At 63.4% G+C, this 57176-nt stretch carries 53 protein-coding genes and 1 tRNA gene (2 of these 54 cut by a window edge); 37 read left to right on the top strand and 17 right to left on the bottom strand.

The window, feature by feature from the left end:
- From DYZ14_RS10725 to DYZ14_RS10760, 8 genes are all read left to right on the top strand, one after another.
- Positions 1 to 152 carry the end of a sensor histidine kinase NtrY-like gene (locus DYZ14_RS10725; protein WP_269749446.1) on the top strand. 2107 nt of this gene lie to the left of the window's left edge, so the window shows 152 of its 2259 coding nt (coding positions 2108-2259); its start codon lies beyond the left edge, outside the window; it ends in the stop codon at positions 150 to 152.
- Positions 142 to 1506, top strand: a complete 1365-nt coding sequence (gene ntrX, locus DYZ14_RS10730) for a nitrogen assimilation response regulator NtrX (protein ID WP_154720662.1) — start codon at positions 142 to 144, stop codon at positions 1504 to 1506. Before DYZ14_RS10725 ends, ntrX begins: the two co-directional genes overlap by 11 nt.
- Positions 1507 to 1569: 63 nt before the next feature.
- Positions 1570 to 2946, top strand: coding sequence for a Trk system potassium transporter TrkA (trkA, locus tag DYZ14_RS10735; RefSeq protein WP_154720663.1), 1377 nt, complete (start codon positions 1570 to 1572; stop codon positions 2944 to 2946).
- Positions 2947 to 2969: 23 nt separating this feature from the next.
- Complete coding sequence (locus tag DYZ14_RS10740) at positions 2970 to 3833, top strand: D-amino-acid transaminase (protein WP_154720664.1); 864 nt, start codon at positions 2970 to 2972, stop codon at positions 3831 to 3833.
- 110 nt (positions 3834 to 3943) lie between these two features.
- Entirely contained in the window at positions 3944 to 4195 is a 252-nt protein-coding gene (gene hfq, locus DYZ14_RS10745) for an RNA chaperone Hfq (RefSeq protein WP_028735264.1), read from the top strand.
- Positions 4191 to 5603, top strand: coding sequence for a GTPase HflX (gene hflX, locus DYZ14_RS10750; protein ID WP_195949923.1), 1413 nt, complete (start codon positions 4191 to 4193; stop codon positions 5601 to 5603). Before hfq ends, hflX begins: the two co-directional genes overlap by 5 nt.
- Positions 5604 to 5690: 87 nt before the next feature.
- Entirely contained in the window at positions 5691 to 5969 is a 279-nt protein-coding gene (locus DYZ14_RS10755; protein WP_154720666.1) for a ribbon-helix-helix domain-containing protein, read from the top strand.
- A gap of 17 nt (positions 5970 to 5986) precedes the next feature.
- Complete coding sequence (locus DYZ14_RS10760) at positions 5987 to 6286, top strand: type II toxin-antitoxin system RelE/ParE family toxin (RefSeq protein WP_154720667.1); 300 nt, start codon at positions 5987 to 5989, stop codon at positions 6284 to 6286.
- 63 nt (positions 6287 to 6349) lie between these two features.
- Here DYZ14_RS10760 and mazG read toward each other — a convergent pair whose 3' ends face one another.
- Positions 6350 to 7198 (bottom strand): nucleoside triphosphate pyrophosphohydrolase, encoded by an 849-nt coding sequence (mazG, locus tag DYZ14_RS10765; protein ID WP_154720668.1) that lies wholly within the window; start codon positions 7196 to 7198, stop codon positions 6350 to 6352.
- Positions 7199 to 7219: 21 nt separating this feature from the next.
- Entirely contained in the window at positions 7220 to 7801 is a 582-nt protein-coding gene (locus tag DYZ14_RS10770) for a deaminase (RefSeq protein ID WP_154720669.1), read from the bottom strand.
- Positions 7802 to 8070: 269 nt separating this feature from the next.
- On the opposite strand from DYZ14_RS10770, the gene cysG reads away from it, so the two are divergent.
- The 5 genes from cysG (at position 8071) to DYZ14_RS10795 (ending at position 13025) form a co-directional block, all read left to right on the top strand.
- Positions 8071 to 9507 carry a siroheme synthase CysG gene (gene cysG, locus DYZ14_RS10775; RefSeq protein ID WP_445292380.1) on the top strand — a complete coding sequence of 479 codons (1437 nt, stop codon included), beginning with the start codon at positions 8071 to 8073 and terminating at the stop codon, positions 9505 to 9507.
- A 1-nt stretch (position 9508) separates the two neighbouring features.
- Entirely contained in the window at positions 9509 to 9823 is a 315-nt protein-coding gene (locus tag DYZ14_RS10780; protein ID WP_154720671.1) for a DUF2849 domain-containing protein, read from the top strand.
- An 8-nt stretch (positions 9824 to 9831) separates the two neighbouring features.
- Positions 9832 to 11502, top strand: coding sequence for a nitrite/sulfite reductase (locus DYZ14_RS10785; RefSeq protein WP_154720672.1), 1671 nt, complete (start codon positions 9832 to 9834; stop codon positions 11500 to 11502).
- A gap of 12 nt (positions 11503 to 11514) precedes the next feature.
- On the top strand, positions 11515 to 12027 hold the full coding sequence (locus DYZ14_RS10790; protein ID WP_154720673.1) for a DUF934 domain-containing protein: 513 nt from the start codon (positions 11515 to 11517) through the stop codon (positions 12025 to 12027).
- A gap of 185 nt (positions 12028 to 12212) precedes the next feature.
- Positions 12213 to 13025, top strand: a complete 813-nt coding sequence (locus tag DYZ14_RS10795; protein ID WP_154720674.1) for a ferredoxin--NADP reductase — start codon at positions 12213 to 12215, stop codon at positions 13023 to 13025.
- A gap of 76 nt (positions 13026 to 13101) precedes the next feature.
- Here DYZ14_RS10795 and DYZ14_RS10800 read toward each other — a convergent pair whose 3' ends face one another.
- The 5 genes from DYZ14_RS10800 to DYZ14_RS10820 all read right to left on the bottom strand — a co-directional run bounded on the left by DYZ14_RS10800 (position 13102) and on the right by DYZ14_RS10820 (position 17985).
- Entirely contained in the window at positions 13102 to 13725 is a 624-nt protein-coding gene (locus DYZ14_RS10800) for a GntR family transcriptional regulator (RefSeq protein WP_154720675.1), read from the bottom strand.
- Positions 13726 to 13857: 132 nt separating this feature from the next.
- A complete protein-coding gene (locus DYZ14_RS10805; RefSeq protein ID WP_154720676.1) occupies positions 13858 to 15063 on the bottom strand; it encodes an ABC transporter permease in 1206 nt (401 codons plus the stop codon).
- Positions 15053 to 15769: an ABC transporter ATP-binding protein gene (locus tag DYZ14_RS10810; protein ID WP_154720677.1), complete on the bottom strand. Its 717-nt coding sequence runs from the start codon at positions 15767 to 15769 to the stop codon at positions 15053 to 15055. Before DYZ14_RS10810 ends, DYZ14_RS10805 begins: the two co-directional genes overlap by 11 nt.
- A 10-nt stretch (positions 15770 to 15779) precedes the next feature.
- Positions 15780 to 17075 carry an efflux RND transporter periplasmic adaptor subunit gene (locus DYZ14_RS10815; RefSeq protein ID WP_154720678.1) on the bottom strand — a complete coding sequence of 432 codons (1296 nt, stop codon included), beginning with the start codon at positions 17073 to 17075 and terminating at the stop codon, positions 15780 to 15782.
- Positions 17076 to 17286: 211 nt separating this feature from the next.
- Positions 17287 to 17985 (bottom strand): ceramidase domain-containing protein, encoded by a 699-nt coding sequence (locus tag DYZ14_RS10820; protein ID WP_154720679.1) that lies wholly within the window; start codon positions 17983 to 17985, stop codon positions 17287 to 17289.
- 263 nt (positions 17986 to 18248) lie between these two features.
- On the opposite strand from DYZ14_RS10820, the gene DYZ14_RS10825 reads away from it, so the two are divergent.
- The 4 genes from DYZ14_RS10825 to DYZ14_RS10840 all read left to right on the top strand — a co-directional run bounded on the left by DYZ14_RS10825 (position 18249) and on the right by DYZ14_RS10840 (position 22271).
- Positions 18249 to 18806 carry a Tgt2/MlaC family protein gene (locus DYZ14_RS10825; protein WP_195949907.1) on the top strand — a complete coding sequence of 186 codons (558 nt, stop codon included), beginning with the start codon at positions 18249 to 18251 and terminating at the stop codon, positions 18804 to 18806.
- Between the two features lie 11 nt (positions 18807 to 18817).
- Positions 18818 to 19501, top strand: coding sequence for an ABC transporter ATP-binding protein (locus DYZ14_RS10830; protein ID WP_154720681.1), 684 nt, complete (start codon positions 18818 to 18820; stop codon positions 19499 to 19501).
- A gap of 11 nt (positions 19502 to 19512) precedes the next feature.
- Positions 19513 to 20631 carry an ABC transporter permease gene (locus DYZ14_RS10835; protein WP_154720682.1) on the top strand — a complete coding sequence of 373 codons (1119 nt, stop codon included), beginning with the start codon at positions 19513 to 19515 and terminating at the stop codon, positions 20629 to 20631.
- An 89-nt stretch (positions 20632 to 20720) separates the two neighbouring features.
- Complete coding sequence (locus DYZ14_RS10840) at positions 20721 to 22271, top strand: phospholipase D family protein (protein ID WP_154720683.1); 1551 nt, start codon at positions 20721 to 20723, stop codon at positions 22269 to 22271.
- 5 nt (positions 22272 to 22276) lie between these two features.
- Here the strand turns inward: DYZ14_RS10840 and DYZ14_RS10845 are convergent.
- A tRNA-Lys gene (locus tag DYZ14_RS10845) sits at positions 22277 to 22352 on the bottom strand.
- 190 nt (positions 22353 to 22542) lie between these two features.
- Here DYZ14_RS10845 and DYZ14_RS10850 point away from each other — a divergent pair.
- Positions 22543 to 23292: a cytochrome c biogenesis CcdA family protein gene (locus DYZ14_RS10850; RefSeq protein WP_154720684.1), complete on the top strand. Its 750-nt coding sequence runs from the start codon at positions 22543 to 22545 to the stop codon at positions 23290 to 23292.
- 54 nt (positions 23293 to 23346) lie between these two features.
- The gene (locus DYZ14_RS10855) at positions 23347 to 24309 is read left to right on the top strand and encodes an AEC family transporter (protein WP_154720685.1); all 963 of its coding nucleotides are present in this window, start codon (positions 23347 to 23349) and stop codon (positions 24307 to 24309) included.
- Here the strand turns inward: DYZ14_RS10855 and DYZ14_RS10860 are convergent.
- Positions 24286 to 25488 (bottom strand): UbiH/UbiF family hydroxylase, encoded by a 1203-nt coding sequence (locus tag DYZ14_RS10860; RefSeq protein ID WP_154720686.1) that lies wholly within the window; start codon positions 25486 to 25488, stop codon positions 24286 to 24288. The genes DYZ14_RS10855 and DYZ14_RS10860 overlap by 24 nt on opposite strands.
- A gap of 193 nt (positions 25489 to 25681) precedes the next feature.
- Here DYZ14_RS10860 and pcsA point away from each other — a divergent pair, with 193 nt between their 5' ends.
- The 14 genes from pcsA (at position 25682) to DYZ14_RS10930 (ending at position 41423) form a co-directional block, all read left to right on the top strand.
- Positions 25682 to 26413 (top strand): phosphatidylcholine synthase, encoded by a 732-nt coding sequence (gene pcsA / locus DYZ14_RS10865; RefSeq protein WP_115669418.1) that lies wholly within the window; start codon positions 25682 to 25684, stop codon positions 26411 to 26413.
- 147 nt (positions 26414 to 26560) lie between these two features.
- On the top strand, positions 26561 to 28108 hold the full coding sequence (locus DYZ14_RS10870; protein WP_195949909.1) for an ABC transporter ATP-binding protein: 1548 nt from the start codon (positions 26561 to 26563) through the stop codon (positions 28106 to 28108).
- Positions 28098 to 29192, top strand: a complete 1095-nt coding sequence (locus DYZ14_RS10875) for an ABC transporter permease (protein ID WP_154720688.1) — start codon at positions 28098 to 28100, stop codon at positions 29190 to 29192. Before DYZ14_RS10870 ends, DYZ14_RS10875 begins: the two co-directional genes overlap by 11 nt.
- Complete coding sequence (locus tag DYZ14_RS10880; RefSeq protein WP_154720689.1) at positions 29189 to 30106, top strand: ABC transporter permease; 918 nt, start codon at positions 29189 to 29191, stop codon at positions 30104 to 30106. The genes DYZ14_RS10875 and DYZ14_RS10880 overlap by 4 nt, the downstream gene beginning before the upstream one ends.
- Before the next feature lie 39 nt (positions 30107 to 30145).
- A complete protein-coding gene (locus DYZ14_RS10885; protein ID WP_154720690.1) occupies positions 30146 to 31219 on the top strand; it encodes a BMP family ABC transporter substrate-binding protein in 1074 nt (357 codons plus the stop codon).
- Between the two features lie 157 nt (positions 31220 to 31376).
- Positions 31377 to 32339, top strand: coding sequence for a galactofuranose ABC transporter, galactofuranose-binding protein YtfQ (gene ytfQ / locus DYZ14_RS10890; RefSeq protein ID WP_154720691.1), 963 nt, complete (start codon positions 31377 to 31379; stop codon positions 32337 to 32339).
- 125 nt (positions 32340 to 32464) lie between these two features.
- A complete protein-coding gene (gene ytfR / locus DYZ14_RS10895; protein WP_154720692.1) occupies positions 32465 to 33988 on the top strand; it encodes a galactofuranose ABC transporter, ATP-binding protein YtfR in 1524 nt (507 codons plus the stop codon).
- Positions 33985 to 34992, top strand: coding sequence for an ABC transporter permease (locus tag DYZ14_RS10900; protein ID WP_154720693.1), 1008 nt, complete (start codon positions 33985 to 33987; stop codon positions 34990 to 34992). Before ytfR ends, DYZ14_RS10900 begins: the two co-directional genes overlap by 4 nt.
- 4 nt (positions 34993 to 34996) lie before the next feature.
- The gene (yjfF, locus tag DYZ14_RS10905) at positions 34997 to 35965 is read left to right on the top strand and encodes a galactofuranose ABC transporter, permease protein YjfF (RefSeq protein WP_154720783.1); all 969 of its coding nucleotides are present in this window, start codon (positions 34997 to 34999) and stop codon (positions 35963 to 35965) included.
- Positions 35966 to 35986: 21 nt separating this feature from the next.
- The gene (locus tag DYZ14_RS10910; protein ID WP_154720694.1) at positions 35987 to 36730 is read left to right on the top strand and encodes a FadR/GntR family transcriptional regulator; all 744 of its coding nucleotides are present in this window, start codon (positions 35987 to 35989) and stop codon (positions 36728 to 36730) included.
- 189 nt (positions 36731 to 36919) lie between these two features.
- On the top strand, positions 36920 to 38281 hold the full coding sequence (gene glmU / locus DYZ14_RS10915; protein ID WP_154720695.1) for a bifunctional UDP-N-acetylglucosamine diphosphorylase/glucosamine-1-phosphate N-acetyltransferase GlmU: 1362 nt from the start codon (positions 36920 to 36922) through the stop codon (positions 38279 to 38281).
- Positions 38282 to 38390: 109 nt separating this feature from the next.
- Complete coding sequence (gene glmS, locus DYZ14_RS10920; RefSeq protein ID WP_154720696.1) at positions 38391 to 40217, top strand: glutamine--fructose-6-phosphate transaminase (isomerizing); 1827 nt, start codon at positions 38391 to 38393, stop codon at positions 40215 to 40217.
- On the top strand, positions 40214 to 40717 hold the full coding sequence (locus DYZ14_RS10925; protein ID WP_154720697.1) for a GNAT family N-acetyltransferase: 504 nt from the start codon (positions 40214 to 40216) through the stop codon (positions 40715 to 40717). The genes glmS and DYZ14_RS10925 overlap by 4 nt, the downstream gene beginning before the upstream one ends.
- Before the next feature lie 7 nt (positions 40718 to 40724).
- The gene (locus tag DYZ14_RS10930) at positions 40725 to 41423 is read left to right on the top strand and encodes a DUF502 domain-containing protein (protein WP_154720698.1); all 699 of its coding nucleotides are present in this window, start codon (positions 40725 to 40727) and stop codon (positions 41421 to 41423) included.
- On the opposite strand, the gene recG is transcribed toward DYZ14_RS10930, so the two are convergent.
- Positions 41401 to 43506, bottom strand: coding sequence for an ATP-dependent DNA helicase RecG (gene recG / locus DYZ14_RS10935; protein ID WP_154720699.1), 2106 nt, complete (start codon positions 43504 to 43506; stop codon positions 41401 to 41403). The genes DYZ14_RS10930 and recG overlap by 23 nt on opposite strands.
- Positions 43507 to 43604: 98 nt before the next feature.
- On the opposite strand from recG, the gene DYZ14_RS10940 reads away from it, so the two are divergent.
- Both DYZ14_RS10940 and mfd read left to right on the top strand, forming a co-directional pair.
- Positions 43605 to 43922 (top strand): FAD assembly factor SdhE, encoded by a 318-nt coding sequence (locus DYZ14_RS10940; RefSeq protein ID WP_154720700.1) that lies wholly within the window; start codon positions 43605 to 43607, stop codon positions 43920 to 43922.
- Complete coding sequence (mfd, locus tag DYZ14_RS10945; protein WP_154720701.1) at positions 43919 to 47425, top strand: transcription-repair coupling factor; 3507 nt, start codon at positions 43919 to 43921, stop codon at positions 47423 to 47425. Before DYZ14_RS10940 ends, mfd begins: the two co-directional genes overlap by 4 nt.
- A gap of 15 nt (positions 47426 to 47440) precedes the next feature.
- Here mfd and DYZ14_RS10950 read toward each other — a convergent pair whose 3' ends face one another.
- The 3 genes from DYZ14_RS10950 to DYZ14_RS10960 all read right to left on the bottom strand — a co-directional run bounded on the left by DYZ14_RS10950 (position 47441) and on the right by DYZ14_RS10960 (position 51067).
- The gene (locus tag DYZ14_RS10950) at positions 47441 to 48382 is read right to left on the bottom strand and encodes a DMT family transporter (protein ID WP_154720702.1); all 942 of its coding nucleotides are present in this window, start codon (positions 48380 to 48382) and stop codon (positions 47441 to 47443) included.
- A gap of 58 nt (positions 48383 to 48440) precedes the next feature.
- Complete coding sequence (locus tag DYZ14_RS10955; protein ID WP_154720703.1) at positions 48441 to 49112, bottom strand: DsbA family oxidoreductase; 672 nt, start codon at positions 49110 to 49112, stop codon at positions 48441 to 48443.
- Between the two features lie 125 nt (positions 49113 to 49237).
- Positions 49238 to 51067 carry an extracellular solute-binding protein gene (locus tag DYZ14_RS10960; protein WP_232365503.1) on the bottom strand — a complete coding sequence of 610 codons (1830 nt, stop codon included), beginning with the start codon at positions 51065 to 51067 and terminating at the stop codon, positions 49238 to 49240.
- A 265-nt stretch (positions 51068 to 51332) separates the two neighbouring features.
- Here DYZ14_RS10960 and DYZ14_RS10965 point away from each other — a divergent pair, with 265 nt between their 5' ends.
- Positions 51333 to 51974 (top strand): invasion associated locus B family protein, encoded by a 642-nt coding sequence (locus DYZ14_RS10965; protein WP_154720704.1) that lies wholly within the window; start codon positions 51333 to 51335, stop codon positions 51972 to 51974.
- 105 nt (positions 51975 to 52079) lie between these two features.
- Here the strand turns inward: DYZ14_RS10965 and hspQ are convergent, their stop codons facing one another.
- From hspQ to DYZ14_RS10985, 4 genes are all read right to left on the bottom strand, one after another.
- The gene (gene hspQ, locus DYZ14_RS10970) at positions 52080 to 52409 is read right to left on the bottom strand and encodes a heat shock protein HspQ (protein ID WP_154720705.1); all 330 of its coding nucleotides are present in this window, start codon (positions 52407 to 52409) and stop codon (positions 52080 to 52082) included.
- An 85-nt stretch (positions 52410 to 52494) separates the two neighbouring features.
- On the bottom strand, positions 52495 to 53424 hold the full coding sequence (locus DYZ14_RS10975) for a DMT family transporter (RefSeq protein ID WP_154720706.1): 930 nt from the start codon (positions 53422 to 53424) through the stop codon (positions 52495 to 52497).
- Between the two features lie 252 nt (positions 53425 to 53676).
- On the bottom strand, positions 53677 to 55086 hold the full coding sequence (gene glnA, locus DYZ14_RS10980; RefSeq protein ID WP_115669440.1) for a type I glutamate--ammonia ligase: 1410 nt from the start codon (positions 55084 to 55086) through the stop codon (positions 53677 to 53679).
- Between the two features lie 63 nt (positions 55087 to 55149).
- On the bottom strand, positions 55150 to 55488 hold the full coding sequence (locus DYZ14_RS10985) for a P-II family nitrogen regulator (protein WP_015916113.1): 339 nt from the start codon (positions 55486 to 55488) through the stop codon (positions 55150 to 55152).
- 344 nt (positions 55489 to 55832) lie between these two features.
- Here DYZ14_RS10985 and DYZ14_RS10990 point away from each other — a divergent pair, with 344 nt between their 5' ends.
- Positions 55833 to 57176, top strand: the 5' portion of a protein-coding gene (locus DYZ14_RS10990; protein WP_154720707.1) for an NAD(P)H-hydrate dehydratase. 126 nt of this gene lie beyond the right edge of the window; 1344 of the gene's 1470 nt are visible here — the first part of the coding sequence; it begins with the start codon at positions 55833 to 55835; its stop codon lies beyond the right edge, outside the window.

The raw sequence follows: 57176 nt of genomic DNA on the forward strand, positions 1-57176 counted from the left end.
TCGAAGAACATGGCGGCCAGCTCGAGCTGCACGATGCACCGGCGGAGTTCGACCGGGGCAGGGGCGCGATGATTCGCATCATCCTGCCGCGCATCGAGGGCCAGGACAGCATGGAATTCGAAAGCAACAGGGAATTGGTCCATGGCCTCTGACATTCTGGTAGTCGACGACGAGGAGGATATCCGCGAGATCGTCTCGGGGATTCTCAGCGACGAGGGACATGAAACGCGCACCGCGCATGACGCCGACAGTGCGCTCGCCGCGATTTCCGACCGCGCGCCGCGTCTGGTCTTCCTCGACATCTGGATGCAGGGCAGCCGGCTCGACGGTCTATCCCTGCTCGACGAGATCAAGAGCCGCCACCCGGACCTGCCTGTGGTGATGATCTCCGGCCACGGCAATGTCGAGACCGCTGTCTCGGCCATCAAGCGTGGCGCCTTCGACTTCATCGAAAAGCCGTTCAAGGCCGATCGGCTGATCCTGATTGCCGAACGTGCGCTGGAAAATTCCAAGCTGAAGCGCGAAGTGACGGAGCTGAAAAAGCGGACCGGCGATGCGGCCGAGCTCATCGGCACGTCGGTTGCGGTTTCGCAGCTGCGCCAGTCCATCGAGAAGATAGCCCCGACCAATAGCCGCATCATGATCTTCGGACCGTCCGGTTCCGGCAAGGAACTGGTCGCCCGCATGATCCACAAGCGTTCGGCCCGGGCGAGCGGGCCGTTCGTGGCGCTCAATGCCGCGACGATCACGCCCGAGCGCATGGAGATCGCGCTGTTCGGCACCGAAGGCACGCCCGGCCAGCCGCGCCGCATCGGCGCTCTGGAAGAGGCGCATCGCGGCATTCTCTATCTCGACGAGATCGGCGAAATGCCGCGCGAGACGCAGAACAAGATCCTGCGCGTGCTGGTCGAGCAGCAGTTCGAGCGGGTCGGCGGCTCAAAACGGGTCAAGGTCGATGTCCGGATCATCTCGTCCTCGGCCTATAATCTCGAAAGCCTGATTGCCGAAGGCCGTTTCCGCGAGGATCTGTTCCATCGTCTCGCCGTCGTACCGGTCAAGGTGCCGGCACTCGCCGAGCGGCGCGAGGACATCCCCTTCCTGGTCGACACGTTCATACGCCAGATCTCCGAGCAGGCGGGTATCCGCGCCCGCAAGATCGGCGACGACGCCATGGCGGTGCTCCAGGCCAATGACTGGCCGGGCAATATCCGGCAGTTGCGCAACAACATCGAACGGCTGATGATCCTGGCGCAAAGCGACAATGCCGAGACGCACATCACCGCCGAGATGCTGCCCCAGGACCTGTCCGACATGCTGCCGAAGATTTCGGCGCGCAACGATACCCACATCATGACCCTGCCATTGCGTGAAGCGCGCGAAATGTTCGAGCGGGACTACCTGATCGCGCAGATCAACCGCTTCGGCGGCAACATTTCCCGCACGGCGGAATTTGTCGGCATGGAACGCTCCGCACTCCATCGCAAACTCAAATCGCTTGGCGTATAACGGGCAGCGGGATGTTGTTGGCCGAGCGTCCCCGCATCCGGATCATTCTCTGAAAGAGCACTCATGAAAGTCATCATCTGCGGGGCGGGACAGGTCGGCTACGGTATCGCGGAGCGTCTGTCCCAGGAGGACAACGACGTGTCGGTGATCGACACTTCCGCCTCGCTCGTGACCCACATCACAGAGACGCTGGACGTGCGCGGCTATGTCGGCCATGGCGCCCATCCGGACATGCTCGCCAAGGCCGGTGCCGATCAGGCGGACATGATCATTGCGGTCACGCTCTATGACGAGGTCAATATCGTCGCCTGTGAAGTGGCGCACGCGCTCTTTTCCGTGCCGACCAAGATCGCCCGTATTCGCGCGCAGAACTACCTGCGGCCTGAATATGCCGACCTGTTCAGCCGGCAGAACATGTCGATCGATGTGACGATCTCGCCCGAGATCGAGGTCGGCAAGATGGTGCTGCGGCGCATTTCGTTTCCCGGCGCGACCGACATCGTGCGTTTTGCCGACGATCACATCACCATGGTGGCGATCGAGTGCATGGAGGATTGCCCGGTCGTCAACACGCCGCTGCAACAGCTGAGCCAGCTCTTTCCCGACCTGATGGCGACGGTCACCGCGATCTATCGCAACGGCCGCCTGCAGGTGGCCCGTTCGACCGACCAGCTTCTGGTCGGCGATCTTGCCTATGTCATCTGCCAGCGCGACCATACCCGCCGCACGCTCGGCCTTTTCGGGCACGAGGAGCAGGAGGCTGGCCGGCTGGTGATCGCCGGTGCCGGCAATATCGGCTATTACGTCGCCCGGGCGATCGAGGATGTGCAGCCGAAGACCAAGGTGAAGCTGATCGAGCGGGATGCGGAGCGGGCCGCGATGGTGTCGGACCAGCTCAGCAATACGATCGTGCTGCATGGATCGGCGCTCGACCAGCACATGCTGCAGCAGGCCGACATCCAGGATGCCGACCTGATGGTGACGCTGACGAACAGTGATCAGACCAACATCCTGAGCGCGGCCATGGCTAAGCGGATGGGCTGCAAGTCGGGCATGGCCCTGATCAACGATCCGAGCTTCCAGGATCTCACCCAGGGGATCGGCATCGACCACCATATCAATCCGCGCGCGGTGACCATCTCGCGCGTTCTCCAGCATGTGCGCAAGGGCCGCATCCGCTCGGTTTATGCCGTTCAGAAGGGCAAGGCCGAGGTGATCGAGGCCGAGGCGCTGGAGACCTCGCCGCTGGTCGGCGTTGCCTTCCGCGACATGCACCTGCCACCAGGCATCCGGATCGGCGCGATCTATCGCGACGGCACGGTGCTCAGACCGAATGGCGATCTGAAGATCAAGGCCAAGGACCGGGTGGTGCTGTTTGCCAAGGCCGATGCGGTGAGGGATGTCGAGCAGATGTTCCGCGTCTCGATCCAGTACTTCTAAGAACCGAACCGCGCGGGGCGAAGATGCCGAGAATTGCCTATGTGAATGGCCGTTACTTGCCGCACCGGGATGCGGGGGTGCATATCGAGGATCGCGGCTACCAGTTTGCCGACGGCGTGTACGAGGTCTGCGAGATCCGTCACGGGATGATCGTCGATCTTTCGCGCCATCTCGACCGGCTCGATCGTTCGCTTGGCGAACTGCGGATCGCCCAGCCGATGTCGCGCGCCGCACTCGTGGGGATCATCCGTGAAGTGGCGCGGCGCAATCGGGTGAAGAACGGCCTGTTCTACCTGCAGGTGACGCGCGGCGAGGCGCGTCGTGACCATGTGTTTCCCGGATCAGATACGGCCCCCTCACTCGTCATCACCGCCAAGAGCACTGATCCGAAGATCATCGCAGCGAAGAATGCGAACGGCCTCAAGGCGATCACGGTTGCCGACAATCGCTGGGACCGGGTCGACATCAAGACGGTCGGGCTTTTGCCCAACGTTCTCGCCCGGCAGGCGGCGAAGGAGGCCGGGGCGCAGGAGGCGATCTATGTCGATCAGCGGGGCATGGTGACCGAAGGGGCGGCGACCAATGTGTGGATCGTCGATCGCGAGGGCAATCTCGTGACCCGTCCGGCCGAGCACGGCATCCTGCGCGGCATCACCCGCACGACGCTGAAGGATGTGGCGCAAAGCCTCTCCATTCCGGTGGTCGAGCGCGAATTCTCCCGCGACGAGATGCTCGCCGCCCGTGAAGTGTTCATCACTGCGGCCACGAGTATCTGTTTTCCGATCGTCGAGATCGACGGAAAGACCATCGGCAACGGTCATCCCGGTACGTTTGCGGAGAAAATCCGGACCGCTTTTTTCGACATTGCGGAAAAGACGGCGATTTGATACCAACTTCCAGATAAAGGGCTTGCAAGGGACAATCCCTACCTTTCTGATAAGCTTGAACAATAATTAAACCGGCACATATTGCCGGCAAGAAAGAAAGAAGCGGCGCCATGGCGGAACGTTCTCAGAACCTGCAGGATCTATTTCTCAACACCGTTCGCAAGCAGAAGATTTCGCTGACGATCTTCCTGATCAACGGCGTGAAGCTCACGGGCGTGGTCACGTCCTTCGACAACTTCTGCGTCCTGCTGCGCCGCGACGGCCATTCGCAGCTCGTCTACAAGCACGCCATCTCGACCATCATGCCGGGCCAGCCGATGCAGATGTTCGAAAGCGAAGAGACCTCTTCGTCACAGGATTGAAGCCATAACCAACCGAGACACGAAAAACGATTCGATCATCCCGGAGGACGAAAAGCCCCGGGATGACATGTGTGCCGTCGTCATTGTTCCGGTCCTCAAGCAGGGCCGCAATGCGGCCCCCGCGGCCGGCTCCGACATTGTCGTCGCGCCGAGCCGGTCAAACGAAGCCCGGCTGGAAGAGGCGATGGGCCTTGCTCGCGCCATCGATCTTCGGATCGGCGAGGGCCTGATCGTGCCGGTCAACCAGCCGCGCCCGGCCACCCTGCTCGGCAGCGGCAAGATCGCCGAGATCGGGGAAAAGCTGGATGAGCACAATGCCGGCCTGGTCATCGTCGACCATCCGCTGACGCCGGTACAGCAGCGCAATCTCGAGAAGGAATGGAACGCCAAGGTCATCGACCGAACGGGCCTGATCCTCGAAATCTTCGGCCGCCGCGCCTCCACCAAGGAAGGCACGCTGCAGGTCGAACTGGCCCATCTCAACTACCAGAAGGGCCGCCTGGTGCGTTCCTGGACCCACCTGGAACGCCAGCGCGGTGGTGCAGGCTTCATGGGCGGTCCGGGTGAAACCCAGATCGAGGCCGACCGCCGCATGCTGCAGGACAAGATCATCAAGCTGGAGCGCGAGCTCGAGCAGGTGGTCCGCACCCGCCAGCTGCATCGCGCCAAGCGCCGCAAGGTGCCGCATCCGATCGTGGCGCTGGTCGGCTACACCAATGCCGGCAAGTCGACGCTGTTCAACCGGATCACCGGGGCAGGGGTGCTGGCCGAGGACATGCTGTTTGCCACGCTCGACCCGACGCTGCGTCGGATGAAGCTGCCGCATGGCCGAACCGTCATCCTCTCCGACACCGTCGGCTTCATCTCCGATCTGCCGACGCATCTGGTCGCCGCCTTCCGCGCCACGCTCGAAGAAGTGCTGGAAGCCGACCTCATCCTGCATGTGCGCGACATGTCCGATCCGGACAATGCCGCGCAGGCGGGTGACGTGCTACGCATCCTCTCTGACCTCGGCATCGACGACAAGGAGAAGTCCGAGCGCATCATCGAGATCTGGAACAAGATCGACCGGCTGGAGCCGGAGATGCACGACGCGCTCTTGCAGAAGGCGGAGACCCGCGAGAACGTAATGACCGTCTCGGCGATCACCGGAGAGGGCGTAGACCGTCTGCTCGATGTCATCTCGCAGCGCCTATCCGGCGTTCTCACCGAAACGACGATCGTCATCCCGGCCGACAAGCAGGCCTTGATTTCCTGGGCCTACGAGAACGCCGTTGTCGACGGGCGCGAGGACCACGAGGACGGCTCGGTCAGCCTCGACGTGCGTCTGACCGCCCGCCAGGCCGACGAACTGGACCGCAAGCTGGGCAGCGGGCAGAAGGCGGAGAAGGAAGACTGGGAGCGGTAGGCTGTTGGCGTTCCGCCTGGTATGCCTGCTAGCGCGCTAGAATTTTTCGCGGACTTTTGCTAGGAATGGTCGAACGAGGTTTTCCGGATGAGATCGACCCAAGCCCTGACCATCAACCTGCCGCCACAACTGGCTGAAATGGTAGAGACGAAGGTGCGCTCCGGCGAGTATGCGTCGGAGAGCGACGTGATCGTCGAGAGTCTGCAGACGCTTCTCGAACGCGATGCCGCAATCGACACGTGGATTGCCGACGAAGTGCTTCCGACCATTCAAGCGCTCGATGTCGGATCGGGGCAGACCATCTCACTCGGTGAAACAAAAAAGCGGCTGCACGCTCACATCGACCGCTTGATCTCGCGCGGCTGACGACGGAAACCTTGCTCATGAAGTATGAGGTGAGGTTCAGCAAGGCCGCCGAAAGAGATGTGGCCGAACTCCTGACTTATCTCGTCACCCGTGCGGGTGAGGGTACCGCCCGAGCCTATGTGGATCGGCTGATCGAATACTGCGCTGGTTTTGAGACCTTCCCCGAGCGAGGAACACGCCGGACAGACGTGCCGGGCCTGCGTACTGTGGGTTACCGCAACCATGCAACGATCGCCTTCCGGATATCCGGCAATACCGTAACTGTGATCCGGCTGTTCCATCGCGGACAGGAGGTCAGGTTGCAGGGAAAAGACTGAACGGCTTGTAGTGTAGTTCGAACGGATGCTTCGCGGTGACCTCGTCCACAAGGGCATACGGGGCTAGGATCGGTTCATCTCGCTCTTCGCTTCCTGCCAGAGTTCCTCCATCCGCTCCAGTGTCGCTCCCTGCAAGCTCTCACCATTCGCTTCAAGAGTCCGCTCTATGTAGCCGAACCGCTTGCGGAATTTCGTGTTCGTACCGCGCAGCGCCTGCTCGGGGTCGGTCTTCACATGGCGGCCTATATTGGCGAGTGCGAAGATCAGGTCGCCGAGTTCATCCGCGATCTTCTCCGGCCTCCCGACCCTCAGCGCCTCGCGCAGTTCGCCGATCTCTTCCTCGATCTTGTCGAGAATCGGTTCGGCTTCCGACCAGTCGAATCCGACCTTGGCCGCCTGTTCCTGGAGTTTCAGGGCTTCGGTCAGCGCCGGGAAACTGCGCTGGACCGAGCCGAGGAAGCCGGCCTTCGGATCGTCGGGCATGGGCTTGCCGGAAGCCTTGGCGCGGGCGGCATGCCGCTCGGCGCGTTCGGCCTTTTCCTGCCGCTTGATCTCGTCCCATTGCTGGTTGACGGCGTCCGGGGTCGCGGCATCCGATACGGCGAAGACGTGCGGGTGGCGGCGGATCATCTTCCTGGTGATGGCCTCGACCACGTCGCCGAACGAAAACAGCCCGGCCTCCTCGGCGATGCGGGCGTGGAACACCACCTGCAGCAACAGGTCGCCGAGTTCGTCGCACAGATCGTCCGGATCGTTGCGTTCGATCGCGTCGGCCACCTCATAGGCCTCCTCGATCGTATAGGGCTTGATCGTCTCGAAGGTCTGCACCACGTCCCAGGGGCAGCCGGTTTCGGGTTCGCGCAGGGCCGCCATGATGTCGAGCAGGCGGGTGATGTCCTTGGAGGGTTCCATGCGGGTCTCTGTGCTGGGCGCTCAGTTGAGCGGAATGTCGTTGTCGGTTTTGCCGGACTGGTATTCTTGCGAGAGCCGGTCGTAGACGGCGTGGATGCGCTTCGACTGGGCCCTCAGTGACTCGGCGTCGTCGTCGACTGCGACGAGGTCGGCGATGGCGTAGGCGTTCCAGAAGGCGTTCGCCTTGCGATAGCCGCCCGGCTCCAGGCCAAAGACCTCTTTGAGGATCTTCAGGTCGTGCGGGATGGCGAAGGCGTCGCGGCTGTCCTCATGGCTGAAGAAATAATAGAAATTGTCGAAGCCGGCCCACGTGATCGCCGACATGCACATGGTGCAGGGTTCGTGAGTCGACAGGAAAATCAGGTCCTTGGTCACCGGCCGTTCGCCCAGTTCGTAGAAGCGTTTCAGCGTGTGCACTTCGCCGTGCCAGAGCGGGTTCTCCAGTTCGTTGTTGGTTTCGGCCAGCACCAGCGACAGGTCGGATTTCCGCAGGATCGCGGCGCCGAACACCTTGTTGCCGGCGGCGACACCCTTTTCGGTCAGCGGCAGGATATCGTCTTCGATGACGTCGAGCAGGCGGCGGGTGATGTCGGCGGCGGTCAAGGCGGTTCTCCTGGCTGGGTGAGGGCCGATCCTATCGGCGGGCCATGGCTGGTGAAAGGCGCAATTTTCGTCCGCGGCGCCGTTATCCCGTGGGTTTTGCTGCGCTGCCGCGTCCGGTCGATGCGGCTCGGTGAGATTTGCTCACTTCCGCGCAAAGCCTAGCAAAGAAATATCCTTCTCCGAAGCCCGACGGATTTCTGTTTCTTCAATCCCTTGGCGAATACAGGGATAAATGGGCAGTCTTCCAGAACGCGGAATCGGACATGGGCGTGAGCGAACAGCGACTTTCGGTATTTCCGGCCTTTTTCAAGGTCGCGAACGCCGTTGCCGTGGTGTTCGGCAACGGGCCGGAGGCCTTTGCCAAGACCCGCCTGCTGCGCAACACCCAGGCGCGGATCGTCGCCTATGCCGAAGCGCCGGATGCCGATTACGCCGCCTATCTGGCCGAGCACGACATCGAAACCGTCGCCCGCAGTTTTACTCCCTCCCAGGTCGAGGACGCGGTTCTGGTGTTCGCCGCGACCGGCGATGCGGAACTGGACCGTGCCATCGTTCGTGCCGCCCGCGCCCGCCGCATCCCGGCCAATGCCGTCGACCAGCCGGATTTTTGCGATTTTTACACGCCGGCGCTGGTGAACCGGGCTCCGATCGCCGTCGCCATTGGCACGGAAGGGGCAGGTCCCGTGCTTGCCCAGATGATCCGCGCCGACATCGACCGGCTGCTGCCGCGGACACTGGGACGTCTGGCGACGCTGGCCAACAGCTATCGGAGCGCCGTCGACAGGCTTCTGCCGCGCGGGGTGGCGCGTCGGCTGTTCTGGCGTTCCTTCTTCAAGGGGCAGGTGGCGGATGCCGTCGCCTCCGGAGACATCAGTGATGCGCGCCGCCGCGCCACGCGCCTGCTCAAGGACGCCGTGAACGAGAAGGCCGAAGGCCGCATTTTCCTGGTCGGCGCCGGTCCGGGTGCGGAAGACCTGCTGACGCTGCGCGCCCACCGGTTGCTGATGGAGTGCGACGTCATCGTGCATGACGCCCTGGTCCCGCAGGCCGTGATCGACATGGGCCGCCGCGACGCCACCCGCATTCCCGTCGGCAAGCGCAAGGGCTGCCATTCGAAGACCCAGAACGAGATCAACGATCTGCTGGTCGAACTCGGTCGCGAGGGAAAGCGCGTCGTGCGCCTGAAATCGGGCGACCCGCTGGTCTTCGGCCGTGCCGGCGAAGAGATGGCGGCGCTGCGCGAGGCGGGCGTCGCCTACGAAGTCGTGCCGGGCATCACCTCGGCGCTGGCCGCCGCCGCCGATTTCGAGCTGCCGCTGACGCTGCGCGGTGTCGCGTCCTCGCTGGTCTTCACCACCGGCCACGACCTGCATGGCGAGACCCTGCCGGACTGGGCACGGCTGGCGCTGTCGGGCGCCACGGTCGCCGTCTATATGGGTCGCAGCAATGCCGCCTCCGTCGCCTCCCGCCTGATGGCGTCCGGGCTTTCCGAGGACACGACCGTCGCCGTCGTCGAGAATGCCGGGCGCCGCGACAGCCGCCTATTGCACGGCACGCTGGCCGAGCTGCCGGCGCTCGAAGCGCGCGACGAACTCAAAGGCCCGGTGATGGTGATCATCGGCGATGCCGTCGCCGGCGGCAACTTCACCCGTTCCGAACCGCTGCGCGGCACGATCGCCAGCCTTGCCCCTTTCGAGAGGACATGACATGGCAGACAAGGTACTGACCGCCAACCGCCTGGGTGACGGCATCGCCGTCTGGCTCGACGCCAACGGCCAATGGACAGAACGGCTGCAGGACGCCTTCGTCGCCCGCCATGCGGAAGCGGTCGAAGCGCTCGAAAGTGCCGGGCGCAGTGCGTTTGCCAGCAATATCGTCCTCGATGTCAATGTCATCGACGTCGAGGAAAAGAACGGACAGCTGCGGCCGCTCCGCCTGCGCGAGCGCATCCGCGCCGAGGGGCCGACCATCGCCTATGCCGACGGCCATGGCTTCGCCAATCCCGAATTCATTGCCGCCTGAGGAATTTCATGTACCGCTATGATGAATTCGACCACGCCTTCGTCTCTGCCCGTGTCGAGCAGTTTCGCGACCTGGTGACCCGGCGCTTGTCCGGCGAAATCGCCGAGGATGCGTTTCGCCCGCTGCGCCTGATGAACGGCGTCTATCTGCAACTGCACGCCTACATGCTCAGGGTCGCCATTCCCTATGGCACGCTGAATGCGAAGCAGATGCGGATGCTCGCCCACATCGCCCGTCGCTACGACCGGGGCTACGGCCACTTCACCACCCGCCAGAACATTCAGTACAACTGGCCGAAGCTGTCGGACACGCCGGACATCCTGGCCGAACTGGCAAGCGTCGAGATGCACGCGATCCAGACCTCGGGCAACTGCATCCGCAACGTGACGGCCGACCATTTCGCCGGTGCTGCCGCTGACGAGGTCGCCGATCCGCGTCCCTATGCGGAAATCCTGCGCCAGTGGTCTTCCGTCCATCCGGAATTCTCCTTCCTGCCGCGCAAGTTCAAGATCGCGGTGACCGGCGCGCCGCGCGACCGTGCGGCCATCCAGGTTCATGACATCGGCCTGCATCTGAAGAAGAACGAAGCCGGCGAGCTGGGTTTTGCCGTTTATGTCGGCGGCGGGCAGGGGCGCACGCCGCTGGTCGCCAAGCTGATCCGCGACTTCCTCCCGGAAGCAGATCTGCTGACCTATGTGACGGCGATCGTCCGCGTCTACAACCTCTACGGCCGGCGCGACAACAAGTACAAGGCCCGCATCAAGATCCTCGTGCACGAGACCGGCGTCGAGGAAGTGACACGCCAGGTCGAGGCCGAGTTCGACCGCATCCGCGACAGCGAGCTTAAGCTGCCCGAAGGCCACATCCGGGCGATCGAGACCTATTTCGCTCCGCTGGCTCTGCCCGACCGTGCGGATGGCTGGGAAGCCCTTGCCAGCGCCAAGAAGGCCGATGGCGCCTTTGCCGCCTGGGTGGCCCAGAACGTCCAGCCGCATCGCCATCCGGACTATGGCATGGTGACGATCTCGCTGAAGCCCATCGGCGGAACGCCGGGTGATGCCAGCGACATGCAGATGGATGTGGTCGCCGATGTCGCCGAACGGCTGGCCTTCGACGAGATCCGCGTCAGCCACGAGCAGAACCTGATCCTGCCGCATGTGGCGCTCGGCGATCTCTATGCCGTCTATCAGTCGCTGGAGGCGTCCGGCCTTGCCACCGCCAATGCCGGGCTGATCACCGACATCATCGCCTGCCCGGGGCTCGATTATTGCGCGCTGGCCAATGCCCGCTCGATCCCGGTCGCGCAGGAGATCTCGACGCGCTTCGGTTCGCCCGAGCGCCAGGCCGAGATCGGCGGGTTGAAGATCAAGATCTCCGGCTGCATCAATGCCTGCGGCCACCACCATGTCGGCCATATCGGCCTGCTGGGCGTCGAGAAGAAGGGCGCCGAGCTCTACCAGATCACGCTCGGCGGCTCGGGCGACGAGAACACCTCGATCGGCGAGATCATCGGTCGCGGTTTCGAGCCGGACCGGGTGACCGATGCGATCGAGACAATCGTCGACACCTATCTCGGCCTGCGCCTCGATCCGAAGGAAACCTTCATCGACGCCTATCGCCGGGTCGGACCGAAACCCTTCAAGGAAGCCCTTTACGGCCAGGCGGCCGAAGCGGCCTGAGGAATTGACGAGATGACCAAGATCTGGAACGCGGGCGGTTTCGTCGACAACGACCCCTGGGTGATCGAAATGGGCGAGATAAAGGCTGGCGAGGGCGCGCGCGCCATCGTCGGATTGGACGCTTTCCTTGAACTTGCCGAGCACAGCAACGAGAGCGGCTTCGGCGTACTGGTCGGGCCTGCCGACGATGTGACGCGGCTTGGACCCCATCTCGACCGCATCGCGCTGGTGGCGATCGCCTTTCCGGCGTTCAACGACGGGCGCGGTTTCAGCCATGCGACGCTGCTTCGCCAACGGCTGGGCTACCAGGGTGAGGTCCGGGCCGTCGGCGACGTGCTGATCGACCCGATCCCGCTGATGCTGCGCACCGGCTTCACCAGCTTTGCCGTGTCGAACCCGACCGCGCTGGCCCGTCTGGCCGAGAACCGCCTGCCGGGGATCGCCCAACGCTACCAGCCCACAGTCGTCACCTCGGCAGTGGCGGGTGGTTTCAGCTGGCGTCGGATCGGTGGCACCGGTGCGTAGAGCATCGTAGAATTGTAATCCAGCAGCCCCTTCTTGACGGAGGTCAAGGAAAGCGCCGGCTCTCTGTTGCATCGGGGAGGGGACAAAAGCCCGAACGCGGCGAATTGCCGACTTTGTCGGTCGCCCAAGTTGCGGTATAGGGCAGCGAGCGAAGTCAGACAGGCGACCATAGGAACCAAAGACGCATGAATGCTCCCGTCAAAACCGAGAATGCGGAACTGATCGTGCCGGAAGGCGTCTACGCCGAAACCGTGCTCAGCGTGACCCATTATACCGACCGCCTGTTTCGCTTCCGCATGACCCGGCCCGCAGGCTTCCGCTTCCGTTCGGGCGAATTTGCCATGATCGGCCTGATGGTCGAGGGCAAGCCGATCTACCGCGCCTATTCGATCGCCAGCCCGTCCTGGGACGAGGAATTGGAATTCTTCTCGATCAAGGTGCCGGATGGCCCGTTGACTCAGCACCTGCAGAAGATAAAGCCCGGCGACAAGGTGCTGATGCGCAAGAAACCGACCGGTACGCTGGTGCTCGATGCTCTCACTCCCGGCAAGCGCCTCTACATGTTTTCGACCGGCACCGGCATCGCGCCGTTTGCCAGCCTGATCCGTGATCCGGAAACCTATGAGAAGTTCGAGGAGGTCATCCTCACCCATACATGCCGTGAGGTGGCCGAGCTTCAATATGGTTTCGACCTGGTCGACGAAATCGGGAATCATGAATTCCTCGCCGAACTCGTCGGCGACAAGCTGAAACACTACGCAACCGTCACCCGCGAGGACTATCCGTTCCAGGGGCGCATCACCGACCTGATGGAGAGCGGCAAGCTCTACACCGATCTCGGTGTGCCGCCGCTCGACCCTGCTGTCGATCGCGGCATGATCTGCGGTTCGACCGCCATGCTGAAGGACACCAAGGCCTTGCTCGAAAAGGCGGGCCTAACCGAGGGCGCCAACAACAAGCCCGCGGAATTTGTCATCGAGCGCGCCTTCGTCGGCTGAACTTTCGAGATTGAGATCAAACGTGCGCCCGGGGATTGCTCCGGGCGTTTCGCGTTCAAGCGAATTGCGCGACCTTTCAGGCTTTGCTGAGATACCCGATCAGAGCCGCCATCGCCGCCTCGGCCTCCTTGCCATTGCCCTGCTGGATCGCGCGGATGACCGCGACGTGAAGCGAGACAGAGCGATCCATCTTTGCCACCGTAGCGCCGGCATACCACATGCGACGCGAATGCGACTGTAGCGGCGCGAGGGCCGAAATCAGGAAGCGGTTGAGACAGGCCTGTTCGATGATCTCGTCGAACTCCTTGTCGGCGGCGAGAAATGCGTCGAAGTCACCGGCGGTCGCCGCGGCGGTCATCGCCTGCGCACAGTCGAGCAGGTCGGCACGTTTTTCTGGATCGGCATTCTCCGCCGCAAGTCTGGCCAGCAGCGGTTCGAGCTTGAGGCGGACGGCCATGATCGACTGGTGGTCGTCCGGCTGGATTTCCGCGATCTGCAGCCCGACGCGGGGGCGCACGACCACGAGGCCCTGCCATTCGAGCTTCTGGATCGCCTCGCGGACCGGCGTCCGTCCGAAGCCGGACAGTTCGATCAGTTGCCTCTCGTTGACCAGCGCGCCGGGCTTCAGCTTCAGCGTCACGATCAGCCGTTCCAGGGCGAGGTAGGCGAGATGGCTCTGGGAGCCGAGGGTCGCGGTCATTGAAGCCTCCACTGATATATCACACTGTGCCATGTCGCATTTGGAAAGACAAGGCGGGGTGATATATCAGCGGAGTGGCGGAGGTACGCATAACGCCGTAGGCGGCCCGCCGGCAATCGACAGCGGGCAGCCCTATTCGTGCCTCAGCGCTTCAATCGGATTGAGTTGCGCGGCTCGGCGTGCCGGGAAGTAGCCGAAGACCATCCCGATCGCGGCGGAAAAGGCGAAGGCGAGCAGAATCACGGAGGGGCTGCTGACAAACGGTACGTTCATGTAGGAGACCGCACTGTAGGCGAGACCAAGGCCGAGAAGGATGCCGATGATGCCGCCGGCGAGCGACAGGGTCACCGCCTCGACGAGAAACTGCATCAATACCTGCTTTTCCAGCGCGCCGATTGCCAGCCGGATACCGATCTCGCGGGTTCGCTCGGTCACCGAGACCAGCATGATGTTCATGATGCCGATGCCGCCCACCAGGAGGCTGACGGCGGCGACCGCGCCGAGCAGGCCGGTCATCAGCGTCGTCGTGCCGGTCAGCGTCGAGGCCATCTGGGTCATGTCGTTGACGGAAAAGTCGTCGTCGCGCCCGGCAATGATCTTGCGGCGTTCGCGCAGCAATCGCTCGACATTGGCCTGGATTTTCGACGTCGAAACGCCGTCCTCGGCCGAAAGGACCATGCTCGACACTTCGCTCGAGCCGCCGATGCGCCGCTGGAACACCTTGAGCGGCATGACGACGATGTCGTCCTGGTCGGTACCCATGCCGCTCTGGCCTTTCTTGACCAGCGTGCCGATCACTTCGCAGGAGAAGCCGCCGACGCGGATATTCTGCTCAAGTGCCGGCGTCGAGCCGAACAGTTCCTTGCGCACGGTCTCGCCGATGACGCAGACCGCCTGGCCGCCGCGCTCTTCGGACACCAGGAAGGTGCGGCCGCTCGCAAGCGTCCAGTCCTGGGCGATGAAATAGTCGCCGGTCGTGCCCGTCACCGTGGTCTGGTGGTTCTCGCCGCCATAGACCACCGTCTGGCTCGACTGGTTGACGCCGGCCACGGCGCGAAGACCGGCGATCTGGTCGACGACGGCCTGCACGTCGCGTTCGGTGAACTTCTTGGCATCCGTGCTGGCTCTGCCCGGGCCGAACTGGCCGGGCCGCACGAAGAGCAGGTTCGTTCCCAGCTTGGAAATCTCCGCCGTCACCTGGGCGGTCGTGCCATTGCCGATCGTCACCATGGCGATGACGGCGGCAACCCCGATAACGACACCGAGCACGGTGAGGAACGAACGCAGCATGTTGCGGCTGATGGCCCGAAGTGCGAGTTTTACGGTTTCAATGAACATCGGCTGCGCCCTTTCCGTTGTGGCTGTCGGAATTCAGGCGACCGTCAAGGAAGCGCAGATTCCGTTTGGCGTAAGCCGCAATGTCGTCCTCGTGGGTGACCATGATCACCGTGATGCCGTGCTCCTCGTTGAGCCCGGTGATCAGTTCCATGATTTCCTTGCTGGTTTTGGTATCAAGATTGCCGGTGGGCTCGTCGGCCAGCAGGACCTTCGGACTGGTGACGATCGCCCGGGCGATCGCGACACGCTGCTGCTGGCCGCCCGACAATTCCTGGGTCGTGTGATGTTCGCGGCCGGTGAGGCCGACCTGCGACAAGGCTCTGTTGGCCAGGCGGCGACGCTCGCCGGCCTCCATGCCGCGATAGACGAGCGGCAGTTCGACGTTTTCCAGCGCCGAAGTGCGGGCCAGCAGGTTGAAGCCCTGGAACACGAAGCCCAGCATGTGGCGACGCAGCATCGTATGCTGCCTGCGGTCGAGGGTGGACGTGCGTATGCCCTGGAACAGATATTCTCCGGAGCTTGGAACGTCGAGGCAGCCGAGAATGTTCATCGCGGTGGATTTTCCCGAGCCGGACGGACCCATGATCGCGACGAATTCGTTCTTCTCGATCACGAGGTCGACGCGGTCGAGCGCCTTGATCGTCGCCTCTCCGCGACCATAGACCTTGGAGACCTGCTGGAATTCGATGAGGGGAGGGCTGGCCATGCGTCGCCCCTCAGCCGTTCTTTTCCGTGGCGTCGGTGATCAGCAGATCGCCTTCGGCGATGTCGCCCTTGGTAACGACGGTGCTCTGTCCGTCGCTGGCGCCGATCTCGACGTTGACGGCGGTCGGCACGTTGTTCTTCATCAGCCAGACGGTGCGCTCGCTACCTTCCGGCTCAGGCGCGCTGATCGATCCCATGCGAGGCGGCCGGAACAGGCTGAACATGCCGCCACCTCCACCCGAACTACTCGTGGTGAGAGTCTCCGGCGGCGCATATCGGAGGGCGGCATTGGGGATGAGGAGGGAATCCTCGATCGACTGCACGACGATGTCGGCAGTGGCGGTCATGCCGGGGCGCAGCAGCAACTGGTCGTTCTCGACCTTGAGGATGCCCATGTAGGTGACGACGTCGTTGACGGTTTCGGAGGCATAGCGCACCGAGGTGATTTCGGCCGGAAAGCGCTTCTCCGAAAAGGCGTCAACGGTGAAGGTCGCTTTCTGTCCGACGGCCACCTGGCCGACATCGGCTTCGTCGATATCGACCTGCAATTCCATTTCCCTGAGGTCGCCGGCGATGGTGAACAAGGTCGGCGCCTCGAGCGAGGCTGCGACCGTTGCCCCTGGATCGACATCGCGCGACAGGACTATGCCATCGATCGGTGAAATGATTGTCGCCTTGGACAGATTGAGACGGGCCTGCTCAAGTTCGGCCTCGGCGGAGAGGACATTTGCCTCGGCGCTGGCCTTGGTGGCGACGGCTGCCTCGTAGGTGTAGCCGGCGGCATCCATCTCCTGTTGGGTCGAGACGCGGCTGCTCACCAGGGATTTCAGCCGGTCAAAGGTGGCCTTGGCCGATTTCATGTCGGCATCCGCCTTGGCCACGCTCGCCTTGGCGGACAGGAGGTTTGCCTCCGCGCTCTTGACGTTCGCCTCGAGCTTGGCGGTGTCGAGCCTCGCGACGACCTCTCCCAGCTTGACGGGGCTGTTGTAGTCGACCAGCACGTCACGGATGGTGCCCGACTGTTCGCTCGAAACATCGACCTGCACGGTCGGCTCAACCGATCCCGTTGCGGTAACCACGACGGTGAGGTTGCCCCTCTTCGCGGCGGAGGTGGAATAGGTATAGGCGGTCGCCTGGGTGCTGTAGGACCAATAGGCATAGCCTGCACCGATCAGCACGCCGGCCGCCAGCAGACGCCATAGCCAGCGCGAACGCTTGCCGCGCTTTTGCGAACTCCCGAGCAGCGCGGTCAGTTCATCGGTTTCCTTGTCCTTGGCGGGGGGCGGTGCGGCGGTGTCGCTCGTCATGTCGCGTCCATTTTTCAACGTTCGGTTTAAAAGTGTATGGCCGGAATTTGCGGTAAACTTATTGACCCGTATCAAGTCTCGACGAAACGCTGCCCCGAATTGCCCACCCCGCCGGCAGGTTCCGTCGATGGATTGTTTGTCACAGGCGTCGCGGGAAGCGAAGTTAATTCTTGGTAATGGATTGCAATGAGATCCGTCGCGGCAATGTTTCTCAGGATCGCTTCTGCGATACGCCGTCGCCGCCCAGCGGATAACGGATCAAGGCCGTCAGAAGCACGCCGAAAGCCAGACAATTGCTGACATGCCAGAGGAAGTGCGTCCCCATCGGGAAGACCGAGCAGAGCGGCAGGTCGAGGCTGCGGAACACGAAGGACAAGACGAAGAGTGCGGCCGCCAGCAGGATGAGGCGGAAGGACGGATGCTTCTCCTTCCAGACCGCTCGCCCCGTGGCCAGAACGACGAAGAGCGCCGGCAGGTATTGGGTCGAACCGCTGACCGTATCACCCACCATCTGCGTGTCGCGCAAGGACAAGGCCATTCCGGCGGAGAAGACCAACAGGCCAGCGACAATGGCGAGAGGGAGAGCAAAGGGCGGACGCAGAGAGTTTCGCAGGACCGCGGCGCCGTACAGCGCGACAAAGCCCCAGATCGGCAGGACATCGGCCAGTTCGGCCCAGCGTGTGGCGAAGGTGTGCCAGAGAAAGGAGCCGACGCCGATCGCCACCGCAAGCACCATCAGTGCAGAGAGGCCGGGGGAGACGGATCGGGTCCGCATCACATGGATAAAGGCGAGAAGGCTGACGACGACGACGAGCAGGCTGGAAGTGGCGTTCAGCGGTTCGCCCCAGAATCCGGGATCGGTTCGCTCGCAATAGGCACCTGTGATCGGCGCATTCCAATCGATCGTCATCACCGATACCAGTCATATCCAAACGAGACGAAGCCTGCCAAATTCATCGGCAAAGGTCTTTTCCTTTGCGCATTAGGTACACCGTACATATGATGTCAAGCGGGCGGATGAATAGTTGCGGTGACGATTCGCCGGTTGCAAACGGGAGTGTCATCCGGCGTTCATCTTGCGGAATACTTTCTGGGGCGTGCATGTACTCTTGGTTGAATCTCCATCATTCTCGGCACGTCGTAAGATCGAGGCGCCCGGTACTTGCTGTCGCCGTGTGGTTCGCAACACTTCTCGGCATGGCCAGCCCGGCCACCTCCGCCGCCAATGTGAACGGGGCTATCGCTGCGGTCGAAAAGATCCACGCCCTGGTCGTCGCTGCCGCGAATGGTCCAGCCTCCAAACTTGCGCCCTTGCTCGAGCGCCATCTCGATCTTGGCGAAATCGCCCGGAAGGTTGCCGGTAAAGCCTGGGACGGCGCCGGCGAGAGCGAACGGCGGAAGTTCCTCATCGTGCTGCGCGACGTCATGGCGGTGGAACTGGATCGTCGCATTCGTGGCGACGACCGTCTACGCATCAACGAAGCCAAGCCCCTCGGCGCCAGGGATGTGGTCGTTCTGACGTCGCAGATCCGGCGTGACGGCAGCGCTCGCCGGATCGACTGGAAGATGCGGCCGTGCGGCGCCTCGTTCTGCCTTTTCGACCTGGTCGGCAACGGCGCGTCGCTGACGGTTGCTCGACGCGACGACTATGCCGTGCGCCTGAAGGCACTCGACGGCTCGTTGGCGGCACTCACCAGGAGCCTGCGGGCCGAACTCGATGGCCGGAAGTGAGAACCTGAAGCATGCCGCATCTGGTCGAACTTCACCATTGCCACCGCGTCTATGACAATGGCCGGATCATTGCTCTCAATGACGTGTCCTTTTCCGTCGCGCGCGGCGATTTCATCGCCATAACCGGGCCCAGCGGCTCGGGCAAATCCACCCTGCTCGACCTTTTGTGCGGGCTTGAGGAGCCCAGCGCCGGTGAAGTGGTTTTCGACGGTGCGACCGTGCGCGACAGGGCGGATTGGGCCCGCCTCCGTGCGGAACGGATCGGCTTCGTCTTCCAGTCCTTCTGTCTGATCCCCTCACTGACGGCGGCCGAGAACATCGAGCTCGCCATGCTATGGCAAGGGATTTCGGCGCGTGCACGACGGGAACGGGTGGCGGAGCTGCTCGAACGCCTGGGGCTTGGCGCGCGCGGCCGCCAGCACCCGATGCAGCTCTCTGGCGGGGAGCGCCAAAGGGTGGCGATCGCTCGGGCACTCGCGAATAGCCCGGAACTGATCGTCGCCGACGAACCGACCGGCAGTCTCGACAGCCGGTCGAGCGCCGACATCATCGGTTTGCTCGAGGGTCTCCAGCGTGATGGTGCGATCACCGTCGTCATCGTTACCCATGACCGGGCGATCGCCGAACGCTGCGACCGGCGGGTCGAACTGGTCGACGGCCGGATCGTCTCCGACCAGCGCCGGCAGACGGTATAAGAGGCGATCCCATGAACCTGCTCAGTTTGCCGGCCCGCAACCTCATGTCCCAGAAACTGCGTTCGACACTGACCGTTCTCGGCATCGCGGTGGCGGTCGGCAGTTTCATTGCGCTGACCGGGCTGACGCGCGGCCTGCAGGACAGTTATTCCCAAGGCGTGGGGGATGTCGGCGGAGATTACGTCGTCAGCCAGAGGGGTACCTACAGCCTGGTCAGCAGTTCGATTTCCGAAGAGCTCGTGGCCAGGCTCGACGCCGTCGCCGGTGTCGACGAGGCGGCCGGCATCGTGCTGTCGATCGCCGCGGTCGACGACGAGGCGAACATCTTCGTCACCGGCTGGCCGGATGGCAGTTTCTTGTGGCGCTCACTGGTGCTGGAGCAGGGAAAGGCGCCTGCAGGCGACCGCGAGGTCGTGCTTGGGCGCACGGTTGCCGAGGCGCTCGGCAAGACGGTCGGCGACGAGATCCTGATCCAGTACGAACCCTTCCGCATCACCGGCATTTCGGTACCCGATTCGGTCTTCAACCAGAATGTCGCGGTCGCACGCCTGTCCGGTCTGCAGGAACTGCTCGGCCGCCCGGCCAGCGTTTCGCTGGTGCAAATCCGCCTGGCGCGTCCCGTCGATCCGCAGAAGGCCGCGAACGTCAAGGCGGCGCTCGCGAAGGTCTCACCGACGATCGAGGTCAGCGACAGCGCCGAATTCGCCGAGAACATGGACTTCGTCAAGACGGTCGACGCCATCACATCGGCGGTGTCGCTGGTGATGATCCTTGCCTCGTCGATCCTGGTCGCCAATACCTTGTTGATGTCGGTTTCGGAAAGGGTGCAGGAATTCGGCATTCTTGCCGCGATCGGCTGGACACCGGGCCGCATTCGACTGCTCGTGGTGGTCGAGGGATTGTTGATGTGCCTGATCGGCAGTGTGATCGGCGTCGCGCTTGGGACCGCCGCGATGCACCTCGTGTCCTGGCTGCGCATCTCGGCCGGCCTGCTCGAGCCTTATCTCACCCTTGGCATCGTCATGGAGGCGATGTTCTGGGTTCTCCTGGTCGGCCCGCTTGCCGCCCTTTATCCCGCATGGCGGGTGACCCGCGCGACGCCTTCGGCGGCCCTCAGGGGCATCCGCTGACCACGGTCGCTTTATTTCTGGCGGGCGCCGGACCCTTCACTTAAGTTGTGCGTTGTTGCTGCGCTGTGGTGGGGAGCCGGAGGTCGAGCTTGCGCGTCGCGAAAATTATCCTGATCGGCCTGGTCCTGTTTGCCCTTGCGTCCTGGCTCACCGTCTATGTCTACGGACGCTTTGCCGCGCAGGTGAGGGGCGCGCCGTCCGAGGCTTTGGCCGTGGTGGAAAACGGAACGGCGCTCGACCGCGTTGTCGCGGCGCAGACCGCCAGACATCCGGACATGAGCGGCCTCAGGCTCGTCTCCGACAATATCGACGCGTTTGCCGTGAGGGCGCATGCCGCGCGCGCCGCCGGCCGCAGCCTCGATCTGCAATATTATTACTGGCGGGACGATCTGACCGGCTCGCTCCTCGGCCGGGAGATACTGGCCGCCGCCGACCGCGGGGTGCGGGTGCGGCTGCTGCTCGACGATATCAACTCGCGGGGTGACGGAGACGACATTTATGCCGCCTATGACAGCCACCCGAACATCGAAGTCAGGCTGTTCAACCCGGCTATGAGCCGCGACAGCGCTCTGAGGCGCGGCATCGAAATGATCCTCAGGGCCGTGACCGTCACGCGCCGCATGCACAACAAGGCCTTCATCGCCGACGGACGCGTGGCGATCGTCGGCGGACGCAATATCGGCGACGCCTATTTCGGCGCCTCGGACACCGCCAATTTCCGCGATCTCGACGTTTCCATGGTCGGGCCGGCCGTGGGAGAGGCCTCGGCGATCTTCGACCGTTTCTGGAACAGCCCGCTGGCACTGCCGATCCGCAGCCTGTCCGACCCGGAGCAGCGGAGCCTTGCCAAGCTTCGAGCGCGGCTGGACGGGCTGGCCGCCAGCGAGCCGGCGCAACGCTATCTCTCCCACCTGGAAGAGGCTGCGAACGCGGCGGCGGAGCGCGCGGCAGAACCGCGATACCACTGGACCACGGAGGTGCAGGTCGTATCGGACCCGCCGGAAAAGGTCCTCGACGTGGGTCAGCAGAGCTGGCTCGACCAGGCGATCAAGCCGGTCATCGCCTCGGCCACCCGGACCCTCGAAATCACGTCACCCTACTTCATTCCGGGCGATGAAGGCGTCTTGACGCTGCGCACCCTGGTCGAACGCGGGGCGAAGGTCACCGTACTCACCAACTCGCTCGCCGCCACCGATGTCGCCGCCGTCCACGGCGCCTATGCGCCCTATAGGGAAACCCTGCTGGCCGATGGCGTGGATCTGTTCGAACTGCGGGCGGAGAGTGCGCCGGGGCGGCTTTCCCTGTTCGGATCGAGCAATGCCAGCCTCCATACCAAGGCTTTCACGGTCGACCAGCGGACAGGATTCATCGGCTCGTTCAATTTCGATCCGCGATCGATCGCCCTCAACACGGAAATGGGCGTGCTGTTCGATGATGCCCAGCTGACCGCCGAGGTGCGCCGCGAGTTCGCCACCCACATCGCGCCGAACCACAGCTATCACCTGACACTCGAGAACGGCACGCTGACCTGGACGGGCGAGCCGGGCGCCGCCCCGGAATATAATGAACCGGGCGCCAGCATCTGGCGAAAGTTCGTCGCCACCTTCACCGGGTTCTTGCCATTGGAATCGCAATTGTGAGGGGATGGTGAGAGCGCAGGGATTCGAACCCTGGACCTACTGATTAAAAGTCAGTTGCTCTACCGGCTGAGCTACGCTCTCCCAAGTCCGGGCATTCAAGCTCCGGCGGAAGTGTGCGTTACATAGGCAGGTGCCCTTTGCCGGTCAACCGAAATTTTCACCGGCAACCGGATGTGCCGTCGCAATTGTCGCAGCGAACAGAAAGGTGATTGGCAAGCAAGGGAGGAGGGCGCTAGGAAGGCGGCACAAGGCTGCAGATGGAGTTGCCCACGTGTCGATTGCCGAGATTTCGCTGCTCAGCGCGCTATTTGCCGGAGCGCTCTCCTTCCTCTCGCCCTGCGTTCTTCCGCTTGTGCCGCCCTATCTCTGCTACATGGCCGGAATATCCGTCGACCAGTTTCGCAATGGCGGCGTGGCGACGCAGGATCGCCAGGCCCGCCGTGCGGTGATGTTCTCGGCGCTCGCCTTCACGCTCGGCTTTGCCACCGTGTTCGTGGCGCTCGGCGCCGGCGCCTCGACCATCGGTACGATGCTGCGCCAGCATCTCGACCTGCTGGCGAAGATCGGCGGCGTGATCATCATCATCATGGGGCTGAATTTCCTCGGCGTCTTCCGGATCGGGCTTCTGTCTCGCGAAATGCGCATCTCCGGCGGCGGCAAGCCGGCGACGCTGTCGGGCGCCTATGTCATGGGCCTGGCCTTCGCCTTCGGCTGGACCCCCTGCATCGGCCCGGTGCTCGGTGCGATCCTCGGGGTTGCCGCGGCACGTGACACGGTCGGCGAGGGTGCCATGCTGCTGGCGGTGTATTCGCTGGGTCTGGCCGTGCCGTTCTGGATCGCCGCTGCCTTTTCCGGCGCCTTCATGCGGTTCCTCACCCGCTTTCGCAAGCATCTCGGCCTGGTCGAGAAGATCATGGGCGGCTTGCTCGTGCTGACCGGCCTTGCCTTTATCTTCGGATTCGTCGCCGACATGGCGATTTGGTTCCAGCAGACCTTTCCAATCCTGTCGCAAATCGGCTAAGGCCGAAAGGATTGGGTCGTATGCGAACGGCCCGCCGAACCGGGGAGTGGCGGCTTGGGTGACATTATCGCACTGGTGCTGCCGTTCTTCGGCCTGATCCTGATCGGCTATGTTTCCGGCCGAGTGACGCGGCAGCCGGCCGAGGCGCTCGGATGGCTCAACTTCTTCGTCATCTACATCGCCCTGCCGTCGCTGTTCTTCAAGCTGGTATCGCGTACGCCGATCGAGGAACTGACCCGGATCGACTTCATCGCAGCGTCGCTGGCCGCCACCTATGCGATCTTTCTTCTCGTCTTCCTGATCGGCCGTCTCGTGCGGGGCGATACGATCGCCGACTGCACGATCCAGGCGCTCGCCGGCGCCTATGGCAATATCGGCTATATGGGGCCTGGCCTTGCGCTCCTGGCCTTCGGGGAAGCCGCCGCGGTGCCGGTGGCGCTGATCTTCTGCTTCGAGAATGCCGCCCACTTCACTGCCGCACCGGCGCTGATGGCCTTTGCCGGCGGCGATGAGCGGCCGCGCAGCCGGGTGGCGCTCGATGTGGCAAAGAAGATCGCCTACCACCCGTTCATCATCGCCACCGCGATCGGATTCCTGGCGGCGGGGTTCCAGTTCGAGCCACCGCTCGCGCTGCAACGGCTGATCGACTATCTCGCCCAGGCGGCGGCTCCATGCGCGCTGTTTGCCATGGGCGTGACGCTGGCGCTTCGTCCGCTGAAGCGCATACCGGCCGAAATCGGCTATATCGTGCCGATCAAGCTGCTCCTGCATCCGCTGTTGGTCTATGTCGTGCTCGGACTGGTCGGCAATTTCGATCCGCTGTGGATCTTCACCGCCGTGCTGCTGGCCTCGCTTCCGACGGCGACCAATGTCTTCGTCATCGGGCAGCAATACGGCGTCTGGCAAGAGCGTGCCTCGGCCACCATCCTGATCACCACGGTGCTGTCGGTGCTGTCGGTTTCCTCGCTTCTTTACGCCATCACCAACGGCATTCTACCGCCGGATCTTTTCCCTTAGGAAATCCGGGAAGGAACTCAGGGCCCGGCCGGGAGCGACCCCTTCCTGCATCACCAGATGGCGGAGCGGCGCGAGGCTGGAAAGCACCTGCAGGCCCGCTGCCCGCAGCATCTGCACCGGCAGGAGGCTCGACAGGAGCGAGCGATTGAGCAGATCGACGCTTGCCGTGCGGCTGATGACGTCGACGCGGCGCTTGGCGTCGAAGCGATCTCCGGCGTCGGCGGGGATCGGCCGGCCGGTACGATCACACAGGATGTCTTCAAGTGCCGCGATGTCGCGCAGGCTGAGATTGAGGCCTTGTGCACCGATCGGCGGGAAGGCATGGCCGGCCTCGCCGATGAAGGCGGCGCGGCCCTTGCCATAGCGGTTGGCGGTCATGCCGGAAAGCGGCCAGGCCTGGACGCCCTCCTCGACGGTGACCTTGCCGAGCATCGATTGCATCCGGGTCTCGACCGCCAACGACAGCTCTTCGACGCTCAGCGATAGCAGTTGGTCGGCTTGCTTCGGATCGACCACCCAGACCAGGCTGGAACGCTGGCCGGGCAGGGGCACCTGGGTGAAGGGGCCGCTTTCGCCGTGGAACTCGGTCGAGGTGTTGCGATGGGGAACGCCATGGGCGAAGTTGAGAACCAAGGCGGTCTGCGGATAGGACCAGGTCCGCACGTCGATGCCGGCGCTTTGCCTCACCTTCGACTTGCGGCCGTCCGCGCCGACGATGAAGTCGGCCTCCAGGTTCTCGCCCCCGTCCAGCGTGATCATGACCTTGTCCGGGCCAACGACGATATGCTGCGCAGCGGCGGTAAAACGCGTGATGTTGGGCTCGGCGGCAACCGCCTCGGCCAGAACTTTGAGCAGCGCGCTATTGGGCATGTTGTAGCCGAACGCCTCCAGGCCGATCTCGGCGCTGCGGAAGGCGACCACCGGGGCCCTCAACAGCCGGTTCGTGCCGTCGATGATCTGCATGGTCGAGAGGGCCGCGGCTGCCGGGCGCACGGCGTCCCACAGGCCGAGCCGCTCCATCATGCGGATCGACTGGTCCATCAGCGCGGTCGTGCGTTTGTCCTCGGCGAGGGGGCTGGGCGCGACAAGGGCCACACGGCGGCCACCGCGCGCTAGGGCGATGGCGGCGATCGAGCCGGCGAGGCCGCCGCCGACCACGGCGATTTCGAAGTCTGTCATTTCGAGCACCTCTGCTGTTTCGCTCTATCTAGAGTGCGGGACGGCAAAAATCCATAAGTCCAATTGGCGCAGCCGCTTGCAGCCTTGACCGAGCGCCGGGGTCATTTTTGTTCATCTTCGAGCATCGCGGTTGCAAAAAATGTGGTTTCGGTCGATACGAAATCGGAGGGTGAAGAACGGGGCAAAACCGCAGATGAAGATCTTCAATTATCGGCGCGTGCCTTACGCGGAAATCCGTGCCTTCTCCGTCCATATCCTGACAGCTTCCGGTTCGTTCCTTGCATTCCTCGGGGTGGTCGCGGCCGCCGAGCGGCGATTCGTCGACATGTTCTGGTGGCTCGGGCTGGCGCTTCTGGTCGATGGGATCGACGGCCCGATCGCGCGCAAGGTGAGGGTCAAGGAAGTCCTGCCCAACTGGTCGGGCGACACGCTCGACAATATCATCGACTACGTCACCTACGTCCTTTTGCCGGCCTTCGCGCTGTATCAGAGCGGCATGATCGGCGAACCCTGGTCCTTCGTCGCCGCCGGTATGATCGTGGTGTCGAGCGCCATCTATTACGCCGACATGGGCATGAAGACGGATGAGTATTTCTTCTCCGGCTTTCCGGTCGTGTGGAATATGGTGGTGTTCACCCTTTTCGTCATCGACGCCGATGCCACCACGGCGCTGATCGTCGTGGTCGCCTCGGTCATTCTGACCTTCCTGCCGATCCATTTCCTTCATCCAGTGCGGGTCCAGCGGCTTCGGCCAGTCAATCTCGCCGTATTCTTCCTCTGGTGCGCACTGGGCGGTTATGCGCTGCTCAAGCATTTCGACATTCCCGATTGGGTCAGCCTCGCCTTTGTCGCGACCGGCATCTACCTCTACGGCATCGGCGCAGTGCTCCAGTTCTTCCCCTCGCTGGGCAAGTCGAAGTCGTAAATGCCGCAACTGTGTGCAAGCGCAAAAAAGTCGCAATGGTCGGTTGCCGGATGGCGCAAAGCGGGTATCAATATCGCCTTCTCGCTTTGATCGGCAGGCTTCGCGGCTGCGTTGGGAGCACGAGAGGGAACAGTGCCGAAGGGTGACATGACGAAGGCTGAACCACTTCTTGCCGTCGAGGGGCTGACAAAACTGTTCGGCAGTTTCGCCGCATGCGATGGGATCGACCTTGAGATCGGCCATGGCGAGATCCATGCCCTGCTTGGCGAAAACGGTGCCGGAAAATCGACGCTGGTCAAGATGCTGTTCGGCATCCTCGCGCCAAGCTCCGGACGGGTCCTTTGGGAGGGCCAACAGCAGGACATCACCTCGCCGGCGGCCGCCCGAAACCTCGGGATTGGAATGGTGTTCCAGCATTTCTCGTTGTTCGAGGCGTTGACCGTGGCCGAGAATATCGCCCTTGCGCTCGACGAGAAAGTGTCGATCGACGAAATCTCGCACAAGGCCGCCGAGCTCTCCAAGGCCTATGGCCTGCCGCTCGACCCCGCCGCCCATGTCGCCGACTTGTCCGTCGGCGAGCGCCAGCGCATCGAGATCGTTCGCGCCCTGTTGCAGAACCCCAAGCTGATCATCCTCGACGAGCCGACCTCCGTTTTGACCCCGCAGGAAGCCGACCGGCTGTTCGAGACCTTGTTCAAGCTGAAGGCCGAGGGCCGCTCGGTTCTCTACATCAGCCACCGGCTCGAGGAGGTGCAGCGAATCTGTGATCGCGCCACAGTGCTTCGCCACGGCAAGGTGACGGGCACCTGCGATCCGCGCGGTGAGACGCCAGCCTCGCTCGCCCGTATGATGGTGGGCGGCGAGGTGGCGACGGTCCTGCGCGACGACGAGGCGCCGTTGGGCGACGTCCAGCTCGAGGTACGTCATCTGAACCTTCGGCCGCGCACGCCCTTTGCCATGCCGCTCAAGGATCTGTCGCTGAGTGTCAGGGCGGGCGAGGTCCTGGCGATCGCCGGCGTGGCCGGCAATGGGCAGGGTGAACTGTTCGACGCGCTGTCCGGCGAATACATATCGGACGAAAACGATGCGGTGCGCATTCGCGGGCGCTCTGTCGGGCGTCTCGGCATTACCGGGCGACGCCTGCTCGGGGCCGGTTTCGTTCCCGAGGAGCGCAACGGACACGGCGCGGTCTCGGCCCTGGCGCTATCCGACAATCTCCTTTTGGCCCGCAATCAGTCGGATGCCAGGGCTTTCCTTTCCGGCGGATGGCTGAGACTCATCCGCCACGACGCCGTGCGCATGGCGACGCAGCGCATCTGCGAGGCGATGGACGTGCGCAAGAGCGGCGTCGATCCGGCGGCGGGGTCGTTGTCGGGCGGCAATCTGCAGAAATTCATCGTCGGGCGCGAACTCGATCGCCAGCCCGCGGTGCTGGTCGTCAACCAGCCGACGTGGGGGGTGGATGCGGGTGCCGCGAGCCGCATCCGTCAGGCGCTGATCAATCTGGCGCGCGCCGGTTCGGCGGTGGTGGTGATCAGCCAGGACCTCGACGAGATCTTCGAGGTAGCGACCGCGATCGCGGCAATTTCGGACGGGCAGCTTTCGGAAATCTACCCGGCCGCGACGATGACCCGCGAGAAGATCGGCCTCCTGATGGGCGGTATGCATGGACTGGAGGCGGCGAATGCGCATTGAACTCGAACGCCGTCCCGGAATGTCGGGATTTTTCGCGATCGTTTCGCCGCTTGTCGCGCTGGCGCTCACCGTCTTTTTCGGCGGCATCATGTTTGCCCTGCTCGGCAAGGATCCGGTCGACGCGCTCTACAGCTTCTTCATCGAGCCGCTGCTCGAGGTCTGGTCGCTGCATGAACTGGCGATCAAGGCGGCGCCGCTGATCCTGATCGGCGTCGGGCTTTCGGTCGCCTACCGCTCGAACAACTGGAACATCGGCGCCGAGGGACAGTTCACCATCGGCGCGATCACCGGCTCGTTCCTGCCGGTGGTATTCTACGAATGGCATTCGCCCTTGCTTCTGCCGCTGATGCTGATCATGGGCATGGTCGGGGGCGCGCTCTACGCGGCAATCCCGGCGCTGCTCAAGACCCGCTTCAACACCAATGAAATCCTTACCAGCCTGATGCTGGTCTACATCGCCCAACTGTTCCTCGATTGGCTGGTGCGCGGCGCCTGGCGCGATCCCGCAGGATACAATTTCCCACAAAGCCGATCCTTCGTCACCGAAGCCGTGCTGCCGGAAATGCTTGGTTCGGGCCGCGCGCATTTCGGCTTCGCCTTTGCCATCCTGGCGGCGATCGGCGTGTGGTTCATGATGCGCTACATGCTCAAGGGCTTCCAGGTCGTGGTGCTCGGCCAGTCGGAACGGGCAGGGCGGTTCGCCGGCTTCTCCTCGCGCGGCATGGTGTGGTTCTCGATGCTGTTTTCCGGGGCCCTTGCCGGCTTGGCCGGCATTTCCGAAGTGTCCGGTTCGATCGGCCACCTGCAGCCCTCCATTTCACCCGGCTACGGCTTTACCGCCATCATCGTCGCCTTCCTCGGGCGCCTGAACCCGCTCGGCATCATTGCCTCCGGTCTGGTGCTGGCATTGACCTATCTGGGCGGCGAGGGCGCGCAGTTGTCGATCGGCGTTTCCGACAAGGTGACGCGGGTGTTCCAGGGGCTTTTGCTGTTCTTCGTGCTGTCCTGCGACACGCTGATCCACTACCGCGTCAAGGTCGTGCTCGGCAAAGGGCGCGCGCTCATCGCGGGAGCCGGCCGATGATCATCGAAGCCATCCTGCTCACCGTCATCACGGCCTCCACGCCGCTCGTCATCGCCGCCATGGGCGAACTCGTCACCGAACGCTCGGGCGTGCTCAATCTGGGCGTCGAGGGGATGATGATCATCGGCGCGGTCTGCGCCTTTGCCGTCGCGCAGATGAGCGGATCGCCGCTGATCGGGGTGGGAGCCGGGATCGTCGGCGGGGCGGCGTTCTCGCTGCTCTTTGCCTTCCTGACCCTGTCGCTGGTCGCGAACCAGGTCGCCACCGGACTTGCCCTGACCATTCTCGGTCTCGGCGTTTCGGGCATGCTGGGCGAGAGCTTTGTCGGCGTCCCTGGCGTCAAGCTGCAGCCGATCGCCATTCCGCTTCTCGCCGACATCCCTTTTGTCGGGCCGCTGCTGTTCAGGCAGGATCTCATCTTCTATCTCTCGATCCTGCTTGTCGTCGGGGTGAACTGGTTCCTGTTTCGCACGCGCTCCGGCCTGAAGCTCAGGGCGATCGGCGACAATCACGGATCGGCCCATACGCTTGGCATCCATGTGATCCGAACCCGCTATCTCGCCGTTCTGTTCGGCGGCGCCTGTGCGGGGCTCGCCGGCGCCCAGCTTTCGCTGGTCTATACGCCGCAATGGGTGGAAAACATGTCGGCGGGGCGCGGCTGGATCGCGCTGGCCCTGGTGGTCTTCGCCTCGTGGCGCCCCTGGCGGTTGCTGGCCGGCGGCTACCTGTTCGGCGCCGTCACGATCGGCCAGCTCCATGCCCAGGCCTTCGGCATCGGTTTACCCTCGCAGCTTCTTTCCGCGCTGCCCTATGTGGCGACCATTGTGGTCCTGGTCATAATCTCGCAAAATCGGCGCACCACGCTGATCAATACTCCGGCCTCGCTCGGCAAGCCGTTCGTGCCTGACCGGTAAAGTCAAAAAGCCTTTATCAACAACCAGAAGGGGTTACCCATGAAAAAGATGCTTATCGCACTCGCCACGAGCGCTGCCATCCTCGGCGGCTTCGCGGCCTCTGCCCAGGCCGAAGACAAGACCAAGGTCTGCTTCGTCTATGTCGGCACGACGACCGACGGCGGCTGGACCCAGGCCCATGACATCGGCCGTCAGCAGTTGCAGGCGCATTTCGGCGACAAGATCGAGACGCCCTTCCTCGAAAGCGTGCCGGAAGGCCCGGATGCCGAGCGCGCCATCGAGCGTCTCGCCCGCTCGGACTGCAAGCTGATCTTCACCACCTCGTTCGGCTTCATGGATGCCACCGTCAAGGTTGCCGCCAAGTTCCCCGACGTGAAGTTCGAGCACGCCACCGGCTTCAAGGCGGCCGAGAATGTGGCCACCTACAATTCGCGCTTCTATGAAGGCCGCTATATCCAGGGCGTGATCGCCGCCAAGATGTCGGAAAAGGGGGTCGCCGGCTACATCGCCTCGTTCCCGATCCCGGAAGTCGTCATGGGCATCAACGCCTTCATGCACGGCGCGCAGTCGGTCAATCCCGAGTTCAAGGTCAAGGTCGTCTGGGCCAATACCTGGTTCGACCCGGGCAAGGAAGCCGATGCCGCCAAGGCGCTGATCGACCAGGGCGTCGACATCCTGACCCAGCACACCGACACCACCGCGCCGATGCAGGTTGCGGCCGAACGCGGCATCAAGGCCTTCGGCCAGGCGTCCGACATGATCAAGGCCGGCCCGGAGACGCAGCTGACCGCCATCGTCGATACCTGGGGCGCCTATTACATCAAGCGGGTCCAGGCCCTGCTCGACGGTACCTGGAAGTCGGAACAGATCTGGGACGGTCTGAAGGACGGCATCCTGACCATGGCGCCCTACACCAACATGCCGGATGACGTGAAGGCGATGGCACAGGAAGCGGAAGCCAAGATCAAATCGGGCGAACTGCATCCCTTCACCGGTCCGATCAAGAAGCAGGACGGTACGGACTGGCTGAAGGACGGCGAGAAGGCCGAGGATGGTGCGCTGCTCGGCATGAACTTCTACATTGCCGGCGTCGACGACAAGCTGCCGCAATAATCGGCTCTTGCCGGACATTACCACGAACTGCAAAGGGCGCCTCGGGCGCCCTTTTTGTCTTCGGTATTTCGCCAAATTCGACCACGGCGCGTTTACAAAAGTCATATAGTATGATTTATGACATCTGTCACGGGAGGTGACGCCAAGGGAGGAAATCATGACGTTTTTTAAAGCGCTTGCCAGCGCCACGGTGCTTGCTGGCTGCATGTTCGCGACGGCCCAGGCCGAGGGCCTCGTTGTCGGCTTTTCGCAGATCGGTTCGGAGTCCGGCTGGCGTGCGGCAGAAACCACGCTGACCAAGCAGCAGGCGGAAAAGCGCGGCATCGACCTGAAATTCGCCGATGCCCAGCAGAAGCAGGAAAACCAGATCAAGGCGCTGCGCTCGTTCATCGCCCAGGGCGTTGATGCGATCCTGGTCGCCCCCGTCGTCGCCACTGGATGGGACGAAGTGCTCGAAGAGGCCAAGGAAGCCGAGATCCCGGTGATCCTGCTCGACCGTACCGTCGATGCCGACAAGGAACTCTACATGACGGCGGTGACCTCCGACCTCGTGCACGAGGGCAAGGTTGCCGGCGAATGGCTGGCCAAGACCGTCGGCGACAAGCCCTGCAACATCGTCGAACTCCAGGGCACGACCGGTTCGTCCCCGGCCATCGACCGCAAGAAGGGCTTCGAGGAAGGCATTGCCGCCAGCGCCAACCTCAAGATCATCCGCAGCCAGACCGGCGACTTCACCCGCACCAAGGGCAAGGAAGTCATGGAGAGCTTCCTCAAGGCCGAGGACGGCGGCAAGAACATCTGCGCGCTCTACGCCCACAATGACGACATGGCGGTCGGCGCGATCCAGGCAATCAAGGAGGCGGGCCTGAAGCCGGGCACCGACATTCTGGTCGTGTCGATCGATGCCGTGCCGGACATCTTCCTCGCCATGGCCGCCGGTGAAGCCAATGCGACCGTGGAGCTGACGCCGAACATGGCGGGTCCGGCCTTCGACGCGCTGGAAGCCTACAAGAAGGACGGCACCATGCCGCCGAAGTGGATCCAGACCGAATCCAAGCTTTATACCCAGGCTGACGATCCGCAGAAGGTCTACGAAGAGAAGAAGGGCCTCGGCTACTGATTGCCGCTTTGATGTCCCGGCCACGCTCCCTTCGCATATGAACGGAACGCGGCCGGATCCGACACTCCCACCGGCAGGCGCCAGGCGCCTCCGGTGGGACCATTGCGATCAGCGCGGGGCCGCAAATGACCGAGCATTCCAATTCCATTCTGACGGCAACCGGGATCTGCAAATATTTCCCTGGGGCAACCGCGCTCGACAATGTCGATTTTGACTTGCGGCGGGGGGAGATCCTCGCGCTCTTGGGCGAGAACGGCGCGGGCAAGTCGACGCTGGTGAAATGCCTGACGGGCGCCTACCGCCGCGACGCCGGTGCAATCACGCTCGACGGAAGGGAGATCGACCCGAGAGACACGCGCGCTGCGCAGTCGCTCGGCATCGGCACGGTCTACCAGGAGGTCAACCTGCTCGGGAACCTCACTGTGGCGGAGAACCTCTATCTCGGCCGTCAGCCGCGCAGGTTCGGGCTGGTCGATAGCCGGCGCATGAATGCGGACGCCCGCGAACTGCTGCTCGGCTATGGGATCGACATCGACGTCAGGCAGGAACTTTCCGTCTACTCCGTCGCGATCCAGCAGGTGGTGGCGATCGCGCGTGCGGTCGATCTCTCCGGCAAGGTGCTGATCCTCGACGAGCCGACCGCCAGTCTCGACGCGCAGGAAGTGGCCATGCTCTTCCGCATCATGCGCGAGCTGAAGGCGAAGGGCCTTGGCATCGTCTTCATCACGCACTTTCTCGGACAGGTCTACGAGGTTGCCGATCGTGTCACCGTCCTGCGCAATGGCTGCCTCATCGGGACGCGCGACATCGCATCACTGGACCGCAAGGCGCTGATCTCGATGATGCTCGGCCGCGAGCTCGAGGCGGTGGAGAATACCCATGGCGGTGCAGCGCGCTCCGAGGGCGAAATCCGCTTCCGGTTCGACGGTTATGGCCGTCGAGGGCGCATCCATCCCTTTGACCTCGAGATCAGGGCCGGCGAAGTGGTCGGGATGGCCGGGCTGCTCGGTTCGGGGCGAACGGAGACGGCCGAGACGCTGTTCGGCATTCATCCGTCCGACAGTGGTTCAGCCCAGATTGACGGAAGGCCGGCCAAGATCGGCAGCCCGCGCGAGGCGATCCGTCACGGTTTCGGCTTCTGCCCGGAAGACCGCAAGATCGACGGGATCGTCGGCGATCTGTCGATTCGCGAGAATATCGCCTTGGCCCTCCAGGCACGCCGCAGCTGGTTGCGCCCGATATCGGCACGGGAACAGGCTGAACTTGCGGACCGCTACATAGCTGCGCTCGACATTCGCACGACGGATCGGGAGAAACCGATCCGCCTGCTCTCCGGCGGCAATCAGCAGAAGGTCATCCTGGCCCGCTGGCTCGCCACCGATCCGCAATTCCTGATCCTCGACGAGCCGACCCGTGGCATCGATGTCGGGGCGCACGCGGAAATCATCAAGCTGATCGAGGCGCTTTGTGCCGAAGGTCTGTCGCTTCTGGTCATCTCCTCGGAGCTCGAGGAACTGCTCGCCTATAGCGCCCGGGTCGTGGTGCTGCGCGACCGGCGTCACGTCGCGGAACTAAGCGGCGAGGCGATGACGACCGCCCACATCGTCGAGGCGATCGCCAGCCAAGCCAGTGAAGGAAATCCCGCATGATCGCCCATCTGAAACCGCTCGCGGTCAGGCTTGCCCCCCAGCTGGTTGCGCTTGGCGTCATCCTTGCCCTCAATGTCATCGCCTTTCCCGGTTTCTTCCACATCGAGATCCAGAACGGTCGGTTCTATGGCAGCCTGATCGATGTCTTGAACCGCGGCGCGCCGGTCGCACTTCTCGCCGTCGGCATGACGCTGGTGATCGCGACCAAGGGGATCGATTTGTCCGTCGGCGCCGTGATTGCCATCACCGGAGCGGCCGGCGCCGCGGCCGTTGCAGCGGGCTATTCGCTTGGGGCAACGCTCGGCCTCGTCCTGCTCGTCGGGCTTGCCTGCGGACTGTGGAATGGCGTTCTCGTCGCGATCCTCGGCATCCAGCCGATCATCGCGACGCTGGTGCTGATGGTCGCCGGGCGCGGCATCGCCCAGTTGATCACCGAGGGCACGATCCTGACCTTCACCCATCCGGGCTTCATCTTCATCGGCAGCGGGTCGCTGTTCCTCATGCCGATGCCGGCCCTGATCTTCATCGCCTTTGCGATCGCGATCGCCGTGCTTGTCCGCGGTACGGCGCTCGGCCTTCTGGTCGAAACGGTCGGCATCAACCGGCGTGCCGCAACCCTCTCCGGCGTCGGCACACCGGTACTGCTGCTCGTCGTCTACCTGATCTGCAGCCTGTCGGCCGCCATCGCCGGCTTGATCGTCGCTGCCGACATCAAGGGTGCCGATGCCAACAATGCCGGCCTCTGGCTTGAGCTCGATGCTATCCTGGCGGTGGTGGTTGGCGGCAATTCGCTGCTCGGCGGTCGTTTCAGCATTGCCGGCTCGCTGCTCGGGGCGCTGATCATCCAGTCGATCAACACCGGCATCCTGCTGTCCGGATTCCCGCCCGAGTTCAACCTCATCATCAAGGCTGCCATCATCGTGATCATCCTCGTCATCCAGTCACCTGCCGTGCAATCGCTCGCCGCCTATGTGAGACGGGCGCCCGCAGGCGCCGGAGAGTGACATGATGGCCTTCAACATCCGCTATCTTCCGGTTCTTGCGACTGTCGTGATCTTCATCGTCGCCTATGCCGTGTGTACCATCCAGTTTCCCGCCATGCTGTCGATGCGGGTGATCAGCAACCTGCTGACCGACAATGCCTTCCTGGGCATTGCGGCAGTCGGCATGACCTTCGTCATCCTGTCCGGCGGCATCGATCTCTCGGTCGGCGCGGTGATCGCCTTTGCCGGCGTGTTCCTCGGCGTCCTGCTGCAGACGACCGGCGTTCACCCGCTGGTCGCATTCGGCCTGCTCCTGATCGTCACCACGCTCTTCGGCGCCCTGATGGGGGCCGTCATCCACTATCTGGAAATGCCGTCCTTCATCGTCACCCTGGCGGGCATGTTCCTTGCGCGCGGCATGGCTTTCGTCCTGTCGATCGACAGCATCCCGATCGATCACGAATTCTATGCGACTATGCGCAAGACATTCTACAAGCTGCCCGGCGGCGGGCGGCTGACCCTCATTGGCGGGATCATGATCGCGGTTTTCCTGATCGGCATCCTGATCGCCCACCGCACCCGCTTCGGAGCCAATGTCTATGCACTGGGGGGCGGGGCGCAGACCGCGCGGCTGATGGGGGTTCCGATCGGGCGCACCACGATCCTCACCTATGCGCTGTCCGGCCTTCTCGCCGGTCTCGCCGGCATCGTCTTCTCGCTCTACACCTCGGCCGGCTACCCGCTTGCAGCCGTCGGCGTCGAACTCGATGCGATCGCGGCCGTGGTGATCGGCGGCACCCTGTTGACCGGTGGATCGGGCTTCATTGCCGGAACATTCATCGGGATTCTCATCCAGGGATTGATCCAGACCTACATAACCTTCGACGGGACCCTTTCCAGTTGGTGGACGAAAATCCTCATCGGCCTACTGTTGTTTGCCTTCATCCTGTTGCAGAAGGGCATTCTCGCCCTGTCACGCAGGGGCAGTGGATGAGGCTTTGAAAGGGAACACATCTTGTACAATGGACTGCTCGGACCCGTGGCGATTACCGGCTCAAGAACCAGCCATGGCCAGGTCGTCGACGAGATCGGCATGGCGATCATCTGCGGCGAGTTTCCGGTGGGAAGCATCTTGCCGGGTGATGTCGAGCTTGCCCAGCGTTTCCAGGTGTCCCGCACCGTGTTGCGCGAAGCGATGAAGACGCTCGCCGCCAAGGGGCTGGTGGTCGCCAAGGCGCGCATCGGTACCCGCGTCACCGACCGGCAGTTCTGGAACATGTTCGACGGCGACGTTCTGACCTGGCATTTCGAATGCGGCGTCAGCGAAGACTTCCTCTTGAGCCTTTATGAAATCCGCCTGGCGTTTGAACCTGCCGCCGCGGCACTGGCTGCGGAAAAGGCGTCGGCCCAGGACACAGCCACTCTTCGCCAGTTGGCCGAGGACCTCGGCAATCCGGACCATACGGTGGAGACACTGGCGATGGCCGACCTGCGCTTCCACATGGCGCTCGCCAACGCATCGGGCAATCCCTTCATGCGGACCCTCGGCAGCCTGATCAAGGCGGCCCTGGTCGGCGCCTTCAAGCTGTCGTCGACGCCGGTCGACCTGCGCCGCTCGACGGACGTCAAGACGACCCATCTGGCCATCGTCGAAGCGATCGAGAAACGCGATCCGGCAGCAGCGCGCGCGGCGATGGAGAAGGTCATCCTCGTCGGCCGCGACCGGGCGCGGGCGAGTTTCGCCTCGCAGCGCGGCTGACCAGCAGTCCCACTCCCGCTCAGCGAATCAATGGGGCTCGACCTCGGGCGGGACCGGAGAAGTCCGGCGCTGTCTGTTAAGCCTCCCTAAACCGCGCGCCGCCTTTTGCTGTTGGGCGTCTCGACGCTTGCTGATATGAGACTGTCGTCCATTCCTTTGCCAAGTCACGATTCCTTTCTCGGAGATTCCATGAGCCGCAGCTGTCTCGCCGTCATTCTCGCCGCAGGCGAAAGCACCCGCATGAAGTCATCCATGTCGAAGGTGCTGCACCCCGTGGCGGGACTGCCGATGATCGCCCATGTGATGAAGACCATCGCCACGTCCGGCATCAGCGACGTTGCCCTCGTCGTCGGGCGGGACATGGACAAGGTGGCAAAAGCCGGCAGCGTCGGGGGCGTCAATGTCACGCCTTTCCTCCAGGCGGAACGCCTCGGAACCGGCCATGCGGTTCTCGCCGCGCGCGAGGCGATCGCCCGCGGCTATGATGACGTTCTCGTCGCCTATGGCGACGTGCCGTTGATCACTGCGGAGCCGCTCATGGCTGCACGCGCGGCTTTGGCACAGGGACACGACGTTGCCGTGATCGGTTTCCACACCGCCAATCCGACCGGATACGGCCGCCTTCTCGTCAAGGACGGAGAACTGGTGGCGATCCGCGAAGAACGTGACGCAAACGAAGCCGAACGGGCGGTGACATGGTGCAATAGCGGGCTGATGGCGATCAACGGCCGAAAGGCCTTGGATCTCCTCACCCGCATCGGCAATGCCAATGCCAAGGGCGAGTATTATCTGACCGACATCGTGGAGATCGCCCGCGCGCTCGGCGGACGCACGGTGGCCGTCGATGCTCCGGAGGAACAACTGACCGGCTGCAACAACCGCGCGGAACTCGCCGTGCTCGAACGGCTCTGGCAGGAGCGGCGCCGGCACGAACTGATGGTGTCCGGCGTGTCGATGATCGCCCCGGAGACCGTCTTCCTCAGCCATGACACCGAAATCGGCCCGGACGCGTTGATCGAACCCAACGTCGTCTTCGGTCCGGGCGTCACGGTCGAGGGCGGCGCGATCATCCATGCCTTCTCCCATCTCGAAGGGGCGCATGTGGCGACCGGCGCCACCGTCGGACCGTTCGCCCGGCTGCGTCCCGGCGCCAATCTTGCGACCGGTTCCAAGGTCGGCAATTTCTGCGAGGTGAAGAAGGCCGAGATCGGCGAAGGGGCCAAGGTCAATCACCTGACCTATATCGGCGACGCCTTCATCGGCGCGCATGCCAATATCGGCGCAGGCACGATCACCTGCAATTATGACGGGGTCAACAAGCATGTGACGCGGATCGGGGAAGGGGCCTTCATCGGTTCCAACAGCGCGCTGGTGGCCCCCGTTTCGGTCGGCGACGGGGCCTTCGTCGCCTCCGGCAGCGTCATTACCGAGGATGTGCCGTCCGACGCGCTGGCGCTCGGCCGCGCCCGCCAGGAAATCAAGCCGGAACGGGCCAAGGCGATCCGCGCCCGCAACCAGGCGATCAAGGCCTCCCGCAGCGCGAAGTCCTGATTGCTGCGCTTGCGTAACGCGACGATACCGAATGTGACCGGTGCGTGCATTGCGAAAATAACGAAATCCATTAGGACTGGCGGCAGGATGAAGCCAGACGGAGAACTTTATGTGCGGCATTGTCGGTATTGTGGGTAACCAACAGGTGGCGGGTCGACTGGTCGATGCGTTGAGGCGGCTCGAATATCGCGGCTATGATTCCGCCGGCGTGGCGACCATCGACAACGGCGTGATGGATCGCCGCCGCGCCGAGGGCAAGCTGTTCAACCTGGAAAAGAAGCTCGACGCCGAGCCGCTGGCCGGCACGATCGGCATCGCCCATACCCGCTGGGCCACCCATGGCGTTCCGAATGAGACCAATGCCCATCCGCATTTCGTCGATGGCGTCGCCGTCGTCCACAACGGCATCATCGAGAACTTCTCCGAGCTGCGCGACGAACTGACGGCCGAGGGCACGGTGTTCACCACCCAGACCGATACCGAGATCGTCGCCCAGCTGATCGCCAAGTACCGCCGCAAGGGCCTCGACAACCGCGCCGCGATGCTCGCCATGCTGAACCACGTCAAGGGCGCCTATGCGCTGGTGGTGATGTTCGCCGACGATCCGGATACGATCATGGCCGCCCGTTTCGGGCCTCCGCTTGCCGTCGGCTTCGGCAAGGGCGAGATGTTCCTCGGCTCGGATGCGATCGCGCTGGCTCCGTTTACCAACGAGATCGCCTATCTGGTTGACGGGGACTGCGCCATCATTCACCGCAATGGCGCGGAGATCATCGATTTCTCCGGCAATCCGGTGGAACGCGCGCACCAGATTTCCCAGGCGACCGCCTTCGTGGTCGACAAGGGCAATCACCGCCATTTCATGGAAAAGGAAATCTACGAGCAGCCGGAGGTCATCTCGCACGCGCTGTCGCATTATGTCGATTTCCATAGCCATACGGTGAAGCCGATCGACGAAGCGATCGATTTCAAGTCCTTGCGCGGCCTTGCCATCTCCGCCTGCGGCACCGCCTATCTCGCCGGCCTGGTCGGCAAGTACTGGTTCGAGCGCTATGCGCGCCTGCCGGTCGAAATCGACGTCGCGTCCGAGTTCCGCTACCGCGAAATGCCGCTTTCCAAGGACCAGGCGGCGCTGTTCATCTCGCAATCGGGCGAGACCGCCGACACGCTCGCTTCGCTGCGCTATTGCCACGACGAAGGCCTGAAGATCGGCGCCATCGTCAACGTCAAGGAATCGACCATCGCCCGCGAGGCCGACGCCGTCTTCCCGATCCTCGCCGGTCCGGAGATCGGCGTTGCCTCGACCAAGGCGTTCACCTGCCAGCTCGCCGTCCTCGCTTCGCTGGCGATCGGCGCCGGCAAGGCGCGCGGCACGATTTCGGCCGACGAGGAAAAGCAGCTGGTGAAGAGCCTGGCAGAAATGCCGCGCATCATGAGCCAGGTGCTGAATGCTATCCAGCCGCAGATGGAAGCGCTGGCGCGCGACCTGTCGAAGTACAAGGACGTGCTCTATCTCGGCCGCGGCACCAGCTATCCGCTGGCCATGGAAGGCGCGCTGAAGCTCAAGGAAATCTCCTACATTCACGCCGAGGGCTATGCCGCCGGCGAGCTGAAGCACGGCCCGATCGCGTTGATCGACGAGAACATGCCGGTCATCGTCATTGCCCCGCACGACCGCTTCTTCGAAAAGACCGTGTCGAACATGCAGGAAGTGGCGGCCCGTGGCGGCCGGATCATCTTCATCACCGACGAGAAGGGGGCCGCCGCCTCGAAGCTGGAGACCATGGCGACCAGCATCCTGCCGAATGTCGCGGAAATCATCTCGCCGATGGTGTTCTCGCTGCCGATCCAGTTGCTCGCCTATCACACCGCCGTGTTCATGGGCACCGACGTCGACCAGCCGCGCAATCTGGCAAAATCGGTGACCGTCGAATGAGGATCCGGCCGGAAGCACCCGGGGACGAAGCCGCCATCGGCGCGCTCACCGCGGCTGCCTTTGCCGGCCATCCCTACAGCGACGGGTCAGAGCCGCTGATCATCGAGCGCCTGCGGCGCCTCGGCAAGCTCACGCTTTCGCTGGTTGCCGAGGACGAAGGCCAGATCATCGGCCATGTTGCCTTCTCGCCGGTGACGCTGTCGGGCGGTGAGGGCGGCTGGTACGGTGTCGGGCCGATTTCGGTGGCGCCCGGCCGGCAGAGAAGCGGGATCGGCTCGGCGCTGATGCGCGAGGGCCTGGCAAGACTGGAGGCGCAAGGCGCTTCGGGCTTCGCCCTGGTCGGGGAACCGGCCTACTACAACCGGTTCGGCTTTACCGCCCGGCCCGAGCTTACGACGACGGGTGTACCGCCCGAATATTTCCTCGTCCTGCCCTTGCACGGCGAGGTCCCCTCCGGCATGGTGCGCTTCCATCCGGCTTTCTTCGGCGACGCAGCATAAGGTCGACATGACGAACGGCAGTCTCGAGCGCATTTCGCTGGCGACACGGATCCGGAACAATTTTCTGACCGGACTGATCATCTGTGCGCCCATCGCCATCACCATCTGGCTGACCTGGTCCTTCATCGACTGGGCCGACAGTTGGGTGAAGCCCTATATCCCGAACCGCTACAATCCGGAAAGCTATCTGCAATTCGCCATTCCCGGCTTCGGCCTGCTGATCGCGGTGACCACGATCACGCTGATCGGCTTTCTCGGAAAAAACCTCATCGGCCGATCGATCGTCGCCTATAGCGAGTCCATCCTGCATCGCATGCCGCTGGTGCGGACGGTCTACAAGAGCACCAAGCAGATCTTCGAGACGGTGCTGAAGGAACAGTCGGGGTCGTTCAAGAGAGTGGGGCTGATCGAATTCCCAGCGCCCGGCACCTGGGCACTGGTGTTCGTCTCGAGCGATGCCAGGGGCGAGATCGCCGCGAAGCTCAACGAGGACGGGGAGGAAATGGTGGCGGTGTTCCTCGCGCCCACGCCGGTTCCAACCGCCGGTTTCCTGATGTTCGTGCCGCGCAGCAAGTTGAAGCTGCTCGACATGTCGCCGGAAGAGGGGGTGAAGCTTCTCATCTCCGCCGGCCTGGTGACGCCGGAATACAAGGCGGCCGCCGCCGAAGAGGCGGCAACCATCATCAACCCGCCCGAAGGAACCTGATCGCCTCGTCACGGCGATGCAGGTAGAGCAGCGTCCTGACGGCTTCCCCCCGCGGGCTCATCAGGTCGGGATCCCGGTCCAGCAGGTAGGAAGCATCCTTCCGGGCGATCTCGAGCAGATCGGCATGGGCCTCCAGGCTGGCGATGCGGAAGCCCGGCGTGCCTGACTGACGGGTGCCGAGCAGTTCGCCTTCGCCGCGCAGCTTCAGGTCTTCTTCCGCGATCAGGAAGCCGTCCTCGCTGTCGCGCAGGATCGACAGGCGCGCCTTGCCGGTCTCGCCGAGCGGTCCCTTGTAGAGCAGGATGCAGCTCGATGCCTCGTCGCCGCGCCCGACCCGGCCGCGCAGCTGGTGCAGTTGTGCGAGCCCGAAACGTTCCGCATGTTCGATCACCATGATCGTCGCATCGGGCACGTCGACGCCGACCTCGACCACGGTTGTCGCCACCAGCAACCGCGTCTCGCCATTCTTGAAGGCGAGCATGGCGAAATCCTTTTCCGGCCCGCTCATCCGGCCGTGCACGAGGCCGATCGGCGCGCCGATCGCCTTTTCGAGAACCGCGAAGCGCTCCTCGGCCGACATCAGCTCGGAAACGTCGGATTCCTCCACCAGCGGGCAGATCCAGTAGGCCTTCTTGCCGTCTGCCACGGCGGAGCGCAGCCGCTCGACGATCTCGCCGGTGCGCTCGCTCGGCACCGTCACCGTCTGGATCGGCTTTCGCCCGGCCGGTTTTTCGGTGAGCTTGGAGACGTCCATGTCGCCGAAGGCGGCGAGCACCAGCGTGCGTGGAATGGGTGTCGCCGTCATCACCAGCATATGCGGCGAAATCCCCTTGGCGGTCAGCCGGAGGCGCTGGTGCACGCCGAAACGGTGCTGCTCGTCGACCACGGCCAGCATCAGGTTCCTGTAGTTCACCGTGTCCTGGAACAGCGCATGGGTGCCGATGATGATCTGCGCCTCTCCGCAAGCGATCCGTTCGGTGATCGCCTCGCGCTCCTTGCCCTTGGTGCGGCCGGTCAGTACCTCGACCTTGAGCCCGGCGCTTGCGGCAAATTTCGAAATCGTCGCGTAATGTTGGCGCGCCAGGATTTCGGTCGGCGCCATCAGCACGGCCTGGCCACCGCTTTCGACGGCGGCCGCCATGGCGAGCAGCGCGACCAGCGTCTTGCCGGCCCCGACATCGCCCTGCAGCAGCCGCAGCATGCGGGTGTCGGAGGACATGTCGCTCAGGATGTCGGCGATCGCTTGGCTCTGGCTGCCGGTCGGCGAGAAGGGAAGGGCGGTAAGGATCTTGCCCGAGATCTCGCCGGTTGCCCTGACCGGCGTGCCGGGCACCTTGCGCAGCTTCTGCCGCACCAGGGCCAGCGACACCTGGCCGGCGAGGAATTCGTCATAGGCGAGGCGCCGCCTGGCCGGGGCCTGCGGATCGATGTCCTTTTCGTCACGCGGATGATGCAGGTCTATGAAACTCTGGCGGATGCCAGGAAAACCCTGCCGGGTGACGAGCGCAGGATCCGCCCATTCGGGCAATTCCGGCACCCGCTCCACCGCATGCTCGATCTGCTTGCGCAGCACCTTGGGCGAAAGCCCGGCGGTCAGCGGATAGACGGGTTCGACCAGCGGCATGTTCTCCGCCTCGCTCGCCTTCACCATCAGGTCCGGATGCACCATGGAAGGCCGCCCGTTGAACCAGTCGACCTTGCCCGAAACGATAATCGTCTCGTCGATGGGCAGGGCCTTTTCCAGCCAGTTGCCCTTGACGCGGAAGAAGGTCAGCGCCAGCTCTCCGGTCTCGTCGTGCAGGAAGACGCGGTAGGGCAGGCTGGACTTGCCGGGCGGCGGCGGCTGGTGGCGGTCGACCCGCCCGGTGATCGTCACGATCGCGCCCTGCTGGGCGAGCGCGATGCCCGGCTGGTTGCGCCGGTCGATCAGCCGGAAGGGGGCGAGGAACAGCAGGTCGACGACGCGGGCGTCCTCGGCATCTTCGCGGCCCAGCAGGCTTGCCAGCAATTGCGCAAGCTTCGGCCCGACGCCGGACAGCGAAGCGACGGAGGCAAACAGGGGATCGAGAAGCGTTGGCCGCATGATGGCTGGCAAAATGCGCCGAGAATTACCGGCTTGGCAAGGCTGACAAGCGCTTGGGACGGCGCTATAGAGGCGCATCAACAGGAAGGTGTTTGCATATGACCGGTTTGATCCTCAGCAGTGCAGAACTCGATCCGCGCCGCCGGCGCATTCTGTTCCGCTGCTGGCACCGCGGCATCCGCGAGATGGACCTGATCCTCGGCCAGTTCGCCGAGGCCGAAATCGCCGCCATGGACGATGCCACGCTCGACGAGCTGGAGCGCATCATGAGCGAGGAGGACCAAGACCTGGTGAAATACATCACCGGCGCCTCGCCCGTGCCCGCGCATCTCCAGACCCCGCTGTTCGAGCGCATCGCCGCCTGTCGCCCCCATTTCTCGCCGGTCACGCTGGAAGGGCTCGGACGCTCGGAATGATCTCTCTTCTCGATACCAGGACGATCGCGGCGGCGAAGTCCGCGCTCACCGTTTCGCATGTGCCGGACGGCATGGACGCCTTCGTGCTGGCGGAACTCGCCCGCCTCGGCCAGCCGGTCGCCTATATCCTGTCGGACGGTCAGCGCATGGCCGACATCGAGCAGAACCTGTCGTTTGCGGCGCCCGAAATTCCGGTGCTGACGCTGCCGGCCTGGGACTGCCTGCCTTACGACCGCGTATCGCCCTCGGCCGATACGTCGGCGCGACGCCTGACGGCTCTTTCTGGGCTGGTCGCCCATGGCAAGAAGCCGCATGCGGCGATCGTGCTCGTCACGGTCAATGCCATGCTGCAGAAGGTGGCGCCGGCCGAGGTGATCGACAGCCTCGGTTTTTCGGCCCGCCCCGGCAACCAGATCAGGATGGACGACATCGCCGCCCGGCTGGAGCGTAACGGTTTTGATCGTGTCGCAACCGTGCGCGAGGTCGGGGAATTCGCCGTGCGCGGCGGCATTCTCGACGTCTTCGTGCCGGGCTCGGAAGAGCCGGTCCGGCTCGACTTCTTCGGCGACACGCTGGAGAGCATCCGCACCTTCGACCCGGCCAGCCAGCGCACCATCGGCCAGGCCCGCTCGCTCGACCTCCATCCGATGAGCGAGGTGACGCTCACCCCGGATTCGATCAGCCGCTTTCGCAAGAACTATCTCTCGCTGTTCGGCGCCGCCACCCGCGACGACGCGCTCTATGCCGCGGTGTCCGAAGGGCGCCGCTATGCCGGCATGGAACACTGGCTGCCGCTGTTCCACGACCATCTCGACACGGTGTTCGACTACCTCCAGGGCTTCCGTATCGTCACCGACCATACCGTGCGTGAGGCGGCCGAGGAACGCGCCAAGCTGATCCGCGACTATTACGAGGCGCGGCTCAATTCCGCGACGCCCGGCAAGGGCCATCTGTCCCAGGGCACGCCCTACAAGCCGGTCCCGCCCGAGCGGCTCTATCTTGGCGCCGGCGAATTCGGCCGGATGCTCGACGCGCATGATCCGCTGAGGCTCACCCCGTTTGCGGAACACGACGGCGAGGCGCGCAAGGTGATCGAGATCGCCGCGCGTCCCGGCCCGCGCTGGGCCAAGACGGCGATCGACACCGGCGAGGGCAATACCCGCACCAACGTCTTCGACCAGGCGGTGAAATACATTGCCGAGAAGCGCGCGGCTGGCTCCAAGGTGCTGATCGCCGGCTGGTCCGAGGGCTCGCTCGACCGGCTGCTGCAGGTGCTCGACGAGCACGGACTTGCCAATCTGAAGCCGGTCACGGCGCTCAAGGATCTCGACGGGCTGAAGAAGGGCGAGGCGGCGACGGCCGTGCTCAGCCTCGAGGGCGGCTTCGAGGCGGGCGACCTCGTCATCGTCGGAGAGCAGGACATTCTCGGCGACCGCATGGTGCGCCGCTCCAAGCGCCGCAAGCGCGCCGCCGACTTCATCTCGGAAGTGGCCGGCCTCGACGAGGGTTCGATCGTCGTCCATGCCGAACACGGCATCGGCCGCTTCGTCGGGCTGCGCACCATCGAGGCGGCGGGCGCGCCGCATGCCTGCCTCGAACTGCGCTATGCCGACGACGCCAAGCTGTTCCTGCCGGTCGAAAACATCGATCTCCTGTCGCGCTACGGATCCGAGGGCTCCGACGCGCAGCTCGACAGGCTGGGCGGCGGCGCATGGCAGATGCGCAAGGCCAAGCTCAAGAAACGGCTGCTCGACATGGCGGGCGGACTGATCCGGGTCGCTGCCGAGCGCATGATGCGCATGGCGCCGGTCCTGACCACCCAGGAAGGGCTCTACGACGAGTTTGCCGCCCGCTTCCCCTATGACGAGACCGAGGACCAACTGAACGCCATCGAGGCGGTGCGCGGCGATCTCGGCGCCGGCCGGCCGATGGACCGGCTGATCTGCGGCGACGTCGGCTTCGGCAAGACGGAGGTGGCGCTGCGCGCCGCCTTCATCGCGGCGATGAACGGCATCCAGGTGGCCGTCGTCGTGCCGACCACGCTGCTCGCACGCCAGCATTTCAAAACCTTTTCCGAGCGTTTCCGCGGGCTTCCGATCCGCATCCAGCAAGCCTCGCGCCTGGTCGGCACCAAGGAGTTGAACCTCGTCAAGAAGGAAGTGGCGGAAGGCAAGACCGACATCGTCGTCGGCACCCATGCGCTGCTCGGCACGGGCGTCAATTTCGCCAATCTCGGCCTGCTGATTATCGACGAGGAACAGCATTTCGGCGTCAAGCACAAGGAGCGCCTGAAGGAGCTGAAGTCCGACGTGCATGTGCTCACCCTTTCGGCGACGCCGATCCCGCGCACGCTGCAGCTCGCCATGACGGGCGTGCGCGAACTGTCGCTGATCACCACGCCGCCGGTCGACCGCATGGCGGTCAGAACCTTCATCTCGCCCTTCGACCCGCTGGTGATCCGCGAAACGCTGATGCGCGAGCACTATCGCGGCGGCCAGAGTTTCTATGTCTGTCCGCGTCTGGCCGACCTCGCCGACATCCAGGCGTTTCTCACCTCCGACGTACCGGAACTGAAAGTCGCCGTCGCCCATGGCCAGATGGCGGCGGGCGAACTGGAAGACATCATGAATGCCTTCTATGACGGCCGCTATGACGTGCTGCTGTCGACCACCATCGTCGAATCCGGCCTCGATGTGCCGACCGCCAACACGCTGATCGTGCATCGCGCCGACATGTTCGGCCTCGCCCAGCTGTACCAGTTGCGCGGCCGCGTCGGCCGCTCCAAGGTCCGGGCGTTTGCGCTCCTCACGCTGCCGGTCAACAAGGTGCTGACGACGACGGCCGAACGCCGCCTGAAGGTACTGCAGTCGCTCGACACGCTCGGCGCCGGCTTCCAGCTCGCGAGCCACGACCTCGACATTCGCGGCGCGGGCAATCTGCTCGGCGAGGAACAGTCCGGCCACATCAAGGAAGTCGGCTTCGAGCTTTACCAGCACATGCTGGAGGAGGCGGTCGCCGAGGTGAAGGGCGACGACGAAGTCACCGACAGCGGCTGGTCGCCGCAGATCTCGGTCGGAACCTCGGTGATGATCCCCGACGACTATGTGCCGGACCTGCATCTGCGCCTCGGCCTTTATCGCCGTCTGGGCGAGATCACGGAGCTGAACGAGATCGACGGCTTCGGCGCCGAGATGATCGACCGCTTCGGACCTCTGCCGATCGAGGTCCAGCACCTGTTGAAGGTCGTCTACATCAAGGCGCTGTGCCGCAAGGCCAATGTCGAAAAGCTCGAAGCCGGGCCGAAGGGCGTCGTCGTGCAGTTCCGCAACAAGCAGTTCCCTAACCCGGCAGCGCTCGTCGGCTATATCGCCAAGCAAGGGTCCATGGCGAAGATCCGCCCCGACCAGAGCGTGTTCCTCACCCGTGATCTTCCGACGCCGGAGAAGCGCTTGTCCGGTGCCGCCGTGGTGATGACGCAACTGGCGGAATTGGCAAAGAGCTGACAGGCGAGGGGGGCCTCAGGATATCGCGGTCTCGTCTTCCGGCTTGATCGCCAGCGCCGCCTCGTCCTTGCCGGCGACGGCCGGCGGCAGGGCGACGCCCTTGGTGCGTTCGCGCGACAGGGTCAGGAGACCGGACCCGACGATCAGGGCGATCCCGGCCACCATGGGCAGGTCGACCCGGTCGCCGAAGATCAGGTAACCGAACAGGATGCCCCAGAGCATCTGGCTGTACTGGATCGGACCGACCACGGCGGCCGGTGCATAGAAGGCGGAGTACATCAGGAGGACGTTGCCGAGTGCGCCGAGCAGGCCGTAGCCGGCGAGCAGCAGCCATTCCTCGCCCGCCGGCCAGCGGAAATCACCGAGCATCAGCAGGCCGCAGATGACAAGGCCGCCGAGCAAACCGGCGCCATAGAGCGAGATGTTCTTTTCCGCCGGGCCGATGGCGCGGTAGATGACGATCGAAAGCGCCCCGCCAAGCCCGGCAAAGACCGCACCCACATGGCCGATGGAAAGCTCGCGGAAACCTGGCCTCAGGACCACCAGCACGCCGAGGAAGCCGATGATGACCGCGCCCCAGCGGCGGATGCCGACCGGCTCTTTCAGAAAGATCACCGACATGATGGTAACGAAGGAGGGCAGCAGGAAGATCAGGCAGAAGGCCTCGGCCATCGACAGATGGGTAAAGGCGGTGACGCTGCCGATGATCCCGGCGCCGGCGGAAAAGAACCGCAGCAGCCAGAGCGGGCGATTGGTGGTGGCCAGCACGTCCTGCCAGCGGTCGCCGCGCTTCATCAGGAAGGGCAGGGCGGCGATGCCGAAGACAGCGCCGAAAAAGCCGGATTCGAAGGGGCTGACGCGCCCCTCGATGAGTTTTACACAGGCATCGGAAACCGCATAGGCGGCGAAGGCTGCGAAGGCAATGAGGATGCCTCGAAGAAGGGGGTCGGAGCGCACGGCGGATTGTCCTGGGAGGAAGGATATCAGCCGTGCTTACGAAGCTTCCCGCAGCGCGTCAATTGAGTTTTGCAAGCGCTTCGGCCTTCATCCGGGCAATGTCGCGCAGGGCACCGGCGAGCACATCCGGCGTCTGAGCGCCGCTCACCGCATATTGCTGGTCAAAGATCAGGAAGGGCACCCCGTTCACGCCCATCTGCCGGGCGGCCTCGATTTCGCCCCGCACTTCGGCCTTGTCGGCATCGCCGGTCAAAAGCGCGTCGACGAGGGCACGGTCGAGGCCGGCAGCCTCGGCAATGTCGAGCAGCACCGTCGGATCGCCGACATTGCGGCCCTCTTCAAAATTCGCCTTGAACAGGGCGGTGACGACCCGATCCTGGATTTGGCGATCCTCAACGCCTGCCCAATGAATCAGGCGGTGGGCGTCCAACGTGTTCGGGCCGACCTTGATCGCGCCGAAATCGAAGGCGATGCCGACCGCCGAACCAAGTTCGCGCAATTGCGCATGCGCCCGGTCCATATTGTCCTTGCCGCCGAGCTTTTCGGCGAGGGCTTTCTGTTGGTCAACGCCTTCCGGCGGATAGTCGGGATTGAGCTGGTAGGGACGCCAGTTGACGTCGACGCCGATCTCGCCCTGCACCTCGGCAATGGCGAGGTCGAGGCGCGCCTTGCCGAGATAGCACCAGGGGCAGACGACGTCCGAGACGATGTCGATGGTGATGCGTTCCATGGTGCTTTCCTTTCCGGGCGGCTCAGGGCCATAATGACCGATTGCTGCCACGTAAGGGCAATTGCGGCGCATTTCAACTGGTTACCTTGGCGTAACCGCCGACGACCAAGGCCTGACCCCCAGCGCTATTGCGCCCGGGTGTCCCACCAGACCGGAAGCTGGTAGCCGTAGAGCGGCGTCTTGTCCGGCCGGCCGACATGCTTCCACCGGGCGACCCACTGCTCACCGATATGATAGAGCGGCACGACATAGTGACCGGCGACCAGCAGGCGGTCATAGGCGCGTACCGCAGCCTGGAAGTCCTCGAGGCTCCGGGCATTGGCCATAGCGTCGATCATCCGGTCGATGTCGGGATCGGCGACGCCGGCATAGTTGAAGCTGCCCTGGGCGTCGCGCGACGAACCGTTCCAGCGATTGTACTGTTCGGCGCCCGGCGACAGCGAAGAGGGATAGGCCTTGACGATCATGTCGTAGTCGAAACTGTTCGAGCGCGCCTGATACTGGGCGTCATCGACTGTGCGGATGGCCATCTGGATGCCGATCAGCGCCAGCGCGCGCTGGTAGGCGATCGCCATCTTCTCCTGGTCGGCATTCTGGGTCATCACCTCAAAGACGAGCGGCTTGCCCGCCGCGTCCAGCATCTTGCCCCCTTTGATCGTATAGCCGGCTTGCGCCATCAGCGTCACCGCCTGGCGCAGGATCTTGCGGTCGGCGCCAGAGCCGTCCGAAACCGGCATGGCATAGTTTCCGGCCAATATTTCGGCCGGGATCTGATCCTTGGCCGGCCCGAGCAATGCCAGTTCGCGCGCATCAGCAGCATTGCCATAGGCGCCGAGCGCCGAATTCTGCCAGAAGCTCTGGCTACGCTTGAAAGCGCCGCCATAGAGGTTCTTGTTGATCCACTCGAAATCCAGTGCCAGCGACAGTGCTTCCCGCACTCTTGGATCGGCAAAGATCGGCCGACGGGTGTTGAAGACGAAGCCGAGCATGCCCGAGGGCAGGCCGGGCTTGAAGACCTCCTTGACGACGTCACCATTGGTCGCTGCCGGGAAGTCGTAGGCACGCGCCCAGTGCCCGGAATCGCCTTCGGGATAGATATCGACGTCGCCTTTCTTGAAGGCCTCGAACAGGGTCGAATCCTGGAGGAAATAGGTGACGGAGATTTCGTCGTAATTGTCAAAGCCGATCTTCGACGGAATATCCTTGCCCCAATAGTTCGGATCGCGAGCGTAGGTGATCTTCTCGCCGGGTTTGATCGACTTGATCTTGTAGGGGCCCGATCCGACCGGGATTTCCAGCGAAGTGCGGTCGAACGCGTTCGCGTCGACGGCGTGCTTCGGCAGGATCGGCGACATGGCGAGGATCAACGGCGTCTCGCGGTTCGCGCCTTCGCCGAAGGTGAATCGGACACTATTGTCGCCGACTTTCTCCATGCTTTCCACGACCATCACCTTTCCGTCGCTGCCCGGATACCAGAGCCGGCGACTGTAGGGCGGTCGCCCCTTCTCCTGCAGCAGCTCGAACGAGAAGATCACGTCCTCGGCCGTCACCGGCTTGCCGTCGTGCCAGCGGGCCTTGGGATTGAGGTTGAATTGGATGAAGGTGCGGTCTTCGTCCCATTCGACGCTCTCGGCCAGCAGGCCGTAGAGCGAGAAGGGCTCGTCGCTGGAGCGCGTCATCAGCGATTCGTAGAACAGGTTCCCGTATTCGGGATCCCAGATCCCGCGCGCCGTGGTCCGCATGCCTTTCAGCACGAAGGAGTTCAGGCTGTCGAAGGTGCCGACGACGCCGTAATTGATACTGCCGCCCTTCTTCACGTCCGGATTGACGTAAGGGAAATGCTTGTAGTCCGCGCCGAGCGCCGGTTCCCCGTGCATGGCGATCCCGTGCACGGGTTCGGCCTGGGCGAAGCTGCACTGGGCGAGGAAAAGCAGGCTGAGGGCGATGCGGCGCACGAGGTATCCTTTCAGCGATGTCCGAGAATCTCGGCGAGGCTAGCATGAACACCATAATACCAACACATCGCCATGCAAAAAGCCGTGTCGCCCCCGTGTACCCCCAAAGAAAGACTGGATATTCCAGACTTCGCGATGTAACAGGGTTCCGGATGCCAAGGTCATGTATTTGCCTCAATTGGACGACAGTTGACGGGCAGCACGACCGGCGAGTATCGCGGCGTTTCAAGTGCCCGATATCGGTTTTCAGGAGACGGATCAGGTTATGATGTTCAATGCAACCAAAGCTACGCGGACGGCACTGTCTGCTCTCGTTCTGACGCTTGGCGCGGCAACCGCCCCGACGGTCGTCGGTGCCCAGGACGCCGCAGCACCGGCAACAGCCGGAACGGCCAAGTGGTTCAAGACCTGCACCAAGCAGGAAGAAGCCGATGTCTGCGTGGTGCAGAACCAGTTGGTCGCCCAGAACGGCCAGTTGATCACGGCCGTCGGCGTGATCTCTGTCGAGGGTAAGGTCAACCGCAAGATCCTGCAGGTTACCGTTCCTTCCGCCCGACTCATTCCGCCGGGCATCATGATGCAGATCGATGGCGCCAAGGGCATGAAGCTCGACTATGCCGTCTGCCTTCCGGACCGCTGCACGGCAGAACTGCCGCTGACGGATGCCCTGATCGCCAGCTTGAAGAAGGGCAATGAGGTGGTGTTCACCTCGGTCAACTTCCGCCGTGCGCCGAACCCGATCAAGATCCCGCTGGAAGGCTTCACCGGCGCCTATGACGGCGAGGCGATGTCGCAGTCGCAGGCGGAAGAACGCCAGCGCCTGCTGCAGGAAGCCATGCAGAAGAAGCAGGAAGAGCGCAACAAGGCGATCAATGACGCCCAGGACGCCGCCAAGCAGGGCAACTGATTGACAATTTGATAGACGAAACGGAGAGGCCCGCCGGAATCGGCGGGCCTCTTTGTGTTTCGATCTGGCTCGACCGGTGGCAGGCGCCAAGTCCCGCTTGAGGCTTCAGTGCGCGAAGATGGATTTCGGCTTGTAGCGACCCGCCTGCTCGCGCACGAAGATCTGCTGGATCTGCGGATTGCGCAGCGGTTCCTCGCTCAGGTCCTTTTCCAGGTTCTGCTCCGAGACATAGGCGACATATTCAGCCTCGTCGTTCTCGGCGAGCAGATGGTAAAAGGGCTGGTCCTTGGCGGGACGGACTTCCGCCGGGATGGCATTCCACCATTCCTCGCTGTTGGCGAATTCCGGGTCCACATCGAACACGACGCCACGGAACGGAAAGACCTTGTGGCGGACGACTTCCCCGATACCAAATTTTGCGGTGCGGTGTTTCATGGGCATCACTTCCTTTCCCCATGGATTTGGGGAGGGAAGAGCAAAACATCAAGACCCTTCTATGCTTTCGCGTCGGCCGGCGCGGTCAGCCGCCGCGGCGGCCCGGCGCGGTCGCCAGCACCAGTCCGCCCATGACCAGGACGATGCCGACGGCATGGTATGGCTGGAACCGCTCGCCCAGGAAGACCACCGCCATGATGATCGATAACGGCGGCATCAGATAGAGCGTCACGCCCGCCATGGCCGGGCCGAACACCCGCACGGCATGCTGGAAGCAATAGAAGGCGGCAAGCGAGGCGAAGAGGATGATGCCGAGCAGCTTGGCCCAATCGCTTGTCGTGTCCGGCAGAAGACCGCCGGTCAGCACCTCGTAGAGCGCGGGCGGAAGGAGGACGATCGTGCCAGACAGCGCCAGAAGGCCGAACAGCGGCATGGGCGGCATGGGCTGCACGGCCGGGTGGCGCAACAGCAGGGAATAGAGGGCAAAGGCGATCGCGGCGGCGAGAATGCCGAAATCGCCGATGTTGAACCGCAGATGGAGGAGGGCGCTCCACTCGCCTTTCAAGACGATGACGGTGACGCCGGCGAAGGCGACGGCCATGCCGGCCAGTTCGCTCGGCCGGATCCGGCGACCTTGAAGGAGCCACTGCAGCAGGATGATGAACAGCGACGACGTGGTATAGATCAGCGTGGCGTTCGAGGCCGTGGTCAAGGTCAGCGCCCAGTAGACGAACCCGCCGCAGATCCCCATGCCGAGAATGCCGAGCACCAGCCAGATACCGGTATAGGATCGGACGAAGGCAAGACAGGCTTTCCGCTCGGCATAGACGAAGGGAAAGATGATGATGGCCGACCCCGCCCAGCGCAGCAAGGCCGTGGTGAAAGGGGCGATCTCACCGGTTATGCCTCGGCCAAAGATCAGATTGCTGGAAAAGAACACCGGCGCCAGGAAATAGAGCAGCCAGTCGAACGGGCGCGGCGCGGCCGGGGCGGGTTCGGCGTTTTCGGCGGGCATGGATGATATGTCCTGAGAGCCGCGAGGCGGCTGGGCTTGAGTCGTCCGTTCAGCCTAGCCTCAAGGCTGCCATGATCGCAACCACCGCTTGCCGTTCGCGCCCAAAACTCTTCATGTTTCGCAGCATCTCTTTTCTCTATCCCTATGATTGAAATTGAGAACTCTCCCCTCAAGAAAAAAAGCCGGCGCCTCGTCGGAGGCGCCGGCTCTCGGAGTATTTGAGCGGCCCGCGGTTGCGGGCCGAGCGGCCGATCAGACCGAATAGTACATGTCGTATTCGACCGGATGCGGGGTCATTTCGAACCGCATGACTTCGGCCATCTTCAGCTCGATGAACGAGTCGATCTGGTCGTCGTCGAAGACGCCGCCGGCGGTCAGGAACTTGCGATCCTTATCGACGCTTTCGAGCGCTTCGCGCAAGCTACCGCAGACGGTCGGGATCTTCTTGAGTTCCTTCGGCGGCAGGTCGTAGAGATCCTTGTCCATGGCCTTGCCGGGATGGATCTTGTTCTTGATGCCGTCGAGGCCGGCCATCAGCATGGCGGCAAAGGCGAGATAGGGGTTGGCGGTCGGGTCCGGGAAGCGGACTTCGACGCGCTTGGCCTTGGGGTTCGAGCCGAACGGAATGCGGCACGAGGCCGAACGGTTGCGGGCCGAATAGGCGAGCAGGACGGGCGCTTCATAGCCCGGGACCAGACGCTTGTAGGAGTTGGTCGACGGGTTGGTGAAGGCATTCAGCGCCTTGGCATGCTTGATGATGCCGCCGATGAAGTAGAGGCAGGTCTCCGACAGGCCGGCATATTCGTCACCGGCGAAGGTGGGCTTGCCGTCCTTCCAGATCGACAGGTGGACGTGCATGCCCGAGCCGTTGTCGCCGAAGATCGGCTTCGGCATGAAGGTTGCCGTCTTGCCATAGGCATTGGCGACCTGGTGCACGACATACTTGTAGATCTGCATCTTGTCGGCATTGCGCACCAGTGCGTCGAACTTGATGCCGAGTTCGTGCTGGGCCGCTGCCACTTCGTGGTGGTGCTTTTCGACGACGACGCCCATTTCCGACAGGACGGTGAGCATTTCCGAGCGCATGTCCTGCAGGCTGTCGATCGGCGGAACCGGGAAATAGCCGCCCTTGACGCGCGGACGGTGGCCGAGGTTGCCCGTCTCGTAGTCGGTGTCGTCGTTCGACGGCAGTTCGGTCGAATCGAGCTTGAAGCCCGTGTTGTACGGATCGGCCTTGTACTTCACGTCGTCGAAGACGAAGAATTCGGCTTCCGGACCGACAAATACGGTGTCGCCGATGCCAGAAGCCTTGAGATAGGCTTCGGCCTTCTTGGCGGTGCCGCGCGGGTCGCGGTTGTAGGCTTCACCAGAGACCGGGTCGAGAATGTCGCAGATGATGACCATGGTCGACTGGGCGAAGAACGGGTCCATGTGAACCGTATCCAGATCGGGCATCAGAACCATGTCGGATTCGTTGATCGCCTTCCAGCCGCCAATCGAGGAGCCGTCGAACATCACGCCATCGGCGAACATGTCCTCATCGACGCAGACGACGTCCATCGTCACGTGCTGCAGCTTGCCCTTCGGATCGGTGAAGCGCAGGTCGACGAATTTCACGTCATTGTCCTTGATCTGCTTCAAAACATCTTGTGCGGTCGTCATTATCGAATTCCTTGCGTGTGATGACGATGATGAAGTCCAGCCCCGCGCGGCGGGGCAGACCGATTAGATGGCGTCGACGCCGGTTTCGCCGGTGCGGATACGAACGACTTCCTCGACGTTCGAAACGAAGATCTTGCCATCGCCGATCCTGCCCGTCTGGGCGGCGTTGCGGATCGCGTCGATGACGGCTTCGACATTCTCGTCGGCGAGAACGACCTCGACCTTAACCTTCGGCAGGAAGTCGACCACATATTCCGCACCGCGGTACAATTCCGTGTGGCCCTTCTGCCGGCCGAAGCCCTTGGCTTCCGTGACCGTAATACCCTGCAGACCGACTTCCTGAAGGGCTTCCTTCACTTCGTCGAGCTTGAAAGGCTTAATGATCGCTTCGATCTTTTTCATGAGAAAATATATCTCCGCTTCCCTCAACATGGCGGAAAGTCCCGCTCGGCCCACTCGATGCATGTAACGTGCCAGTTATGGCCCAAACTGCGATCGAAAACGGGAAAACTTCGCATTCCCGATCCAAATCTCGCGCAAGACGGGGCGAAACGCGAGTCAAATCTCGAAAAAAATAAGAATTCCGCGCGGTTCTTTCGTCGCAGGCAATCCATTGTTTTCTCGTCTGCCGCGCAATTCAGCACATTTCAGAGGCTATCATTTGTGCACTTGCACGGATTTTAATCATCTGCTGTTCGGGCGTGCTTTGCGTTCCCCGGCGGCTCGGAATCTGCTTTGATGGAGCGATGAAAAATGATCCTGAACACTGGCTGCTTTCACCTGCCGCGATGGGACGTGTCGATCAGGCTGCCGCCCGATCGGGCATCTGGTCCTTCGGCCTCATGGAACAGGCGGGGCAGGCGGTTGCCGCGGCGGCGCTTAGGCTTTTTCCTGGGGCATTGCGCTTCGTCGTCCTCTGCGGTCCCGGCAACAATGGCGGCGACGGCTATGTCGCGGCGCGGGCGCTCGTCGATGCCGGCGCGGAGACCGTAGTGTTCCGCCTCGGCGACCCGGCGCGGCTGAAGGGCGATGCGGCGACGGCGTTTTCCCTTTGCCCGATCGGCGCTGAGGAGCTGCATGCCTACGATCCACGGCCCGGTGACGTGGTGATCGACGCGATCTTCGGCGCGGGGCTGGATCGCGATGTACCGGACGTCGTGGCGGCGGTGATCGTCAGGGTCGATGCTGCGGACTTGCCGGTCATCGCCGTCGACTTGCCTTCGGGGCTCGACGGGCGAACGGGCAGGGTGCTCGGCGCGGCATTCAACGCGCGTCATACCGTCAGCTTCATGGCGCGCAAGCCCGGCCACGTCCTGATGCCCGGCCGCCGCCTGTGCGGTAGCCTCGAAGTCTACGACATCGGCATCCCGCAGCGGATCGTCGCGTCCGAAGTCGGACCGGTCGGCCTGAACTCACCCGCCGCCTGGGAGCGGCTCCTACCGAATCCCGGGGCCGAGACCCACAAGTTTCTCCGCGGTCACCTGACGGTCTTTTCAGGACCGGCGTCCGCAACGGGAGCGGCCCGTCTTTCCGCCGCGGCGGGCCTGAGGGCCGGCGCGGGCCTCGTCACCATCGCCTCGCCGACAGGTTCCCTCGAGGCCAATGCCTCACATCTGACCGCCGTGATGCTGAAGCCGGTGGACGATCTCGCCGCTCTTTGCGTCTATCTCGGCGATCGGCGCCACAATGCCTTCGTCCTCGGCCCCGGATTCGGCGTTGGTGAGAAGGCGCGTGATTTCGCCCTGGCACTCAAGGATCGCCCCCTCGTGCTCGACGCGGACGGCATCACGTCGTTCCGCGACGATCCGTCTGCCTTGTTCGAGGCGTTTTCGACGGGAGAAACTCGGCTGGTGCTGACGCCGCACGAGGGCGAGTTCGCCCGGCTCTTCCCGGATGTCGCGGAAGGGAAAAGCCTGAGCAAGATCGAAATGGCCCTTGCTGCCGCGGGGCGGGCTCATGCCGTGATCGTCTACAAGGGACCGGATACCGTCATCGCCGCGCCGGACGGGCGGGCGCTGGTCAACACCAATGCGCCGCCGTCGCTTGCCACCGCGGGCTCGGGCGACGTGCTTGCCGGCATCATCGGCGGA

The sequence above is a fragment of the Ciceribacter sp. T2.26MG-112.2 genome, from assembly GCF_900492205.1.
Taxonomy (GTDB): domain Bacteria; phylum Pseudomonadota; class Alphaproteobacteria; order Rhizobiales; family Rhizobiaceae; genus Allorhizobium; species Allorhizobium naphthalenivorans_A.

Coding starts and splice junctions, on each gene's coding strand:
- DYZ14_RS10875 (WP_154720688.1), top strand. CDS start 28,098: ATGCGCATTGAACTCGAACGCCGTCCCGGAATGTCGGGATTTTTCGCG.
- hspQ (WP_154720705.1), bottom strand. CDS start 52,409: ATGAAACACCGCACCGCAAAATTTGGTATCGGGGAAGTCGTCCGCCAC.
- ytfR (WP_154720692.1), top strand. CDS start 32,465: ATGACCGAGCATTCCAATTCCATTCTGACGGCAACCGGGATCTGCAAA.
- DYZ14_RS10925 (WP_154720697.1), top strand. CDS start 40,214: ATGAGGATCCGGCCGGAAGCACCCGGGGACGAAGCCGCCATCGGCGCG.
- recG (WP_154720699.1), bottom strand. CDS start 43,506: ATGCGGCCAACGCTTCTCGATCCCCTGTTTGCCTCCGTCGCTTCGCTG.
- DYZ14_RS10815 (WP_154720678.1), bottom strand. CDS start 17,075: ATGACGAGCGACACCGCCGCACCGCCCCCCGCCAAGGACAAGGAAACC.
- ntrX (WP_154720662.1), top strand. CDS start 142: ATGGCCTCTGACATTCTGGTAGTCGACGACGAGGAGGATATCCGCGAG.
- DYZ14_RS10805 (WP_154720676.1), bottom strand. CDS start 15,063: ATGTTCATTGAAACCGTAAAACTCGCACTTCGGGCCATCAGCCGCAAC.
- DYZ14_RS10810 (WP_154720677.1), bottom strand. CDS start 15,769: ATGGCCAGCCCTCCCCTCATCGAATTCCAGCAGGTCTCCAAGGTCTAT.
- DYZ14_RS10940 (WP_154720700.1), top strand. CDS start 43,605: ATGACCGGTTTGATCCTCAGCAGTGCAGAACTCGATCCGCGCCGCCGG.
- DYZ14_RS10785 (WP_154720672.1), top strand. CDS start 9,832: ATGTACCGCTATGATGAATTCGACCACGCCTTCGTCTCTGCCCGTGTC.
- DYZ14_RS10930 (WP_154720698.1), top strand. CDS start 40,725: ATGACGAACGGCAGTCTCGAGCGCATTTCGCTGGCGACACGGATCCGG.
- DYZ14_RS10900 (WP_154720693.1), top strand. CDS start 33,985: ATGATCGCCCATCTGAAACCGCTCGCGGTCAGGCTTGCCCCCCAGCTG.
- DYZ14_RS10800 (WP_154720675.1), bottom strand. CDS start 13,725: ATGACCGCGACCCTCGGCTCCCAGAGCCATCTCGCCTACCTCGCCCTG.
- DYZ14_RS10870 (WP_195949909.1), top strand. CDS start 26,561: ATGACGAAGGCTGAACCACTTCTTGCCGTCGAGGGGCTGACAAAACTG.
- DYZ14_RS10880 (WP_154720689.1), top strand. CDS start 29,189: ATGATCATCGAAGCCATCCTGCTCACCGTCATCACGGCCTCCACGCCG.
- DYZ14_RS10885 (WP_154720690.1), top strand. CDS start 30,146: ATGAAAAAGATGCTTATCGCACTCGCCACGAGCGCTGCCATCCTCGGC.
- DYZ14_RS10790 (WP_154720673.1), top strand. CDS start 11,515: ATGACCAAGATCTGGAACGCGGGCGGTTTCGTCGACAACGACCCCTGG.
- yjfF (WP_154720783.1), top strand. CDS start 34,997: ATGGCCTTCAACATCCGCTATCTTCCGGTTCTTGCGACTGTCGTGATC.
- DYZ14_RS10820 (WP_154720679.1), bottom strand. CDS start 17,985: ATGACGATCGATTGGAATGCGCCGATCACAGGTGCCTATTGCGAGCGA.
- DYZ14_RS10780 (WP_154720671.1), top strand. CDS start 9,509: ATGGCAGACAAGGTACTGACCGCCAACCGCCTGGGTGACGGCATCGCC.
- pcsA (WP_115669418.1), top strand. CDS start 25,682: ATGAAGATCTTCAATTATCGGCGCGTGCCTTACGCGGAAATCCGTGCC.
- DYZ14_RS10755 (WP_154720666.1), top strand. CDS start 5,691: ATGAGATCGACCCAAGCCCTGACCATCAACCTGCCGCCACAACTGGCT.
- DYZ14_RS10965 (WP_154720704.1), top strand. CDS start 51,333: ATGATGTTCAATGCAACCAAAGCTACGCGGACGGCACTGTCTGCTCTC.
- mazG (WP_154720668.1), bottom strand. CDS start 7,198: ATGGAACCCTCCAAGGACATCACCCGCCTGCTCGACATCATGGCGGCC.
- hfq (WP_028735264.1), top strand. CDS start 3,944: ATGGCGGAACGTTCTCAGAACCTGCAGGATCTATTTCTCAACACCGTT.
- DYZ14_RS10975 (WP_154720706.1), bottom strand. CDS start 53,424: ATGCCCGCCGAAAACGCCGAACCCGCCCCGGCCGCGCCGCGCCCGTTC.
- mfd (WP_154720701.1), top strand. CDS start 43,919: ATGATCTCTCTTCTCGATACCAGGACGATCGCGGCGGCGAAGTCCGCG.
- DYZ14_RS10835 (WP_154720682.1), top strand. CDS start 19,513: ATGAACCTGCTCAGTTTGCCGGCCCGCAACCTCATGTCCCAGAAACTG.
- glnA (WP_115669440.1), bottom strand. CDS start 55,086: ATGACGACCGCACAAGATGTTTTGAAGCAGATCAAGGACAATGACGTG.
- glmU (WP_154720695.1), top strand. CDS start 36,920: ATGAGCCGCAGCTGTCTCGCCGTCATTCTCGCCGCAGGCGAAAGCACC.
- DYZ14_RS10760 (WP_154720667.1), top strand. CDS start 5,987: ATGAAGTATGAGGTGAGGTTCAGCAAGGCCGCCGAAAGAGATGTGGCC.
- DYZ14_RS10795 (WP_154720674.1), top strand. CDS start 12,213: ATGAATGCTCCCGTCAAAACCGAGAATGCGGAACTGATCGTGCCGGAA.
- DYZ14_RS10985 (WP_015916113.1), bottom strand. CDS start 55,488: ATGAAAAAGATCGAAGCGATCATTAAGCCTTTCAAGCTCGACGAAGTG.
- DYZ14_RS10830 (WP_154720681.1), top strand. CDS start 18,818: ATGCCGCATCTGGTCGAACTTCACCATTGCCACCGCGTCTATGACAAT.
- trkA (WP_154720663.1), top strand. CDS start 1,570: ATGAAAGTCATCATCTGCGGGGCGGGACAGGTCGGCTACGGTATCGCG.
- glmS (WP_154720696.1), top strand. CDS start 38,391: ATGTGCGGCATTGTCGGTATTGTGGGTAACCAACAGGTGGCGGGTCGA.
- ytfQ (WP_154720691.1), top strand. CDS start 31,377: ATGACGTTTTTTAAAGCGCTTGCCAGCGCCACGGTGCTTGCTGGCTGC.
- DYZ14_RS10955 (WP_154720703.1), bottom strand. CDS start 49,112: ATGGAACGCATCACCATCGACATCGTCTCGGACGTCGTCTGCCCCTGG.
- DYZ14_RS10860 (WP_154720686.1), bottom strand. CDS start 25,488: ATGACAGACTTCGAAATCGCCGTGGTCGGCGGCGGCCTCGCCGGCTCG.
- DYZ14_RS10740 (WP_154720664.1), top strand. CDS start 2,970: ATGCCGAGAATTGCCTATGTGAATGGCCGTTACTTGCCGCACCGGGAT.